Consider the following 57549-nt stretch of genomic DNA (forward strand, 5'->3'; position numbering starts at 1 on the left):
CGATAGGCGCTAGTTACGCGTTAGCACGGCGCCGGATGAGCGCACCCACCAGGAGCAACGCTCCCGCCAGGGTTGCCACCCCCGTCACCGCTGCACCCGTGTAGGACAGCGATCCCTTCTCAGGCGCCTTCTGACCAGCCTGCCCGCCAGGCGTACCCGGCTTCTGCCCGTCAGTCGTGCCAACCTGGCCCGGCACCCACGTATGACCACCGTTGGCATCGGGATCGGTGAGGTCGCTATCGTCGATGCCCGGGACGAACGTGTCATCCGGGTTGGGCGTCGGATCAACCGGGTCCGGTTCCGGGTCCGGGTCCTTGACCACTTCGAACGGCACCGCGGCCGCCGACGTGTTGCCGGCCTTGTCGGTAGCGTCCACGACGATTTCGTGCTCGCCAACCTCGAAGTCGGGCCCGACCTCGAAGCTCAACAGGGTCACGCCCTCAACGGCGCCAGCCTCACCAGCCTCACCATCGGCGTCGGCTTCCTCAATTCCGGCCTCGCGCAGAGCCACCGCACTCGGCTGGCCACCCACCAGGTCCTTACCCTCGTCGAGCAGGATCCCGGCGCCAGGCGCCGGCGTCACCACGGTCTGACGTGCCACAACGGCTTCGCCATCCACGTACACAGTGGCGTCCGACAGGTGATCGTCGGTGACCCGGATATTGACCGTCCGGGTCTCGCTGGCCTTCATCTTCGCCTCGGGCTCAAGATCCACCTCAATCACCGGCGCCACAGCGTCCACCACCACGGGGATGAGCTGTGCGAACGCGTTACCCAGGTGGTCTTCGAGGAGCACGAGGATGGTGTCGCCGTCGGCGGCCGCCACCTTCGTGGCGAAGTCGCGGGCGTTGACCGCTGCGCCCGGGTCGTCGATTGTGAAGAACTGGTCCACGTGGTCGCCGTTGATGGACAGCACGTAGCCGAAGGCGTTATCGGAGACCGTGCCCGCGAACTCGACCTCGCCGGCCTCGCGCAGGTAGAGCGCGCCGTCAGGGTTGACCCCCGGTTTGCTCATCTCGATCTTCGGGGCCGTCAGGTCAAGTAGCACCTTGACCTTGTTGTCCACCAGCACCGTGCCGTCCACATCCGTGATACGTACGTTGAAGCCCGTGATGCCCTCGCGCAACGCAACCGGGGTTTCGAACGTGCCGTCCTCGGCCACCTCTACCGGCTCGCCGTTCACCAGGAACGAGCCCGGCACCCGGTTAAACCTGCCGGCGTACAGGTAGGTGTACTCGCCGTCTTCCCCGGCGCTCAGCGCGTCGTCGTCGGCGGTCACCACGTTGAAGTTCTGGTTGAAGCCGAGGTTCGCCTCGAGGGCGAGCGGGGTGGACGCGTCGGCGGGTGCGAGCACGATCGTGCCCACGCCCAGGTTCCCGGCGGCGTCGCGCGCGTGGACGGACAGGGTGAGCCGCCCGGGGCTGACGGGCACGTCGGCGGTAAAGCGCCCGTCGACCACCTCCACCTCGTCCCCTTCGATGCTCACCGTCACTGCGCCGAGGTTGTCGGCCACGGTGCCCTCGACCTTCACGACTCCGGCCTCCACCTGTGCCGCGATCTCGTCCCGGTTCGCCGGGGAGGTGATCGTCACGGCGGGCGGCTCCGTGTCACAGATGAAGGTGAAGGTCTTCGTAGCCACCACCTCGCCGTCGGCGTTCAACGCCTCGACAGTCACCGTGTTCTCGCCCTGCACCACGCTGGGGCGGATCTCGAAGCGGCCCGACTCCGGGACTTCCACCTCGGCGTCGCCGGCGCGGACCTTGACCACGTCGGAGGCAGCGCGGCCGGTGAGCACCAGCTTGCCGTCCTCCACCAGGAGCTCGCCGGTCTGATCGGACTCGGTGTTCTTGTTGATGTAGTCGAGGTCGGCCAGTGTCGGCTCGGACTCGATGACGAGCTTGTCCCCCAGCGTCACGGTCTTGCGCACCACGTTGATGGCACGGTCGGAGGTGTAGATCTCGAAGTAGCCCACCGAGTCGGCCAGGCCGCCCGGGATCGTCATCGTGTAGACGTCATCCTCGGGCTCGCCGGCGCTGATCACCACGGACGAGGGCCAGGTGAAGCGGCCCTGCACCGCATTAATCCCGGAGAAGTCGTCGGTGACCTTGACGCGAACCACGTAGTCGCCGTCGTCGTTCTTCTCGGTGGACAGGATCTCCAGCTCGGGCGCCACGCGGTCGATGCCGAAGGGCATGTCGAGCGTCTGCGGCTCCCACGCATCACCCATGCGGGCCGAGAGGCGGTAGAAGTACTTTCCGTCGGGCAGGTCCTCGAAGGCCACGGTCTGCGGGTTATAGACCTTGCCGTCGAAGCGGATGTCGGAGAAGTCGGTCTGCGCGGCGTTGACCGGCGATTCCAGTTGCTCCTTCAGCGTGGGGCGGACCAGCTCGTCCTGCGAGCCGATCTCACGCACCACCTTCTCGCTCTCATCCAGGATCGACACCTCCACGCGCTTGGCGTTGCGCAGCAACGCCACCTTCGCAAACACGGCGTCGGCCAGCCCGTCGTTGTTGGGCGAAATGAACTGCTCGCCGTCGCCGAACGTGTAGAGGCCCTCATTGATGAAGGTGTAGAGCGAGGTCTGGGTGAAGGTGGTCTCGCCGTCCGACAGGATCGGAGCATCGAAGCCCTCGTAGGCGGGGTTGTCGATGATCGGCTCGGCGTTCCAGTCACCCGCGAAGCCGAGGTAGGGCACCGACAGGTCCGGCTGGTCCTCGTCCTTCGATTCGAAGGTGACCCAGCCCTGCGTCCAGTGGTCCTCGCCCGAGACGCTCAGCGTGTACGTGACCTCGGCACTACCGCCGGCCGGCACGATAACCTCCGTGCCCGACGCCGCAATCGCGTCCGTGTCCGAACAGTAGGTGGTGGTGAACTCCTTGCTCACCTCGTCCTCGTTAACCACGCACGTGGCGCCCGCGGTGAACGCGCGATCGATGTCGCCGTCGTTTTCCAGCGTCACCGTGAACGACGTCGACCCATCGACTTCCTTCAGCGCCACCACCGGCTCGCCGCCCACGGTGGCGTACACCTGCGTGTCAAGTGCATCGTCCACCTGGACCAGGCCGGCGCCCACCTGCCGCGGAGCGTAGGGCACGCCGTCGTGGTCAAGGATGAGCGCGGTGTTCGACAGGGCCACGCGGTTACGCAGCACAACCTCTGCGCGCGAGCGCCCGGTGCCGTCCCCCTCGGCCTTCTGGATCATGAGCGCGGCGACGCCGGCCACGTGCGGGGCGGCCATCGACGTGCCGGACTGGGTCTCGTAACGGTTGTCGTTGACCGTGGAGTACACGTTGCCGCCGATCCCTGCGATCTCCGGCTTGAAGCCGAGCTCGGGGCCGGCGCCCCACGAGGTGAACGTGGAGGGGGTCATCGCCGCCGGGTTGGCCTGGATCAGCGCCTCGCTGGTGAGCGACACGGTGGTGGTGCCCTGGGCGATCATCTCGAGCAGCTTAACACCGTCCGTGTGGCCGATGAAGGCACCCGGGATTGTCACGTTCTCCAGGCCGGCCATGCCCGCGAACTCATCCCCGCCCTCCTCGTGGTTGTAGACGATGACGCCGGCAGCGCCCGCCGCCTGGGCGTTGAGGAACTTGTCACTGAACGGGATCTCACCGCGCTGGATGAGCACGTACTTCCCGGCAAAGTCCTTGCCCAGCACGTCGTCAACCTTGCCCAGCCCGCCATCGACGATCTCCATCGGCGTGCCGTCAGTGGAGCCGGCCTGCAGCTGGTGGGCGAAGTCGTACTCGCCGGCGTCGTTCTTCGCCACGCCCCGGCTGTTGATCGTGGTGGCGTTCTCGACCGACGCCACCGACCAGGCTCCCGTGCCCGTGGAGGGCGAGCCGACCGTGCCGTCGTCGAGGAGTCCGAGTGCGTCGTCGTTCACGCCCGTGGGCGAGCCGTTCTGGCCCTCGTTGCCCGCGGCCACGATGACCTCGACGCCGGCCGCGCGAGCCTTCGCGATCACGCGCTGCTCGCCCACCGACTGGCCCTCGTTACCGTTGGGGTAGCCGAGCGAGAGATTGATGACGTCAGCACCGCGGCGCACGGATTCCTCGACAGCGGCCATGATGTCGTCGGCCGCGGCACCGGTGCGGTTCGGGTCGTTGGAGAAGACCTTCATCGCGAGCAGCTGGGCGTTCGGGGCCACGCCGTTGATCCGGCCGTTCGTGGCGACGTCGGCATCCTCGCCTCCGTTGGCCGCCACGATGCCGGCCACGTGCATGCCGTGCTGGGAGGCGGTGGTGTCCTTGACCTCGGTGTTGCCGTCGGCGAAGTTGTAACCGTAGGGCACCTTCGCGGTGAACCCGGGCTCGGGGGCGAGCTTGGTGTCCACCCCGTCGTCGAGACGCATGTCCTGATGGGCGATGTCGATGCCGGTGTCGACGATCGCGACCACCAGCCCCTCCCCGTCCACGCCGTGGTTTTCGGCCGCGGTGTCCACCTGGGTCAGCGTGGTGGCGGACTCCATTGACGGGTAGTAAACCCGCATGCGGTCGACGGCGACCACGCCCTTTTCGCGCGCCAGCTCGGCGATCGCGCTTGCCGGGATGTAGGCCGAGAAGCCGTTGACCAGGTAGCTGAACTGGCGGCGCAACGTCATGTTGTACTTGGCCGCGAGCGCCTTCGCCGTCGCGTCAACCTTGCCTGCGCCCGAGTCGAGCGTGACGATGACGGGCACGGTCTTTACCGACTTTTCGGCGGTCGTGGACGGAGCGGGTGGTGCGGGCGGTGGTTCTGGTGCGGCCATTGCGGGCACAGAGCCGAGGCTCAGCGCAAGAACCGCAAGCCCGGCGATCAATTGCTTCTTCATTGATTCACTTTCGTGCAGTGTTGTGCGAACACGTATATTTCGCCATGAATCAGGCCCCGGTGCCACGTGCGCCCACATACTGAACGCCCAGGTGGCAGGCCTGCCGCCACCCCGGCGGGCTGGCTTCGGTTTCGCGTCACCAAAAGTGTTTGTTCGTCACTCAAATCGCCGATTTAGGTGACGAGAAAACACTTTGCGTGTGCCGAGCAGCGTTGTCTGCCAGGTTGCGCCCGATGGGCCATGAGCTGATCGGCGTCGTCGAGGAGGCGACGAAGGCGGCGCGGGCCGCCGGGTGACAGCGCGGCCTAGCCGTAGAGCTTGATGCACTCCTCCACGATGTCCCAGAACTTCTCCACATCCACGTCCACCGCCACGTCGGAGTTCTTTTCCTTCTCCGACATGCCGAAGATGTCGCAGTTCGTGCGACCGTAGGAGGCCTCGCTTCCCAGGTCAATGTCGGTGCGCATGTGCTTAACCGTGATGACCGAAGGGTCGATGAGGTAGGCGATCGTCGTCGGGTCGTGAAGCGGGGCGCCCTCCCAGCCGAAGGTGCGCTTCTGCGACAAGTTGAAAAAGCCCATCATGTCGGTGAACAGCTTGCCAGCCGGGTTGTCATGCTTGGCCATGCGCTCGAGCACGTGCGGCAGCACGAGTACCTTGCGCGTGATGTCCAGGCCCATCATCGTCACCTTCACGCCGCTGTTGAAGACGACGTGGGCAGCCTCGCCGTCGGCCCAAATATTGAACTCGGCGGCCGGGGTGACGTTGCCCAGCTGGTAGCTGCCGCCCATGAGCACGACGCCTTTGATCTTGCCGATGATCTTGGGCTCCAGGCGCATCGCCATCGCAATGTTGGTGAGCGGGCCGGTGGGGACGAGCGTGATGTCGCCGTCAGAGGCGAGGAGAGTTTCGATGATGTACTGGACCGCGTGCTTGTCCTCGATCTCGCGGGTCAGCTCGGCGAAGACGGGGCCGTCCAGGCCCGAGTCGCCGTGGACGCGCTCCTCCACCAGGCGGTTCGGGATCACCATCGGGTGCTCCAACCCGCGGTAAACCTTGACGTCCAGGCCGAGGTACTGCACCACGTTGAGGGCGTTGCGTGTGGTTTTTGCCAGGGTCTGGTTGCCGTGAACCGTGGTGATGCCGAGGAGGTCAATTGCCGGGTGCTTGGCGGCCATGAGGATGGCGGTGGCGTCGTCATGACCGGGGTCGCAGTCGAGGATGATTCTGTGGGGCTGAGGCATGTCAAGTCCTTTCCTGTCAGGTGTTTCATTCTACGCACGATGGGGAAGACAGACACGCGCAATAGCTGGCCACACCGATAATCTGGGCCCGGTGTCGGGAGCTGTGGCCGCGGACCGATGACTCCGGATGGACACCGGTAATCTGGGCGGCCGAGGCCAGTTTTGCCGCGGCACTCCTCGCGCTTAGAATCTGCGGGATGACCTGAGCCGCATCTGCATATATGGGCGGATGCGGCCGAAACCGTTGGAGTGCTCTAGGTTTTTAGGTCCAGGTGACTTGAGTGTTGTCCATTGATGCCCTGCCTGTGGGTGGGGAGAATGGATGAATGGTGAAGAAATTCAGCAAGCATACTCCCGAGCAGATTGTTCGTAAGCTCGATAGGGCGCGGGAATTGAAGGAATCGGGATCAACTACAGCTCAGATCCTGACCACGTTGGGGATTAGCGAAGCCACGTTGAACAGGTGGCAGGCTACCTATGGGGCGATGACCAAGAGCGAGGCGAAAGAGCTCCAGCGCCTGCGCGAGGAAAACACGCGCCTCAAACGCCTCCTAGGTCAGGCAGAGCTGGAAAAGGCGGCGTGGAAAGAATTGTCGGAGGGAAACTTCTAAGCCCAGCTCGCCGCCATGATGCCGTCTGGCATCTGGTCGGGATGGGCTACTCCCAAAGACTTGCCTGCCAGATTGTTGGGCTCTCTCGCAGTGCTTACCGGCGCGCTAGGACCCGCGAGAACAAGCCGGATAAGTACGCGGACCTACGGGCGTGGATGCACGACTTCGTTAAGGATCATCGCCGGTGGGGACACCGGCGCGCCTGGAGAACCGCCCTCGCCGAAGGGTACGGGATATGCCGCGAGACTTTCCGCAGGATCTGGCGTGAAGAGGGCTTGCGTGTCTTGCCTAGGAAGAAGCGCAAGCGTCTAGCTGCCGATACCCATCGTGATGCTCCTGCCGGCCAGTACCCGAACGACGTGTGGGCGTTGGACTTCCAGTTCGATTCAACCTGGCACGGCAAGACAATCAAAATCTGTAACATTATCGATGAATACACCCGCGAACACCTCGCCTTCACGGTCGACAAGAACATTAACGCGGTCTCGGTGACCGAACTCCTTGACGTGGCTTGTCTGGAGCACGGCGGGCGCCCGCGGGTGATCCGGATGGATAACGGGCCCGAGTTCATCGCTCATGCGCTCCAGGAGTGGGCAGCCGAGGATGAGACGATCCAGGCGTTCATCCCACCAGGCCAGCCCTGGCATAACGGGTTCGTTGAGTCTTTCCATAACCAGATGAGAGACGAACTCTTGGAGGACAACTGTATCGAGAATCTCGAGCATGCCCGCCTACTCGTGGCCCAATGGTCATCACGTTACAATAACTTCCATCCGCATTCCTCACTCGGCTACCTCAGCCCACGGAAATACGCGGAACAATGGAAACAAGAAAACACGGTCAACACTTAAACCGAGTGGGCCTAATTCTTAGGCCACTCCAGATCCTCCACCAGACGAACAATCTGCTCTTTCGCTTCCTAATCAAATCCCTTCGACATAATCCAGATTCTCCCATCCACTCAAACAGAAGAAAACCTGGGACACTTCACCACACCCCGTTTAAAGCGAACGACACGAAACCGCACCATACATTTAGCACCAGACACCTACAGCTTGTGTCACACTGAATATATGAACGACAACACAGCAGAATCGAACTACACGCCAGAGCAGCAGGCGAGCCTTGCACGGCTCAACGTAGCCCAAGACAATCTGATGAAATCCCGCGCCTCCTATGAGAAAGCATGCGAAGGGCTCCAATCCATCAAAGCGTTCAACGAAACCATGAAACCGCTCATGGACTACTACGACAACGGATGGCTAGCCGACGTCAACACCACCTCGTCGATCTACGAACGACCAGAAGCCGCAGGCGAAGATGAAATCTGGAACATGCACGGTGGCCAATACGAACTTATGCGCGAACTACTTGCAATCTCCTCGCAATTCTTCGTACACGTCCCAGGCGAAGATAACGAGTCTGATCACTGACTAGCCACCACGCCGACCACATGTCAGCCGCCTATAGCAATGCCCAACAAGAGCGATGGCGGAGTCACCACCAAGTTGAAGTGCCCCAGATTTTCTTCCGTTTGAGTAGGTGGGAAAACCTGGGGCACTTCAGCGAACGTCACCTGCCATCCGTTAGCGAGTTAAACCTCGAAACCCTACTCGAACAGGGAAAACACGATACTAGGTAACGCAAAACCCAAACCCGCTAGCGCAAGCGATTTTTCACACCCCCTAAGCGATACTCGCTAACGTAAAAGGGTACTTATCAAATCCGACGTCTAAGTGGATACTTAGACGTCGAAAATGATAAAAGCCGCTTGAGCCCTTGAACCCCTTTTGAACAGGGGTTTTGCTGTTTCTGGGGCTGCTCGCTACTTCGCTGGAGGTTTGGCGATCCGACGGTCGTCGCTGTAACGCCCACTGGGGTGGCGTCCGTTTGAAGCCAAGGGGGTCTGGGCGAGTGCTTGCGTTAGCGGGTACCTAGTGCGGGGGCTAGAACATAAAATCTGGCATCGAGAAGGCTTCTGGCACGTTGTATCTGATTTCGTTGGCTTCTTTGCGGACGTTGATGTTCGAGCTTTCGAGAAGAATCGGGTTCAGGTGGGGCTTTCCTTCGTGAAGGAAGATTGCATTGGAAACGTTGGTTCGAATGTAGGTGGCGCTCTCGCGGGTGAATCCCAGCCGTTGGAGAAGGATGGTTTTCTGTTTCGTCGTGCCGTACTCGACGTATTCGTACCAGTCGTTGTCGAACTGCTCTACTCCGTGGACCTTCTTGTATTCGTTGGAGAATTTGAGGAAGTAGTTCGACAGGCTGAAGAGGATGACGTCTTCAAGAACTTTCAGGATTTCACTGATGACGATGTTGCGGTGCTGGAGCGTGTTCTCGTAACGGATCTCTCCTTGCCCTTTGATGTAGAGCGTTCCTTGTTGCAGGCGGTACTGGAGGGCACGGTTCATGATCGAACGGAGTCCGTGACCTTCCATCCATTGTGTAAGCAATACGGTGTACCAGCGCAGCATCGTGAGCTGGTTGCCGTACTTATCTGTTTTTCCGAGTGTTTCGGGGTCGTAGACGCGCCATTTGAAGATTGAGGCGAGCCTTTCGAGAAACGCGAGAGTTTCGTCGTAGTTGAACTTCCCGTCTGGAGAGATGCGCGGGTATTTGAGTCCGGCTCGGACAGCTTGAGTTAAGGATTCTGCTTGGTCGACAGATACGTTGATGTCGTCGTCTTGTTGCCCTTCTCTTTGCGCGAAGGACTCTCGGATTCGGCTGATGGTTTGGTCGTCGAGGTAGTCGGAGAATTCTTCACGCACCAGGCTTTGACGTCCTGTGGTGATGTCGCGTAAGAGCATGAGTCCGAATTTGCGCTTCATGTTGTAGCGCTCGTAGCTTTCATCTCCCTTGGCGAACTCGATCTGTCCTTCTTGAAGATCAGCAACGACTCCTTGCTTCATTTTCTTGCTGATAATTTGTGAGTCGGTTTGCACGGATAGCGTCTGTGCAGGAACGTTCGCTTGCAGGAGTTCCTTTGCCTTTTGCTCGGATGCAAGTTGGTTGCCCACGATGATGAATACGTTGCCGTAGAGGTTGAACTCGATACGTCCGACTCGGCCGATCAGGTTCTTGAAGTCGACTGTTGTCATTCCTGCTCTGCCGATTTTGTTGGTTGTGATGACGAGGTTGTCGGCGGGAAGGTTGACTCCTTCTAGAAGCGTGCTGGTACAAAATAGTGTCGAGATTTTGCCTTCGCGGAACAGGCCTTCGATGCGTTCGCGGATTGCTGGTGGGAGGTAGCCGATGTGGTAGCTGACGCCTCTACGGATGAGATCGCTGAGGTAGTAGTCCTCGTGGACGTCGCGTTCGATGTCTTTTGCGAGAGCGTCCAAGTCTTTATCGTTGAGGTCTGCCAAACCCTGGGCATAGTCACGTGCCGCTTGCACTGCGTGATGTCGGGCAGAATGAAACACGATGGTTTGCCCACGGTGATCTGAACCTCGTGATGATTCACTAACAAATCGGGTTATGCCCTGTACGGTAGCGTCCTGAGCTTGAAGTGAGGCTAGGTGCGTGAATTCTTGGGTGTGGTCGTTGTAACTGGAAATGGTGTTTTCGTGCAGGTTGACGAGGTATTTGAACTGTGCGACTGGCGAATACTGGGTTGCGACCGCGTTGGTTTCATTTTCGTCAGAGTTTGGATCAACCAGCCTTAGGAATACCTCTGGGTTGGGAATGTTGGGTGAAGCGAAGACGAAGTGTGGTGGCTTGTGGCGGTGTTGAAGGATTGTCACGGTTTGGTAGTAGAACGGGGCGCGGCTGTTCTTGCCTGAGAGTTTGTGTGATTCGTCGAAAAAGATGTACTCGAATTCGATCGCAGGTTTGCCGATCAGAAGGTAAAGCAGGCGTTCTGGGGTGAGTACGAAGATGAAGTTGTGATCGCCTTCGAGCACGATGTCACCTGCAGCACTGACGATTCGGTAGTTGTGTCGTTCTAGGTCTTCGCCAAGGTCAGCGATCAGTTTCGAGCGCGTCTCGTTGATCAGCGCTTTTGACGGCACGATGATCGCAAAGTTGGCCTTCACCCCGGATTTGATCTGGTTGGTGATGAAGGTGCGCATGATGAAGGACTTGCCCAAGGATGTTGGGGCTGAGAAGGAAAACTTGCCGTCAGTGAGGCGGTCGTAGATTTTCTTTTGCGGCGCGAAGAACTTCATCGACCTATCACCGGGTACGGTGAGGTATTCGGCTTGGTAGGCGTTGAATGCGGCGTCGAGGATGCCTGCATCGGAAGTCACGCCCAGCTGCTTCAGGCCTGGGTAGTTGCCTAGCGTGGTGAAGATTGCAGGAACGTATGCTTTCGTGCGGGGATCATTCGGATACAGGATGTGGCAGAGGAGCGCGATTTCTTGCGCCCATACCCTATGCTGGTCACGGTTGGTGGGGTGGGTTGATTTCGAGAGCAGGTCAGCGAACCGCAGCGCTGCTTCAAGATCCACGTCGTATGGTTGACGATTCGCCAGCCCTAATCGATGTAAGCCGTAGTTGTGGAGCAGGTTGGCGTACAGCTGTTTGAGGAATTCGTTGGAGTCGATGTCGGCAAATACGAGATCGCCGACTGTTACTTGCTTGTCAGACATGGCTACCACCTTGCCCGCCCACGAGCCCATCCATGATTGCGACCGCGTCAACGTCTATGAAGCGTCCTGGGTTTAGTTCCTACCTCAGCTAAGGAAGGATTGAACTATGCCTAGAAAGTATTCCGTCGAGTTCAAGGAAAAGGCGGTCCATCAGATCATCGAAATGGTCCGCCTGGAGTCCTGCTCACTGCAATGCGCCTACACAGAGGTCGGCGAGCTCCTTGGAGTATCTCACCACACGTTGCGGGCTTGGTACCGTGACAGCGCTTCAGTACGTGATGACTCAGACGCTTCAGGTGGCGAAACAATGGAAGAAGAGCTCAAGCGTCTGCGCCGCGAAAACCGCGAACTGAAACGAGCAAACGGGATTCTTAAGACTGCTTCGGCTTTTTTCGCAGCGGAACTCGACCGACCCACGACCAAATGATCTCCTACATCGACGCGTACAAAGATCAGTTTGGGGTCGAGGCCATCTGCCGAGTCCTCAAACAAGCAGATCGTGGATTCATCACCTCACGCGGCTACCGCAAAGCCACCACACGCGTTCCCAGCGCAAGGGCCTTAAGCGATAGCCTTCTCATCCCAGAGATACAGCGTGTGCATGCGCAGAATTTCTCGGTCTACGGCATCCGCAAAATGTGGCACGCGATGAACCGTGAAGGCTTTCATATCGGCCGCGACAAGACCGCCCGATTAATGAAGCTAGCAGGTGTTTCCGGCCGCAGACGTGGGCGAACGCCCGTGACAACGATTAGCCCGAAGACACCGGATCATCGCCCGGACCTAGTGCAGCGAAACTTTCGTGCACAAGCGCCAGGCAGGTTGTGGGTTGCCGATATTACATACGTTCGTACCCTGTCAGGATTCGCCTACACCGCGTTTGTCGTGGATGTCTTCAGCCGAAAAATTGTTGGTGTTGCTACACGCTCGACGATGCGCACCGATGCGCTGCCCATGGAGGCCTTGGAGCATGCATTAACGACTGCCGGACGAATCCATGGTAACCAGCTGATTCACCACAGCGATCGGGGCAGCCAGTACGTGTCGCTGAAGTATTCCACCGCCCTAGCGGAATCAGGAATACGCCCGAGTGTGGGAACAGTCGGCGATTCTTATGACAATGCACTAGCCGAAACAGTCAATGGTCTCTACAAGGCGGAACTGATTCATGCCCAAGGCCCGTGGACATCGGTCGGAGAAGTCGAACTGGCCACCTTGCGGTGGGTGCATTGGTGGAACACCAAGCGGCTTCACGAAGCATTGGACTACGCCACCCCACAAGAAGTAGAAACCGAGTACTATCTCACCCAGCCCATCAACACAGGGCCGTAAAAGAAGCGGAACTAAACCCAGGACGCTTCACTACTTCATTGAGGGGCAAAACGTAAATGTAGAACGAGTAGTTATCTAGGTTTCGGGTGTTGATCTCGTTGGCGATCATTTGGGCGTGCGCGGCGATATCTCCCTGCATTTTCTGATCGAGCGCAGACCGATACTGCTGATTGCCATAGTTTTTCGGATCTAGACCAATGTCGTAACCCAGAAACATCGAATAAGCGGTATCGAACCCGGGTGCCCCACCCGGCTTCGGGATCAACAGATCCTTCACGTAGCCTGCGGTCGCTGCGTCGAGGGTCTTGGTGAACACGGTATTCTCAGCGAGCTGAACCTCGTCTGAGCGGTTCTGCTCGATGTCTACGACGCGGTCGAATGCTGCAGTGATGGCATCCCCAATGTTGCCGACCACGCTGGAGGTTCCAAACACGATACTGCTGGTGGTTCGCTGACCGTCTGGTGTGAGCAGGTGGATGGCGTCGCAGCGGCTGTGGATCTGGCCTCGGGCCTGGTTGAGCTCGATCTTGCTCAGCACTTTGGGTGCTTCGAGAATTTGTTCGAGCAGGACGTAGAGCAAGATTTCGCCCAGCCCCATGCCGTCTTGTTGTGAACGCATCCGGCTCACAGCGTCGAGAGCGACTTCTTCGAGATCGTCTCGCTGCTTATAGCCTTCGTATTCGGCGCGCGAGAAGACGTAGCGTCCAACGTTTCGTTTGAGGAACTTGACGAGGGCTGTGTGGTCGAAGCGGTTGTTTTGGACAGACAGATGGAACAGGCGTAACTGTTCGTCGTTTCGAAGACCTAACGTGTTCGAATGCGCCACCTCGGTGAACGTGGACGCAAACGTGTCACCGCGCAGCGTTGATGTGATTGTCGCCTGTGCCATCTCGTATTCTCCCAAAAGGTGTCCTTCCCGCCTACAGCTTTTCGAGGATACGCACGAGCTCCGACAAAGTAACCGCCCCGTCCGGTGGAGTGACGCCATCTTCGAAGACCATGTAGTAGCGATAGCCATTGCCAGACATGTTCGCCCACGCCCGCCCGAGCCTAATCTTGCGGTTAGAATCGTCGTTCTTCAAATGCTCACCCTTGGTCTCGACAACCACGATGGTGCCGCTAGCGGTCATCACGACAAAATCTGGGTAGTGGTTGAACGGACCATTGAGACAAAAGCCCTTGCGTTCAATGACACGGTGCCACCAGCGAACGTTGTCCATTCCAGAGAAGCGACCAGCGAGTTCGAGCTCAAAGCCATTCATCTTGTCTTCGGCCCCATACAGGGAGCCGCCAATCAGGGAGGAAGCATGAATGGGCTGGATCGCTTTCGGGAACGCATAGAGTTGTTGAACATCAACGCGTCGGGTCTCGATGTCCTCATAGAACCGCTTGACCTTGTGCGCTTCCAAAAGACCGTCAATTTTCTGTTTGACCTTGCTTGCTACCGCATGCGGGTGCTCTTGATAGGTCAGCAGCTGCTCGGTGCCGAAGGCCTCAACCGTCCGCACGATGTATGCCCGCAGGTCAGAGTCAGTGATCGAATTGATCGGTTTGATCCGTTGGTAGATCGCTTCAGCCGTGTTACGTTTTTGTCCTTCGATGCTCAGTTTCGAGAAGTGTTCGCGCATGAATTTCTGGTCGGTACTCGACATCCGGAAGGCTTTAGGAACCTCTGAGTCTTTTCGCACGTCAATCTTGTACATCTGCTCATCGGCCGTCGACAAGTCGATATCGATGTCTTTCGTAGCCAAGTCGAAGTCACCGGCTAGTGCCTCGTGCTTGAGCTCGTTGTATCCCTCATGAGCGGTCGGGAACAATGCTGATCCAGGCTCTTGGATGACGAATTGGGGAAGGCGAAGGGTTTCGATCTCGTCAGCGAATTCGGGGTTCACGAAGCTCGTGTCCACAGCATCCTCCAAATCCGAAGGCACGAAGCCCTCACCCATCTGGGCGGCTTCTTCGGCCTCCTGCTCATAGTCCGCACCCTGCTGAGCCGCCTGCTCGATCATCGAAGCAACCGTCAGATCCGGCGAAGGCTCTGGTGAACTAGCGGATTCTTCTCGCGCATCTAAATCCGCTGCAACCTGTTCTTCATCGAACTCCAGAAACTCTTCAACGTCCATACCTTCCACTGAGTCTGACGACGTAGGGGCAGGTTTGCTGGACTGGTTCGCACCAGTGAAGTCGAAAGCTACTTGATCGGCTGTACGGAAGTCGCGCTTGGAGAATCCGGCACTGTTGAGCCCTGCAACGATCTGTTTGAGCGTGACGCCGAAATCGTTCGAGGAGGTCAACACGTAACTCATGTTTAACAACGTATTCGGCTGCTTCTTCGCGTGGGGTTGGCGCAGAACACGGCCAAGGATCTGTTCAACATCAACCTGGCTGGTTTTGTTCGCCAACGACGCCAGAATGTAGGCGAAGGGGCAGTCCCAACCTTCCTTCAACGCGTTCACGGTGATGATGAACCTGATCGGACACTCCTCGCTGAGCAGATCCACGCCCTTGAGCTCGTTTACGTCGGCGGTCTTGATCGCGATCTGCTCTGCAGGAATACCAGCCTTAACCAGCTTGTCACGCAGCCGCTCAAACGAAGTCGCATCCTCGCTCGTCTTCGGCTGAGCCTGGAACAACACGATCGGGCGAATATAAGCGCCACCATTCTCATACTGCTGTGTAGCGGCGACCTCTAGAGAACGGCGAAGATCGATCGCATCCGTAACAACATCCTTTTGCGAGGACCGGTTATACGCAATGACCGGAAGTTTAACCATGCTCTCGTTCTTGAGCGAGAGCGCATCCACATACGAGATCACGTTCGCTTGCCGCTTCGGGGTCGCGGTCAAATCAAGAATGAACGCTGGGTTAAAATTCGTGAGCATCTCTTGGCTTAACGTGCTCGTCGCGTGATGCGACTCATCCACGATCACCACCGGATTCAACTGGTTAATCACCTGAAACAAAGCCGTCTCATCCGCGTTCTCGATCAGCTGCTCCGGGGCACCAAACGCAGTCGAGAACGACGCCAGATTCCCATTGGCCTGGTATGCCTTGCGCCCGTCCTTTGTCCGTGAGCGGAACGAGTCATACGAGAGCACCATCACCGACAACTGCTCAGCCACCGTCGACGGGCTGAAATTCTGCCCCGCCAGCAGCTCTTCCTTCGAATACACCTCAACCCGGCCACCAAAATCAGTATTCAACTTCTGCCGATACGGGTGCGAGGAATTCTTCAACGCCGCCAACGTCTGCGTCAAAATCGAATCCGACGGCACCAGCCACACCACAGCCTGTTTCCGCGTCGGCGGCAAAGCCTCAAAAATCGGCTTCACCGACGCACACGCCAAAAACGTCTTCCCACCACCAGTTGGGACCTTGTAACACACGTGCGGAACACCATCGATCACATTCTGGTAGCCCGGCATCTGCAGGGTGCCAACCTCAATCTGGCGAGACTCCCAAAACATCTTGAAAGCCTCGCTCAGAGTGGGCTGCTCGTTAAGCTGGGTGAGGTAATCCTCCAGATCGGCAATCACCCGGTTTTGATACTTCTTCAACTCCATGACCAACACTCCTTAGAGACGGGTGATATCCCGAGGGATCTTCTTGAACGTGATATTCAGCGAGCGCAGCTCCTCATCCGACAACAAACAGGTATCGGCATAAATCACATACGAACTAGCCGCACACTCGATCGGGATAGAAGCCAGATAGCCACGATCCAAACTCGTCACACGATCCGGCTCATACACGAAAAACAACGACGCATCCTCATGCCGACCCAGGAAATACGGATGGGCACTGGGCGGATTCGAAAACGGCTGCCCCGTTTCGGTGAACCACACATACTCACGGACCCGCTCAAGAGGAACATTGGGATTCAAATCGCCCTCAACAAGAAGCGGCGCGCCAAGCTCATAGAAGGAGAAGTCACCTCCCGTACCCGAAACGTCATGGTCGTGAGACTGTGTGGCGACAACTTGTAGATAGGAGCTACCCGATTTACCTGTCACTTTCGTGGTGATCTTCGGGCGGGAGACCTTGGTGTACTTGCCCTGAGCTTCCTGGTAGATTTTGTTTGCCTCGGCGAGCAGGCCGTCGGCTTTCTTCATCGCCGTCAACGTGAGCTTGTGCTCGTACAGCGTGATCGATTCTTCTGACTCGCCCTTGTAGCCAGTGATCGCGCGACGGACACGCTCAGCAGTCACCGAGTCGGCATAATCACCTAGCTCGACAAGGATAAATGAACGCTCGCCTTTATCGGACTTGTTGACGTTGAGCACTGCATGGCCCGTCGTACCAGACCCCGCAAATGAGTCGAGGACGATGTCCCCCGGTTTAGTTGCGATCTTCAAGATCCGTTCGATGAGCCGGGTTGGCTTCGGAGTATCAAACGCGACACGGCCGTCAAAGATCGCACGGATCTCCTTCTTCGCCTCATCCGTATGACCGGCAACCTCGTATGGCCAGAAGTTCGTCGGTAGCAGCCCACCCACACTATCGAGGTATGTCTTGCGACGGACGCCACCTTCGCCGCCTTTGGTGAAGTAGAAGCGAGGCCACTGGCCGCGTTCATACACTGCGCGCGCATCGGCTTGAGCTTCCTCCAACGGTTTCGCTAATACGAGACCCAAAACGCCGGGCTTCACTTCATCAGCAGGTACGCCACACACCCGTGCGCGCTTCGCAGCGTCATCGAGATCCTTCAACTCATAGGCAGTCCAACCAGAAAATATGCGGAACATCTCCGGTTGTTCATAACGCCAACAATTCCCAGTGCCCGGATAGATCATTGCTCCCGTAAATGGGTGTTGAATCGCGTAGACCATGCCCTGGTGTGTAGCTGCTCCCGGAGCGAATGCATCTGAGCTCGTCCAAGCAGTCCTATCGCCGTCAGGATTACTGTACTTATCATCCATTTCGGCTGTGCGTTCGAGCTTGTTGGGGTTCCAGTCGGGCTGTTTGGAGAACGCGAATAAGTGCTCAACCTCGGCAGGGATTCCTTTGGAATCGTTACGGGTCGAATAGGTGCGCTGCCACGAAATATCAGCCACGAAACAACGAGCCCCAAAGATCTCGTCACACATAGCCTTCAGGTGGGCAGCCTCATTGTCGTCGATCGAAATAAAAATAGCACCAGTCGGTGCAAGCAGCCGCTGCAGCAGGCGCAGGCGCGGGTACATCATGCACAACCACTTGTCATGGCGGGAGAGGTCTTCGCCTTCTTTGCCGACGACTTCACCGAGCCATTTCTTGATTCGTGGATCGTTGACGGCGTCGTTGTAGATCCAGCCTTCGTTGCCTGTGTTATAGGGCGGATCGATGTAGATACAGTCGACTTTTCCTTCATAGCGAGGCAGGAGCGCTTTGAGGGCTTCGAGGTTGTCACCGTGAATAATCATGTTCTGGGAGCCGTTATCCTCCTGATGCTGCCCGTGCTCGTTGTAGGAGTATTGGCGGTCGAGGACGCGGTAGGGAACGTCGAGGTGGTGGGTGATCACCTTGTCTTTGCCGACCCAGTTCAGTTCTGGCATTAGCGTTCCTCCTTAGGCTCGTGAGTGTTGTTGGGATGTGGTTCTTCTGCGGCTTGACCGGTGCGGACCCATTCGTCGATTTCTGAGAGTTTGAATTTCCAGACCCTGCCGACTTTGTAGGCGGGAAGATTGTGCGTCACGATCCATTTCGTGATGGTTTCCCGGCGCACACCGAGGTGAGCTTGTGCTTCTTTCATGGTGACCCAGTTTTCTAATTCAGCTTCGCTCATCATCCCTACCTTGTCGAGTGAAGATCCGGGTTAATAACTGTGGCATCGACATTGAATGTTGTAGTCGCTTGAGGGAAGCAGTTCTCGCCTTCCTGGTTGCGCATTTCCCAGTGGCTTGAGGCCGCCCCTTCATAGCCTTGCGCCCGAAACGTGCAAGAAATCTTGATGAACTTTCTTGTCGCTGGTGGGCTTTCAGGAATGGCGATTTGTTTGGTGCCGACGGGTCGTATTCGCGGGTCTGTTGGATTCGTACAGACGAGTGTCCGACTGGTCCAGTCGATGCTGCCAACGTTGCGCAGTGTCCATGTGTGAGTGAACTCGGCCCAAAATCCTGGCTTGTGTTTTTGCAGTGCGGGCGGTTCCGTCACGTCGACGCGATCTCCTTGATAGAGCGGCTGCGGTGCAGGGTTGATCTCGTCTGGTTCCTGGCCTTCAAGGCGAAGTCGGTAGCAGTGTTCGAGGACATCGCAATGGTTTGGATCGTGGATGATCGCGTCGAACCAATCTGTGAGTGCCCAAATGAACGCTTCTGGTTCGATAGTGAGGGTTGAGGGCAGCCCGGCGTCTTTGCCGACTTCTTGGCAACGATCATCCAACGTGCGCTTCGTGCTTGGGAGGGGCCTCAGGTGGCTAAGAAGGAAATCATGCAAAGATTTCTTGTTCACCGGCGTTGAAAATGATTCGTATTGCGGTTCGGAGATCGGTTTTGCTCCGGTGAAGATCTTGCGTGCGTACTCGTCATCTAACCGCTCTGCGCTGCCAGCGTGTTGGAATACGGCTTGGACGAATTTTGCCTGGTTAGTGATGGGACTCTTCCGCTTATAAACAGCGCGACAAAACTCGGGCAAACCCATATGCGTCACGCTCCTCTATGCCGAGTCCCAAAACTAGTCCCAGAAGTCCCAGTTTTTGCTTCCCTCACCGATCTGAAGTCCCAAAACCACAGCGTTTGATGAGTATGTGAGCAAAACACGAGCCGACGAGACGAGCAACTGTCATCTCATTATCGCACGCCGACTCGCGCGAACGCTCATGAACACGCACCAAGTGGTGGTGGGTGTCGTAGCGAGAGCGAAGGAGGTGAAGAGCGTGGGTAGGAACCGTAAGCAGACATCGCGTGCTGTGGCACGCAAGGCATCAGCTGTGCTGCGCGATGGCCGTTCTTCGGCGCGGACCAAGTCCGTTGCCGCCTCGGCATTAGCGCAGACTAAGCCGTCCAAGCGCGGCAAGTAGTCGTACACAGCCCACTCGGTTTCGACACAGTTCGGACCGGGTGGGTGGGGACGGTAGTGCTGGTGGCCACCGGCACTGACGTTCTCCAAGCCTGAGCGTGATTGTTCGGGAGCTCATCTGGCGGATGAGCAAGCCCTATGGCGGGTGCAGGCCGTGGGGGTTAGACAAACAAATCACTAGTGAGACCTGCTCTGGGAGCGCTCGGCGGGTCACCTCACCCAACCCCTCTTTGCTGAGGGGCGTGTGGGGTGGCTCGCCTTTGTCGTCTTCCTAGCAGTTCTCACTAGTGATCTGAGCCAAACAGATCAGGTCTCCACATCACCGGGATTCCCGGAGAAATGGAGATCCTTCGATGAAGGTCACCTTCAGGCACGAAGCAGATAACAACAAGAACGAGTCCATCACTGACACTTTCGACATTGACCCTGGCGAGTTCGCTCTCATGATCGCAACCGACCGCCAGCAACGCGCCGCCACAACTGGTGTTCCACTCAACCAGGTCAAGCCCCGCACACCGCAGAAGATTCTCGACGAGTTGTGGAACGCAGAAGAAGCGGCCACGCATAAGGCGGTTCGCGCCGATCGCGGCAAGGGTAAGAAGACATGCACGTGCGGGGCTGAGTGCGGTCCTCGACGTGGATGCCGCGTCCCGAATAACAAGCCGTTTTCGTATGAGCAGATGCTCGACATCGACCTTGATCCAGCTTCACCGGGTATCAGCGCTGAAGACCAGGTCATCGAACGCGAGGACAGCGTCGAGCACACCCGTGAGCTCGAGGCTATGCGTGGCGTCATCGCTGGTTTGGATCCTCAGCATCATGAGGTGATGACGCGCCTTCTTGCAACCGACAAGCTCAATCAGGCGCAGGTGGCACGCGATATGGGGTTGACCCGTGCTCGGGTATCGCAGCTAGTGGCAGAGGTAAAACCGCTGATTCGACAGGCGGTTGAGGATGCCCGATTTAACACTTTCGGTGGTGTCGGCAGTGGGGTGAAAGGGAGAAGCCAACCGGGCTACTCCCACAAATGAGGAAGAAAGGTAAGCCCGATGGCTCGACATAGTCTCAAGCTTCATATTGCCCGGCGTATCCCTGACGCCCCCGGAATCGTCGCAACTAAGAACGTGACGCTGCGTGAACGGTTCATGCGCCTACTGCTTGGTAGCCCGCGCAAAGTCATGATTCTTGTTCCTGGTGATTCGGTCAAGCAGATCGACATCACCGAAAACACCGATGACGACCTCATGGCATTGGCTGATGCTCTCAAGACGGGTGAGTCCAAATGATGATGTCACAGCTCAATGCCTTTATTCGTGATGGGAACCAGGCGCTGCGGTCGCTCGCCGATTTGCTTGCGCGGGCTCAGCAGATCGTTGAGGAGAGTTTCGAAGACCACGCAGGAATGCCTGGTGAACGCCCAGAGCTTGCCCTGCAGATCAAGGAACCCTTCGAAACCATCCCAGCTGTGCATAGCCAGCCAGAACTACTCGCGGACGAGCCGGAGGTTGAACCTGAACCGGTAGTGGCGCTCGAAGAAGTACGTGCTTTTCTTTCCGAGCTCTCAGCGCAAGGCCACACCGCAAAGGTTCGTGAGCTGATCGTCGAGGCTGGTGCGGACAAGCTCTCAGCGGTGGATCCGTCGAAGTTCGGCTGGCTGCTCGAACAGACGAAGGAGATTGCTAATGACACCGTCTGACCACGCCCTCCTCTCGGCATCTGGGGCACACAGGTGGCTCAACTGCACACCTTCAGCTCGGCTCGAATCGGATGAGCCGGAGTCAACGTCTGCTGCTGCTGAGCAAGGAACCGCCGCTCATGCCTTGGCGGAGCACAAACTCCGCAGGGCTCTCAAGCAGCGCTCGAAGCGTCCGGTCTCGGCCTGGATTGATGACGAGATGGAAACCTTGACCGACGACTATGTGTCGTTTGTGCAAGAACACATCTCCATCGCCCAGGAGACCTGTGGCGATCCGCAGGTGCTGATCGAACAGCGCCTGGACTTCTCCCACATTGTTCCTGGCAGTTTTGGCACCGGGGATTGCGTGATCATCGCCGAACCCACCTTGCAGATCATTGATCTCAAATACGGGCAAGGCGTGTTGGTTGAAGCCGTGAACAACCCGCAGTTGATGCTGTATGCGCTCGGTGCGCTCCACGCTTTCGGGAGCCTGTACGACATCGAGACGGTATCAGTGACGATCTATCAGCCGCGCCGGGCGAACGTCGACACCTGGGAAATCTCTGTTGCCGAGCTCGAACAGTGGGCTGAAACCGAGGTGAAACCGAAAGCTGAGCTGGCCTCGGCTGGTGAGGGTGAGTTTTGTCCGGGCTCGTGGTGTCAGTTCTGTCGTATCGCGCCAACGTGTCGAGCACGAGCCGAAGCCAACCTTCAACTTGCCAAGCTCGAGTTCGTCCCACCGGCCGAGCTGAGTGATGCGGAGATTGCTGACGTGCTCACGAGGATTCCGCAGCTCAAAACGTGGGCATCCGACGTGGAAGCCTACGCGCTTTCCAAGGCTGTCAATCAGGGTGTGGTCTTTGAGGGGTTCAAGCTCGTCGCAGGCAGGTCGGTACGCAAATACACCTCCGAGAAAGACGTCGCTGCGGCGGCTGAGGCGGCTGGTTATAGGGACATCTGGGATCGCAAGCTCATCACCCTCACAGCCATGGAAAAGCTGATGGGTAAACCCGCCTTCAACGAGATCCTCGGTGATCTCGTGACCAAACCTGCAGGCAAACCCACATTGGTCCCTGCATCCGATAAACGGCCAGCGCTTGATCTGGTGAGTGCGGCCACCGATTTTCAACCCAACAAGTAACAAGTAGAAAGCAGAAAAGATCATGACAACTACAACTAATCCGACCCGTATCGTCACCGGCGAAGTTCGCCTCAGCTATGCGCATGTGTGGGAGCCGAACTCCATCCAGGGAGGCAAACCCAAGTACTCCGTCTCCCTGATCATCCCCAAGTCCGACACCGCCACCATTGCCGCGATCGAGAAGGCCATCGACGCCGCGATCGACGCCGGGACGGCCAAGTTTGGTGGTAAGCGACCCAACAAGGCCGCCCTCAAGCTCCCGTTGCGTGACGGAGATATTGAGCGCGACGACGAAGCCTACAAGGGCGCCTACTTCCTCAACGCCAACTCGCTGACCGCTCCGCAGATCGTCGATCAGAGCGTCGCCCCGATCCTGGATCGCGCCGAGGTGTACTCGGGCTGCTACGCGCGCGTATCCCTGTCCTTCTATGCGTTTAACACGAACGGCAACCGCGGTATCGCCTGCGGGCTCGGGAACATTCAAAAGACCCGTGACGGCGAGAGCCTTGGCGGTGGGCGCGTGAGCGCTGAGACTGACTTCGGTGCCTTCGCCGCTGATGACGACTTCCTAAACTAATCATCCCCACACGTGGAGGGAATCAGCACATCTTGTTGGTTCCCTCCACTTTTCCTCTGTGTGAAAGGAACCCCGTCATGCGAACACTCTTCTGCGATATTGAATCTTTCAGCCCCGTCCAACTCGCCAAGACGGGTGTTTACCCGTATGCCGAGCACCCAGCCTTCGAGCTGCTTCTCTTCGGATATTCGGTCGACGGTGGACCAGTCAAAGTGGTGGATCTCGCAGGCGGACAATCAATGCCCGACGAGGTGCTGGCGGCTTTGGTGGATTCGGGTGTGGTCAAGTGGGCGCATAACGCCGCTTTCGAACGAGTCTGCCTGTCTGCCTGGCTACGCACTCATCATCCCGAGCTTCTCGACGAGGGGTTTCTTGACCCAAGGCAGTGGCGGTGCACGATGATCTGGTCCGCCTACCTCGGTCTGCCAATGAGCCTCGACGCGGTTGCCGCCGTCCTCAAACTCGACGTCCAAAAAGATTCTGCGGGGCGCAAGCTGATCAAGCAGTTCTGCACACCCGCCACACCCTCAGTCCTCAACGGTGGCAAACACAGGAACCCACCATCAGCTGACCCGACCGGGTGGGCACATTTCATTGATTACAACCGGCGCGACGTCGAAGTCGAACAAGCCATCCACGAGCGGCTCGCATCATTTCCGATGTCCGATGACGAGTGGGACACCTACGCCCTCGACCAAGCCATCAACGATGCCGGGATTCTTCTCGACCACACGCTCGTGGACAACGCTGTCGCCGTGGATGAACACCACCGCAACGCGACACTCGCTCGGGCACAGACATTGACTGGGTTGGAGAATCCGAACTCGCCCATCCAGCTCAAACAATGGCTCCGTGGTCACGGCTGCGAACTCGAATCACTAGCGAAAGCCGACGTCCATGCCGCCCTCGATACCGCCACTGGCGAGGTGAAAGAAGTCCTCGAACTGCGCGGCGACTTGGCGAAATCGAGCGTGAAGAAATACCAGGCGATGCAAAACGTCACCGGATCCGATGATCGGGCACGCGGACTCATCCAATTCTATGGAGCGGGTCGTACCGGGCGCTTCGCCGGACGCCTCGTCCAAGTCCAAAACCTCCCAAGGAACTATCTGCCTGACCTCGACCAAGCACGAACACTCGTCAGAACAGGCAACCTCGACGCACTTGAGCTGCTCTACGAGTCCGTGCCCGACACCCTCAGCCAACTCATCCGTACCGCGTTTATCCCTTCACCTGGGCACAGGTTTATCGTCGCGGACTTTTCTGCGATTGAGGCGCGTGTCATCGCATGGCTCGCAGGAGAAACCACCACCCTTCAAGCCTTCCGTGAGGGCAAAGACCTCTACTGCGAAACCGCGAGCCGTATGTTCGGCGTCCCAGTCGAGAAGCACGGCGTTAATGGTGAGCTTCGACAGAAGGGGAAGATCGCGGTGCTCGCCTGTGGTTATGGCGGCTCCGTCGGAGCGCTCAAAGCTATGGGAGCACTTACCATGGGACTCGCCGAGCACGAGCTCAAACCTATCGTCGACGCATGGCGGGCCGCCAACCCACACATCGTCCAGCTCTGGGCAGACGTTGAAGAAGCAGCCATCGCTGCGATCACCTCGCGCCAGCCGATCCGGCTCCGTAACCTGCGGTTTAGCGTCGAGTCCGGGATCCTCTTCATCAAGCTGCCCTCGGGAAGACGGCTTTCCTACATCCAGCCACGCTTAGGCGAGAACCGTTGGGGTGGGACATCCATCACCTACACCGGAACCACCACGGCACGGCGCTGGGGACAGCTCGAAACCTACGGAGGCAAACTCGTCGAGAACATCGTCCAAGCAATCGCCCGTGACCTACTCGTGGTTGGCATGCACGCAGTCGCCAAGGCAGGGCACAAGATTGTGATGCATGTTCACGACGAAATCGTCATCGACGAACCCACAAACTCGGGCTTCACCGTTGCTGACGCGTGCAAACTCATGTCCACCCTCCCAGCATGGGCCAAAGGATTACCGTTGGACGCGGATGGGTATGAGTGCGCCTATTACCGTAAGGATTAGCTGTTGATTGTCCAGATGGGATCTTGTTTCCAGCTGGGGCTGGCACCTATGTGCGTTAGATCGACGCCAGGAATTTCGGTGGGGAAACTGTCTAGGACGTCGCTGATGGCCTGTATTTCAGCGGTGAAATTTCCTCGTCGCAAGAGGAATGCGGTGAGCACCAACGCGGTGTACATACGTCCTGAAGAATGTGTCACGGCCGATAGCGTTTGGTCACTGCGGCGGTGTCTGACCAACGGACGGATGACGAGTCGCCTGTTCCATAGTCTGGCGTGGTGAGCGCATACGTTACGAACGAAATTCACGGTGCGCATCCATGATTCCAACTCGTCGGCACGTGCCAAGTACTTGTCAGCAATGCGACGACGCTGTTCGAAGGGAGCCAACGAAAACAGGGTCACGAGTTGTCCGAACTCAAGAATCTCGGTGGCCACCCACACCGGCAAACGACCGTCGTGGGTCTGGTTGTAATGCGTGACGAAATCTTCTGTAGAGCGCGACTGCGTTTGGGCTAGCTTCTGCGTAAACAGTACTGCGCGGCGATGCATTGCGCCTGACGGCCAAATCCGTTCGAGGTCGAGGTGGATAAAGGGATCGAGCTCGCCTAGCACATGGCCCACGTCAACCCGAAAGCATACTTCCAGTTCGCATAAGGCCTGCCACACAGCCAAGCGTAGCCTCTCATCAAACTCGTACAGCTCTACCACATGCCCCATACGTGCACCGAGAACGAAATGGTCCAAACGCCGCTGCGGCGAATCAGATGGAACGATCTGACGCAACGGGTAGGAGTATCCCGAAAGCCGGTAATAGCCGACAGTAGATAACTCGCGGCGGTAATCACCGGCATCCAATAGGCCACGACGAGTGAGAATATTAATCTGCTCATCGATACTGGCCCACGGTTTATCGACCACCAGCCCACCTGCTTCCAAAAACATGAAGACCGGCTCTGACCTGTCTCGGAAACCGATACAAGCGAGCCGGTACTAGTGGTAATCACTATACCGCGAAAACAACGACAGAATCAAGAACACGGCAAAGTATCACCATCAGAGAAGAAAGCTTATCCAAGACCACTAAGAAACGAGAACCGACCCTGCGCTCCCACCGAGGCGGGCAGCGGAACCAGTCATGTTGTCTAAAAGACCACCGTGTCGGCACCGCTGTAGCAAGAGAATGATGGTTCTTCCACACAGAGCACTCGAGAAATTTGTCTATGCCCCGGCGAGAATACCTGCAGATGGCTCTAACAGATAGCGCTCCACCGGGGCTTCAACACCAATCGTGCCAGAACGAGAAGCGATTGAGTACCCGTGATTTAACACTTTCGGGTTCGTCGGCAGTGGGGTGAGGCCCTTAACTCCTTGTGTCGACCGGCACGACTTTTTCTCGACGGGGTCTCGGGAAGGAACCCCGCCATGGGAAACCAGATTCAAACATTTACCAACGACGTGTTCGGCACCATTCGCACTATCACCACTGATGGTCAGATCCTTTTCTGCGGCAAGGACGTCGCCACCGCGCTCGGCTATCAGGATCCGACGAACGCGGTGAAGCTGCACTGCAAGGGGGTGGCAAATTACCACCCCCTTGAGACCGCTGGCGGACTCCAGCAGGTCCGCTTCATTACCGAAGGCGACCTCTACCGCCTCATCATCTCTTCAAAGCTCCCGGCAGCACAGAAGTTCGAAGCCTGGGTGTTCGATGAGGTGTTGCCGACGATTCGCCGCCACGGCCTCTACGCGATCGACGAGCTGCTGGCTGACGATGAGTTCCTCGAGCATGCCATCGCCACGCTGCGTGCGGAACGGGCCAAGCGCCTGGCAGCAGAGCAAGCCTTGCTTGAAGCGGCACCGAAAGTCTCGTACTACGACCTCGTGCTGCAGTCCGATTCGTTGTTGACGACGACGGCGATTGCGAAGGACTACGGACTTTCCGCGAAGAAGCTCAACCGCATTCTGCGTGATGCTCACGTGCAGTTCCATCAGTCTGGCCGGTGGTTCCTCTACGCCAAGTACGCCGAGCAGGGATACACCCAGTCAAAGACCCACGAATACGGCGAAGGCCAGACCCGCACCCACATGTACTGGACGCAAAAGGGACGCTTGTTCATCTACGACCTGCTCAAGAACCAGCTCGGCATCCTCCCGGTCATTGAGCGTGAGGGTCAGGTGCAAGCATGAGCGCCACGACACTCGATATTGGGTTTTCGAAGAAGAACACCGAAGGCTATCTGGATCTGACGAGCTACCACGCGCTCAAAAAGCTGCAGCGCGAACAGTTTGGCTACCGGCCCTTGGTTTATATCTGCTCGCCCTACTCGGGCGACACGGAAGCGAACGTTGAGCTCGCCCGCCAATTCTGTGGATTTGCAGTGGGCGCGGGCAAGATCCCCTTCGCCCCACACCTGCTGTTCCCGCAGTTTATGGATGACGCCGATTTTGATCAGCGGGAGCTGGCGATGTTTTTCAACCGTGTGCTGCTCGCCAAATGCGAAGCCCTCTGGGCATATGTCGGACACGTCAGCCCTGGCATGCGCCTAGAGATCGGCTGGGCACGCGACCTCGAGTTGCCGATTAAGTTTTTCGATTCTGATTTCAAGGAGGTCACCCCATGACCACGCCCTTCACTCTGTTTGCTGCCACGGTTACCGGCGTGCAGAACAATAACCACTACCCAAACAGGCACCGGGTTACTGACGCGGCCTTGCTATCGGCAGCCGCTGCCTTTGATCATGTGGCCGCAACCTATGCGAATGATCGCCGCTCAACTGCAGCCTTCATAGCCTCGGACTGCGTGGTGATGGATATCGACAACGATCACACCGAAACTCCGGCCGAGTGGGTCACGCCTGAGAAGCTTGGCGAGGTGATGGCGGGTGTGGAGTTCATGGCCGCCACGTCTCGTAATCACATGAAGGCGAAGGGTGTGTTGTCTGCGCGGCCGCGTTTCCACGTTTATTTCCCAATCCGAGAAGTACAAGGCGCAGACGAATACGCAGGATTGAAACACCGCCTCGCGTCGCGGTTTGCTTTCTTCGATCGCAACGCTCTTGACGCAGGACGCTTCATCTACGGCACCTCTAACCCACAAGTTACGGTGCATGAGGGCGATCAGCTCCTCAATGCATGGTTGGACGACGCTGACGAGATCGACGTGTTCGCCGCATTTGATGCCTCCACACTCGTGATTGGTGAAGGCTCGCGCAACGCTACGTTGTCGCGCTTCGCAGGCAGGGTCCTCATCCGCTACGGCGATACCGACCAAGCACGAGACCTCTTCGATCGCAAAGCCAACCTTTGCGAACCACCGCTCAGCGAGGGCGAATTACAGGCGATTTGGAATAGCGCGTGCAGGTTTGCTTCGAAGGTCGCTGCTGATCCAGGCTATCTGCCGCCAGAGGCTTATGAGGCGTTGGCGGGTTTGCGTCCGGATGATTTTTCCGATGTCGGTCAGGCAGACACATTAGCTGGCGAGTATGCGAACAAGATCCGCTACTCGCTCGCCACCAAGTGGCTCGTCTACGACCATGGCGTGTGGGACGAGAACGACTTATCCGCACAAGGCGTCGTTCAAGAACTGACCTCCCGCCAGCTCGAGGAAGCCGACCGCTTGATCGCGTCCACGTGGGAGACCATGACAGCAACCGGCGCAGATATCGTCATGGCCTCCGCCTCGTCGAAAGCACGCGGCATCGCCAAGCTCACGCCTGTGCAAGCGACCGCGTTCCGGGCGTGGGATGAGGCAAAGAACTACCACAAGTTCGTTCTATCTCGGCGTTTGTCACGCAACATCACGGCCACGTTGAAAGAAGCCGGGCCGATCTTGCAGGTACGTGTCCGTGACCTCGACGTCGACCCCTACCAGCTCAACACCCCGGCAGGTACCTGGGATCTACGCGACAATAGTAGCCACGAGCATAATCCCGCCGATCTGCTGACTAAGCAGACCACTGTCGGCCCCAGCGATGAGGGTGCACAGATCTGGGCTGACGCGCTCGACGTCTTCTTCCAAGGAGATCCTGAGTTGATTGGTTACGTGCAGCGCATTGTGGGGTTGGCGGCGATCGGGCAGGTTTTCGTCGAAGCGCTCGTCATCGCTTACGGGGACGGGCGAAACGGCAAATCCACGTTCTGGAACACCATCGCCCGCGTGTTGGGGACGTATTCGGGCACGATCTCAGCCGACGCGCTCACAGTCGGGGTGCGTCGCAACGTCAAACCCGAACTCGCCGAAGCCAGAGGCAAACGTCTCTTGATCGCGGCCGAAACCGAAGAAGGCATGCGCCTATCAACCTCGAACGTTAAACAGCTGGCTTCGACCGATCAGATCTCGGCAGAGAAAAAGTTCAAGGACCCCTTCGCCTTCACCCCCTCCCACACGCTCGTGCTCTACACGAACCATTTGCCGCGTGTGGGAGCTATGGATGCAGGCATCTGGCGCAGGCTCATCGTTATCCCGTTCAACGCCACCATCGAAGGCGACACGGATGTGAAGAACTATGCCGACCACCTCTACGAACACGCTGGCGGAGCAATCCTTTCCTGGATCATGGAGGGAGCGCGCCTCATTCACAGTGAGGGATACAAGCTCACTCCGCCGCCTCAGGTGGTTCAAGCCTCGCAAGCATATAAGGAGGATAACGACTGGTTCTCCCAGTTCCTTGAAGACTCATGCGACGTCGAGAACGGCTTATCAGAGCGTGCCGGTGACCTCTACCAGACGTATCGAGCGTGGGCGCAAAACTGAAGCGTCCTGGGTTTAGTTCCGCTTCTTTTACGGCCCTGTGTTGATGGGCTGGGTGAGATAGTACTCGGTTTCTACTTCTTGTGGGGTGGCGTAGTCCAATGCTTCGTGAAGCCGCTTGGTGTTCCACCAATGCACCCACCGCAAGGTGGCCAGTTCGACTTCTCCGACCGATGTCCACGGGCCTTGGGCATGAATCAGTTCCGCCTTGTAGAGACCATTGACTGTTTCGGCTAGTGCATTGTCATAAGAATCGCCGACTGTTCCCACACTCGGGCGTATTCCTGATTCCGCTAGGGCGGTGGAATACTTCAGCGACACGTACTGGCTGCCCCGATCGCTGTGGTGAATCAGCTGGTTACCATGGATTCGTCCGGCAGTCGTTAATGCATGCTCCAAGGCCTCCATGGGCAGCGCATCGGTGCGCATCGTCGAGCGTGTAGCAACACCAACAATTTTTCGGCTGAAGACATCCACGACAAACGCGGTGTAGGCGAATCCTGACAGGGTACGAACGTATGTAATATCGGCAACCCACAACCTGCCTGGCGCTTGTGCACGAAAGTTTCGCTGCACTAGGTCCGGGCGATGATCCGGTGTCTTCGGGCTAATCGTTGTCACGGGCGTTCGCCCACGTCTGCGGCCGGAAACACCTGCTAGCTTCATTAATCGGGCGGTCTTGTCGCGGCCGATATGAAAGCCTTCACGGTTCATCGCGTGCCACATTTTGCGGATGCCGTAGACCGAGAAATTCTGCGCATGCACACGCTGTATCTCTGGGATGAGAAGGCTATCGCTTAAGGCCCTTGCGCTGGGAACGCGTGTGGTGGCTTTGCGGTAGCCGCGTGAGGTGATGAATCCACGATCTGCTTGTTTGAGGACTCGGCAGATGGCCTCGACCCCAAACTGATCTTTGTACGCGTCGATGTAGGAGATCATTTGGTCGTGGGTCGGTCGAGTTCCGCTGCGAAAAAAGCCGAAGCAGTCTTAAGAATCCCGTTTGCTCGTTTCAGTTCGCGGTTTTCGCGGCGCAGACGCTTGAGCTCTTCTTCCATTGTTTCGCCACCTGAAGCGTCTGAGTCATCACGTACTGAAGCGCTGTCACGGTACCAAGCCCGCAACGTGTGGTGAGATACTCCAAGGAGCTCGCCGACCTCTGTGTAGGCGCATTGCAGTGAGCAGGACTCCAGGCGGACCATTTCGATGATCTGATGGACCGCCTTTTCCTTGAACTCGACGGAATACTTTCTAGGCATAGTTCAATCCTTCCTTAGCTGAGGTAGGAACTAAACCCAGGACGCTTCAAACACCTCAGGATGGGCGCGCCCGATGGTCGACTTCAACGCTGCTGTCGAACAAGCCGGATTCGTGCGGAAAAAGACCAAACACGGCATGTACGTCTACGGGCTCGCGATCGCATCCGAGTTCGGCAGCTAACCCCATGATGACGAGCTGTGACGAGCCATTCCCTACCTTACGCATGTGAAATTACATTGTGTTTTTCTCTATATAAAAGGTTAGGAACGACTCGTCACATGCCGTCACCCCTACAAGCGAACTCAAGGAGTGACCATGAACGAACGAACCATAGAACACCAACTGAAGAAAGCCGTCGAAGCCTCTGGCGGCTTGTGCTGGAAGCTCGTCTGCCCTGGAACCAGCGGCGTACCTGACCGGATATGCCTGATGGACAGCCGGGCTGTTTTCGTCGAGCTCAAAGCAGCAGGCAAACAACCCAGGCCAATCCAGCAGCGTCGGATGAACCAACTGCGCGAGCAAGGCTTCACCGCATTGGTTGTCGATTCGGTGGACGGCATACAGGAGGTGCTTGATGCACTATCAGCCGCATAACTACCAAACCACCGCAACCCAATACATCATCGACCACGACGAGGCAGCAATCTTTCTCGGGATGGGCTTGGGCAAATCGGTGATCACGTTGACGGCGATCTGGCAGCTCATGCTCGACTACTTCACCATCCACCGCGTATTGGTCGTCGCTCCGTTGCGAGTTGCCCGCGATACGTGGCCTGCAGAAGTAGCCAAGTGGGATCACCTTGAAGGGCTCACCGTAGCAGTCGCTGTCGGAACCAAGCGAGATCGGCTGAACGCTCTTGCGGCGTCTGCGATGGTGACCGTCATCAACCGGGAAAACATTCCATGGTTGGTGAACCAACTCGGGGGTAGCTGGCCGTTCGACATGGTCATCATCGACGAACTCTCCAGCTTCAAAAACCACCGGGCGAAGCGGTTCACGGCGCTGGTGAAAATGCGGCCGCACGTTAAGCGCTGGGTTGGCCTGACCGGCACGCCTGCAGCAAATGGACTGATGGATGTGTGGGCGCAGTTCCGGCTCCTCGACGGCGGTCAGCGTTTGGGCCGGTTTATCACTCGTTATCGCGAGCGTTGGTTCGTGCCCGATAAGCGTAATGGGATGCAGGTGTTCACCTATAAGCCACGCGTGGGTGCTGAGGATGAGATCTACGGTGCGATTGGTGACATGACGTTGTCGATGAGAACCACCGACCACCTTCAGCTACCGCCCTTGACGGTGACGACAATGCCTGTGGTGCTGGAGCCGAAAGAACGACGCGTGTATGAGCAGTTGAAATCTGATCTTGTCCTCGACCTTGATGGGGCGACGGTTGATGCTGCGAACGCCGCCGCACTCTCTGGCAAGCTCCTGCAGTTAGCGTCGGGCGCGATCTACACCAGCGACGGTCAGTGGACGGCGGTTCACGAGCGGAAGCTCGACGTCCTCGAAGACCTCGTCGAGGCTGCCAACGGCAATCCACTGCTCGTGGCCTACTGGTTCACTCACGACCGCGAACGTATCACCGCCCGCTTCCCGCAGGCTCGCGAACTCAAAACGAGCGCGGATATCGAGGCGTGGAACAGAGGCGAGATTGCGCTTGGGCTGATCCACCCCGCATCGGCCGGTCATGGACTGAACCTCCAATCAGGCGGGCACCTGCTGGTGTGGTTCTCGCTCACGTGGAGCTTGGAGCTTTACCAGCAGACCAACGCACGGCTTTATCGGCAAGGACAATCCGAACCTGTGACGATCACGCATCTTGTTGCGGAAGGGACGCTCGATGAAACCGTTCTCAAAGCTCTTGATGCGAAAGACGCTACTCAGGCTGCGTTGATTGACGCGGTCACAGCAGAAATTACAACCACTGAAAGGACAAGCTCATGCATGTGATGACCAAATACCTCGACACAAGGAAAGCCGCGATCGCAGCGCTACAGGATTATGCGGTGATGGAACAGATCATCGAGAGTACCGACGAGCAGATCAAGACGGCTTACGCTGACGCGGCAAGCCCAGCATCCCCACGCATGGACGGCACACCACCTTCTGGCGATCTCCGCGCTTCGGAGAATCGGATCGTGGCGAGCATTGAGCGAATCGACGCCTACAAGGCTCGCTACCTACAGGCCCGCCAGTACATGGACTGGTTCTTACCTGCGTGGGAAGTCATCGCTGAAGACGACCGCTTCATCCTCGAAGGCTTCTTCCTCAGCGAGGGGACACAAGATGAGAAGGTGTTGATGATAGCCGATCATTTCTACGTCGAGCGTGACACGGTCTATCGGCGCAAGAACCGGGCCCTCGACAGGTTCGCCACCGCCTTATACGGACAGCTCTAGCGTTAGCGGGTATCCGAAACATGCGATAGAAAACCGCATATCGGTGTGAGAACATGTAAGTGGTTGAAAACTAGGAGAAGCCCCAAGAACCCACACGGGAACTTGGGGCTTCACCACATCCAGGGGGAAGGAGCCAGCGATGCCGGTCAAACCAGCCCGCCCGTGCTCCCACCCCGGCTGCCCTGAGCTCACCCGTGAACGCTACTGCGAGGCCCACGCGAAGGCAGAAGACGCCCGGTATCGGAAGTATCAGCGTGATCCGAAGATCAACCGCCGCTACGGCGCGCGGTGGCGCAAGATCCGCGCCGCCTACATCGCACAACATCCACTCTGCGAAGACTGCCTAGAGCAAGGCAAGTACACGCCTGTGCAAGAGGTTCACCACGTGCTCCCGCTCGAACATGGTGGCACCCACAACTTCGACAACCTTCGTTCGCTGTGCAAGCCCTGCCACTCGCGCCAGAGCGCGCTGGATGACGACCGGTGGAGGCAACAACCTCGGGTCTACACCTACTGAATTCTTCGCCACGTTCCGCCCTGTCGCGGTTGTCGTCACGCACTTCAAAGTTGCCTACCCGCCTGGCGTTTGCCGAACACGAGCCACCGTCGAAAGCCTGACGAGGGGTAGGGCCGTCGAATCTCTACAGCCTTGGCACAGGTCAGCGGGCGGGGCCAACCGTGCGCAAAGTCCCCGAATCAAACAAGGTATTAACACTTCGGGCTTCGTCGGCAGTACCAGTGAGGGGTGAAATCCCGCTGAGTGTTGCTCGGTTTTCTTGCGCTTTGTCCGTCCGGATTTGGGTTTCCCAGGGACGTACAGGTGAGGGCAAAAAACTCGGAGCTTCTCATCCGGTGTTCTGGATCCCTCTCTGGCAGGTGTTCGCCTGTCTTGAGTTAACAAACTGGTTTCTAAAAAGGAGGAATCATGACAGATCAAATGGTGCTAAAAACACAGCAATGGCTCAATCGCACCTATAGGAGCAAGGCTGGATTCGGTTCAGTCGTAGAGGACGGATATACCGGCTGGGGCACGGTCAACGCTTTGATTCGGGCCCTGCAAATCGAGCTGGGTATTACGACAACGGCGAACAATTTCGGACCGGGAACTATCAGTCGCTTCCAGTCTCGGTGGCCTAACGGCATCCACCAGCAGGATGACGGTGCGCAGGAGACTTCTAATGTGTACGGCATTATCCAAGGTGCTTTGTGGTGTAAGGGATATTCTGCTGGTGCCAGCGATATCACTACGCATTTCTATAGCGGAACTGGAAAGGCCATCAAACAGCTTAAGAGCGACATGGGCATTGGTGGAGATTCCACTGTGACGCTCGACGTCATGAAAGCGCTGTTGTCAATGCAGCAATTCGTCCTGCTTCGCTCTTATGGGGGCATTTCAGCGATTCGGCAAGCACAGCAACAAATCAACCAACAGTATCGCGCTTATACCGGAATCATCCCAACCGATGGACTCTACGGTCGGGAAATGAACACTGCTCTGATTCAGGTCTTGCAAGCCATTGAAGGATTTAGCCCTGCGGAAGCCACAGGTAATTTCGGCAATGGCACCAAAGCGCGTCTAACAATAGTTACACCCAGCAATGCGGCAAGTTTACCGAAGTGGGCTTGGCTAGCTCAGGTTGCTCTAGTGTGTAACCGGATTTCTCCCGATATCTATCCTTCTGCACAAACCGCACTGTCAACGTTCGTTCCGCAATTCCAAGCAAAGTATCAGCTCCCACGAAGCGGGGTGGTCGACTCGACTACATGGATGAGCCTGTTGACCTCGAAAGGTGATCCGAATCGCGCCTGCAAAGCATGCGATACACGCTTCGAGATTACGGCTGAGCGACTCAACCTACTTAAGGCGAACGGCTATGAGATTGTGGGGCGTTACCTGACTGAGCCGAATCAGGATTCAAAAGATCCGTCTGACTATTTCAAAGCAATTCGCCCCGGAGAACTTGAACGCATCACCAACGGAGGAATGAAGTTCTTCCCGATTTTCCAGGAGTACTCAACCAAGCTTCGACACTTCACGCGGGAAAACGGCGCTCGGCACGCGACGCTCGCAAGGCAAGCAGCCCAAAGACTTGGCATTCCGGGAACGTATATCTATTTCGCAGTTGATTTCGACGCGACCGACCCCGAGGTCACAAGTCACATTCTTCCGTATTTCCAGGGTGTGCGAGGAAGCCTGGGAGGCGGATACAAAGTAGGCATCTACGCCTCGCGTAACATTTGTAGCCGCATCATTAAAGCCGGCTACGCTGGAAGCGCGTTCGTCTCGGACATGTCTACAGGATTCTCCGGCAACCTCGGCTTCCCTATTCCTGACGATTGGAACTATGACCAGTTCACTGAAATCAGTGACTACAAGGGTGCTGGTTTTGACCTAGACAGGGTCGCCTATTCAGGACAAGCAGCGGCAGTTGATCATGTTGCTCCTTCGAGTGCCGGTGACGCTGCGCCCGACACCAGCATTGATTACACCAAGCTGGCTCCGATTGATCTGATCTGGCATTTAGAGAAACGCTTCGAAGAACTTCGTGCCAGTGGCAAGGTTGGAAAAGACTACGTTGCGGGTTCTCATGGTGCGGGAACGCGGATTGCCGTTCCGACTTGGCGTTGCATCCTCAACTATTTAGCAAAAGCCTACCTGCGTGACGGTGGTAGTGGATCTGCGGTGAATTGGTCCGTGTCTGCCGAAAGTTTCAGGAGTGCTGACGCGAGCGTACTCGAGAAGGACGCTGTAGGCAAGAAGATCATCGCTGCCTTGAATCGCTATATTGATAACACGTGGCGGCAATCCATGACCGACAAGACCGGAGAATCGGTTGATCTGGCGCATCTGGCGGCAACAACACTTGGATACACCAACTGGAATGTTATCCCTGATGCGTGGACTGGCTGGGCCGGAGACCTAGCTACTGCCATGGAGAATATTCAGAAAACACTTGAGTGGAATCCCAGTGCGAACCTGGATCAGGTGGCCACAGCTCTAATCGGTCAAGGTAACGATTACCGTCAGCATCCTGGCTTGAAGGGGCTAGTACTTGACAAGAAAAACGACAAGGGAAAATGGGAATCGGTAGGAAACAACTGTAACCGTGACGATCTCTGCTGTGACGGAGATGCCATCGTTATCGCTAACACGCTAGAAAACGGCAACGACTCCAACGCTCATCTTCTGTCAGCAACATTGCGAGAGTACTACAACAATTCCAGCAAACTTGCCAACAGATTCAAGCAGATTGGCTGGAGCTTGGGGGCGAATAATTCCACTGAGGCATATCAGAAAATAAGTGAATATGCCGACTTGGATAGCGCCGTTTTAGGATGGTTCCTGGCTGGATACGTCAAGGAAGAGATTCGTTTGACAGCTTGCCGAAAGCTAGCTGAATTCATCTACCGATAATTGATTTGGTCTTTTCCTTGGTGTAGCGCTTGGGTAAAAACGCTAAACCCAAGCGCTACACCACCAGCAACAAGAGCGCCGATGGCGGGAACGGAAAACTGGCTCAGCAGTTGAGAAAAAGAATCACTATGAACTAACGAGCCGACACCATCGAGTGAAAAGAGAAAAGCTGAGAGTCCGATAAAGGCTCCTGCTGAAAGTTGCAACGCGCGGGCAGATTGAATACCGATGAAATGCTTATTAAAAAGCAGAAGAAGAATCGTGAAACACACATACATGAGTGGCATCAATAAGAAGACCACAAAAAATCTCTGATCCTGATCCTTGCACCGTAGAAAGATGGCGGCGAAAAGCCACGCGCCGACAAAATATGCCAGAGCGGATACAAGAAACACAGATATTTTTTTGATGACCAGTCCCTTCAACTTTTCGCTACACATTTTGATACGGCAACGGCATCAGGAGTTGTATGCCCCAATAAGTTCTCATTCTACAAGAAGGGTTTCCCTGCATTGCTAAGGATAGCGCTGATCGGGCGGATGTTGCGTGAATGCAGGCACGAGGCCTGGTGCGTTGAACCCGACAGTCACGAAAAGGCGCACGGGAGCGCCTATACCAGAGGCTCCCGAGTATCTGTCTGTGGTGTACAGCGTGGTAAGAAGCTACTGGGGGGGGGCGGCTTGGTTATGGGGTTGTTCTGGCGGCTTTCTGGTGAATGCACGGAGCTTTTTGATTGCCCATTCGTAGTGGCTTGATGTGGCTGACACGCAGTAGGAGCCGAGCGAGGTTGTGCCCGTCCACGGGAAATGCGCCTTGGTGAATAACTCCTCGTTGGTGAACTCGCCGATGAGAGCCACTACTGCGGTGTGGCTGTCAGCGAGGTTCTCGCGGATAGCCTCAAGCTCAGTGCCCTGATATTGAGTCCAAATCTCTTGGTTGAGCGTTGGCGTGGTTCGCCACGTGTGAGGAAACGGAAGAAACGGTCGAGGCTGACCCTGGCGGTTGGCGTCGACGAAGCCAAGCAACATGCGCTGCCACTCGTGCAGGTGGGCAAGGACGTCGCGCAGGTTTTTGTCCCGCGCCCAGTGGGCTTCTTTACCGATTTGAGTGATGCTGGGATCAAAATTCGTATGCTGATCGTCGGAACTCATGCCCTCAATGAGGCTGTCCAGTTTCGCATACTGCGCCTCGGCGGCATCCAATAGTTCAGTTTTCGTCTTCGGTCTCGGCACGCCACTAATTGTCTCACAGCAGGAAAGCAGATGAAAACCTATGGCGAAAGACGGAACGAACCGGGGTGGCCGCCGTGTGCGGGCAGGTGCGAAACCCGATCCGCTGAATGCGAAGCTCGCAGCTGGCCGCCCAGCCACGCGGCTTGATGATCCGCTGGGTGAGCCGTTTGACTTTGAAGGCTCAGATATCGGGGATGGTGCGGTGCTTGCTGGTGAGGTGATGCCGGAGCCTGCCGAGTATCTGTCGGAGATTCAGCGTGATGGTAAACCCCTCGGCGCTGACCTCGTCTACCGAGAAACATGGCAATGGCTCGATCAACGTGGCTGTTCCCAGTTCGTCGCACCGCGCTTGATCGAATCCTATGCGCAGGCGTTCGCGCGTTATGTGCAGTGTGAACAGGCGATCTCCAAGTTCGGCTTGCTCGGCAAACACCCAACCACAGGGGCTGCGATCGCATCCCCTTTCGTTGCTATGTCCCAGTCTTTCGGGAAGCAAGCGAACGTGTACTGGTACGAGATTTACGAGATAGTGCGCGCCACCTGCACCAGCGACTACTCAGGTTCGGCGCCGGGTGATGACGTGATGGAGCGCCTGCTGCAAGCCCGCTCCTAACACCCCTTTGATTCTCGTGTGCCTGCCCGAGATGGGTGGGCACTTTTCTATGTCCCGATTCTTTGGAAAGTGAGTGTGTATGTCTGTTACGAAGACTGCTGAGGCCGTGTGTATCGGCCATCCCGATAAGCTCTGTGATTTGATCGCTGACACGATCCTTGACGATATCCTCTACGAGGATCCTGCTGCCCGCGTTGCAGTAGAAGTGATGGCATCTGGCCGCAGGATCATTGTGACTGGCGAGATCACTTCGAAGGTTCGTCCGCGTATTCGTGAGTCGGTGCGTTACGCGCTGGTGAAGGCGGGTTATGTGCCGTGGAAGTTCCTCGTTTTCGTCTGGACACGCCGCCAATCCCCAGACATCAACGCAGGAGTTTCCAAGTCCTTGGAGGCTCGCTTCGGAGACACGAGTGAGTTTGCGTTGCAGGGCGCTGGCGATCAAGGCACCGTCTACGGATACGCCACCAACGAAACCCCGCAGCGTTTGCCATTGCCGCTCGTACTCTCGCATGAGATCTGTGGGCGTCTTGATGACGCCCGCAAGGACGGCACGATCAGCGGTATCAAGTCCGATGGTAAGGCGCAGGTGACGGTTCGCTACGACGCCGCCGGACAACCCGTAGCAGTCGAAACCGTGGTGGTGTCGATCCAACACGACGCTACGAAGACTCTGGACGAGCTTGCGGCTGAGGTCAAAACACTGATCGTCGCACCCGCGTGTAAGCCGTATCTGCCAATTAGCGCTGACACCGAGATTCTGGTGAATCCCTCGAGCTTGTTTACGGTGGGTGGTTCAAAGGCAGACACGGGGCTCACTGGTCGCAAGCTGATGGTCGACACTTACGGCGGTCTCGCCCCACATGGTGGTGGGGCGTTCTCGGGTAAGGACGCGTCCAAGGTTGACCGCTCGGGTGCGTATATGGCGCGTCTGATAGCCAAGACTATCGTCGACTCCGGTCTTGCGCAGGAATGCCAGGTCGCGATTTCCTATGCGATTGGGAAGGCTGATCCGGTCGCCTTCACCATCGACACGCTCGGCAGTGGTGAATACTCCGACAAGATCCTGACCGAGGCTGCGCGTGAGGTGTTTCCGCTACGCCCAGGAGCGATCATTGACGCTTTGGGGTTGCGAGCACCCGGCTACACCCGCTACTCGACCTACGGACACTTCAGCCATGCCGGTTTGCACTGGGAGAACTCGTTCGCTCACGTCGACGCATTAAAGAAGGCGGTGACCACACATGCTCATGAAACCAATGCCCATCAGTGAACTCAAGCCCGCTGACTACAATCCGCGTAAAGACCTCCAGCCTGGCGATGCCGAATACGAGAAGCTCAAGCGATCCTTGACCGAGTTCGGCTACGTCGAACCCGTCATCTGGAACTCCACCACTGGCAACATCGTCGGTGGACACCAGCGTTTGAAGGTGCTCGAAGATCTCGGCCACACGGACGTGGACGTGATCGTTGTTGAGCTCGATGAGACCCGCGAGAAAGCACTCAACATCGCGCTCAACAAGATCAGCGGCGAATGGGACAACGACAGACTTGCCCTCCTCATCGCCGACCTCGATGCTTCGGATTTCGATGCTGAACTCACCGGTTTCGACGACGCCGAAATCCAGCAGTTGATCGGCTCCTTGGATGAGAACGAGGTTGAGGACGACGACTTCGACCTTACCGCCGCACTCGAAGCATCCGCGTTCGTGGAGCGTGGGGATATCTGGACGCTTGGCCGTCACCGACTCGTGTGCGGCGACGCCACCAGCGTCGAGGACGTCGAGTTGTTGATGGATGGTAAACGTGCGAATCTTGTGTTGACTGATCCGCCATATAACGTCGCCTTCGAATCAGGATCCGGATTGTCCATCAAGAACGACAAGATGGATGGCGATAAGTTCTACGATTTCCTGCTATCGGCGTTTTCGAACATGGTGGGCGTGTGTGAGAAGGGCGCGTCCGCGTATGTGTTCCACGCTGACACTGAAGGCTTAAACTTCCGAAGAGCCTTCCAAGACGCTGGCTTCTACCTCTCTGGGTGTTGCATCTGGGTCAAAGACTCTCTGGTTCTTGGTCGCTCGCCCTACCAGTGGCAGCACGAGCCTGTGCTATTCGGCTGGGTGAAGACAGGTAAGCACCGGTGGTATGCGGATCGTAAACAGACCACCATCTGGCGGTTTGATAAGCCACGTCGTAACGCTGATCATCCGACCTCGAAGCCGCTGGATTTGTTGGCGTATCCGATTGGGAACTCCACGCAGGCTAACGCGATCGTGCTCGACACTTTCGCAGGCTCAGGCTCCACGCTCATGGCAGCTGAGGCAACCGACCGCATCTGCTATTGCATGGAGCTTGATGAGAAATACGCGAGCGTTATTTTGCGCCGTTATGCCGAACATACAGGGGACGCTGCCGGGATTACTTGCCTGCGAGGCGGCAAAGAGTATGCGTATTTGGATTTGGTGCGCGATGTTGAAGGGGTGAACCGTGAGTGAGTTGACGTTGGGTTCCTTGTTTGATGGCTCGGGTGGTTTCCCTCTCGCAGGTATTCAGGCGGGTATTCGTCCTGTGTGGGCGAGTGAAATCGAGCCATTCCCGATTCTCGTTACGACCCGCCGTCTGCCGCAGCTCACTCATGTGGGTGATGTGACCGAGGTCAACGGGGCTGATATTGATGCGGTGGATGTGATCACGTTTGGTTCTCCCTGCCAAGACCTATCCGTTGCAGGTAAACAAGCAGGCCTGGCGGGTGAACGCTCGGGTCTGTTCTTTCATGCTGTACGAATTATTGAAGAAATGAGGAAAGCAACCCATGGAATGTTTCCACGCTACGCGATCTGGGAGAATGTCCCTGGCGCGTTCTCCTCACACAAAGGATCCGATTTCGCCACCGTCCTTACCACGCTCACGCGCATCGTCGACCCGAGCACGCCTGATATGCCTGTCCCTGAGGGTGGATGGCCGTACGCGGGATGTGTCATGGGTGAGGGATTCTCACTGGCATGGCGAGTACTCGACGCACAATATTTCGGCGTGGCCCAACGACGCCGCCGCATCTACCTTGTCGCAGATTTTGCAGGCCGATCCGCACCCGAGATTCTTTTTGAGTCCGCGAGCCTGCCAAGGCATTCTGAATCGTGCGGCACGCAAGAACAAGACCATGCCCACACCCCTGAAGCAAGCCTTGGAGGCCGTAGCAGCTCGGTGATGTTGTTGGATCATCATCCGCAGGACTCGAGGTTGACCGTTAACTCCTCGGGGGTGGTGCAGACGCTGACTGCCCGGATGGGCAACTCACCCACCAACGTCCCCATCCTCCTCGACGCCCCAGAGGAACGCAGGGTGTTTGGCCTGAATTCGATCCACGATTCCCGCAGCGGTGGCGGCCACTACGGCTACGAAGCGGAAGTGTCGAAAACCCTCGACCTGAAAGGCGGAGAGCCGACCTGCAACCAGGGCGGCATGGTCATCTTGGAGCCCGTCTATGCTACATCCAAAGCCGACTATTTCACCCGCGCCACCAAGAACCAAGCAGGTGCGCTGCTGGCCACGGATTACACCGACCCGCCCATGGTCGCCAGCTCGTCGCTGCTCCCCAGGCGGCTCACTCCGGTGGAGTGCGCCCGGTTGCAGGGGTTTCCTGACGATTGGTGTGACGATCTTGCTATCGAGGATCCGACAAGCAAGGACATCGAGTATTGGACGGGCATTTGGGCTACCTGGAACTGGGCGCGCGGCGTGAAACCACGAACCGCACGCCAAGTCACTACTTGGTTGAAGAATCCAACCAGTGATAGTGCCCAATACAAGTTGTGAGGTAACGCGATCGCTTTGCCCGTTGCTCGCCACGTCCTTGAAAGACTGAAGAATTTTGCTCGCGCAGGGACTGGATAAGCGCCCACACCTATGGCTGTATGTACATGACCAAACAAACCCCGACAAGGGGAAATACGAGATGGAGGATGGTCATGAGTGATCTGCATATTGAGATCAGCGAGATGCTGGAGGCAGGCATCAACATCTGGGACGTCGAAGAAGCCCTCGACATTGCACGAAAGTGGAACTTCTCCCTGGTTGCCGGTGCGATCGAACACGACCCGCATGGCTATCTGCGACTGGTTGATTCTTGGTTTGAACAGGTGACCCGATGACCACGATCGAGTTTACCCCGAACAAGGCTGGGCGTAAGAAACTCGCCGAAGTCATCGCGGAACATCTTGGCGTGAAAGCCAGGTATGCTGGCATGCCCACCTTTGACTATCTGATTGGTGAGGCGCGGTTGGATCGGGACTGGGTGCTCCACCTCCCAGACAACGCAGACGGCGACGCGATAACCGACGCCGCGAGCGCGGCCGGGTTTGCGCCTGCGGGTGAGGTTTACGGACTCACGCTCACATTCCCCACGACCAGGTGGGACGAGGCCACAGGCGCGAAGCTCGACGCCCTGCTCGCCTCCAAGGGAGCACTCATCGCTAAGGCACTGGTTATTCCTGCTACGCCCATGGCGATCGATGAGGCGGAAGGGACCGTTGAGTTTGCCTGGTTTGACCAGCTCCCAGATGCGGAGGTGATTGAAGCGGTCAGCGTGCTGATTCAGCTCATGATCGAGCACGCGAAAACCGCCACGAGAGTCTCCGCGAAGCCTGCCAAGACAGGTGGAAATGACAAGTATGCGATGCGCTGCTGGTTGCTGCGCCTGGGCATGATCGGCGACAACTACAAGCACGTGCGCCGAGTCCTGCTAGCGAATCTGGAAGGCAACGCAGCATGGAAAACCCTGCCCAAATCCGACCACTGAGTTCCTTGCGGAGAACCGGCGAAAAGCGACTGGATAACCGCGCACACCTATGGCTGTATGTACATGATCGAACAAGAAATAAAGGAGCGAGGTCATGAATACCAGCAAGGTCACGATGGAGCAGCTGCAGATCGCGACCGACAGCTACGGCACGGTTATCGCCTACGGAGACTTCGTCCTCGCCTCGGCATACCGGTACCTGGGCAAAGGCCGGATCGGAAACGACGCCCGCGTCTACAAACTCGCCGAGCAGCCCATCCCTGGCTGGGGATCGGACGCCCGCAGTTTCATTGAATGCGAACTCGCCCTGGTTGCTGAGGCTGAGGAACTGTTCGAAGACGCCGGCCACGCCATCGCCTGGGCGCTTGCCCACACCAACTAACCAGCACAGGAAGGAGCCTGAAGGGCGTGATGCGCACTCTCGACACCTACACGCCGACCCGATTCATGGCCACAGGCTCACGCTACGACAAGCGTAAAGCCGACTTCGCGGTCGCGTTCATCCAAGCCTTAAAGCACACCAAAGGCCGCTGGTCAGGCAAGCCCTTCCAGCTCATCGACTGGCAAGAGCAAATCATCCGCGACCTGTTCGGCACTGTCAAAGAAGACGGCTACCGCCAATTCACCACCGCCTACGTCGAGATACCCAAAAAGATGGGCAAAAGTGAGCTCGCCGCCGCAATTGCGCTACTACTCACCTGCGGGGATGGTGAAGAACGCGCTGAAGTGTATGGGTGCGCGGCTGATCGCCAGCAAGCATCCATTGTGTTTGAGGTCGCAGCGGACATGATTCGCATGAGTCCAGCGCTGTCCAAACGCGTCAAGATTCTTGCCTCGCAGAAGCGGATCATCTACAAGCCCACCAACTCCTTCTACCAGGTGCTGAGCGCGGAGGCGTATTCGAAGCACGGGTTCAACATCTCCGGCGTTGTCTTCGACGAACTCCACACCCAACCCAACCGTGCCTTGTTCGACGTCATGACGAAAGGATCAGGCGACGCGCGCACCCAACCCCTGTACTTCCTCATCACGACAGCGGGTACCGACACGCATAGCATTTGTTATGAGCAACACCAAAAAGCCCAAGACATCCTAGATGGCAAAAAGCACGACCCCACGTTCTACCCGGTGATCTATGGGGCGGCGCAAGATGATGATTGGACCGACGAGGACGTGTGGCATAAGGCTAACCCGAGCTTAGGGATCACTGTCCCGATCGAGAAAGTCCGCCAAGCCTGCACGAGCGCGAAACAAAACCCAGCCGAAGAAAACACATTCCGCCAACTTCGCCTCAACCAATGGGTCAAACAAAGCGTGCGGTGGATGCCCATGCACATCTGGAACCAAAACTCAGCACCCGTCGACCTGTCAGATTTGGAAGGACGCGTGTGTTACGGCGGCCTCGACTTGGCTTCCACGACGGACATCACTGCTTTCGTTCTCGTATTCCCACCCTACGGGGACGATGACAAATATACGGTCGCGCCATGGTTTTGGATACCCGAAGACAACCTCAAACTAAGGGTTGCCCGTGATCACGTGCCCTACGACCTGTGGCAACAGCAAGGCTTCCTACAAACCACTGAGGGCAACGTCGTCCACTACGGCGCAATTGAAGCCTTCATCGAGCAACTCGGTGAACGCTTCGATATCCGCGAGATCGCATTCGACCGGTGGGGCGCAGTCCAAATGAGCCAAAACCTTGACGAAGCAGGTTTCACGGTTGTTCCGTTTGGGCAAGGCTTCAAAGACATGAGCCCACCATCCAAAGAACTCATGAAACTCGCTTTAGAGGGAAAACTGGCACATGGCGGGCATCCAGTGCTTTCGTGGATGGTAGACAACATTCACGTCCGCACCGACCCAGCAGGAAACATCAAACCCGACAAACAAAAGAGCACCGAGAAGATCGACGGCGTCGTCGCAACAATCATGGCCCTCGACCGCGCCATCCGAAACGGCACCGGGCACGTCAGCGGCAGTGTTTATGACGAACGCGGCCTACTCGTGCTGTGAGCACGCTCATGGATGAACGCGCCGATGCCTGCGCCGATCAGTCCCAAGATCGAGTAGGCGACGCCGTAGATGAGGGCTGAATCGTTGTAGTACACGAACAGTGTGGTCAAGAACCCTGCGAACGGGGCCAGTAGCCACCACCAGCCGAACCCGTGGCGTGCCCCATCGATAACGCTCAAAACGATGGTGAGTAGTGGAAACGCGAGGAAGAGCAACGCGATGAACCACTTGGCGTTGGGATCGCTCAGCCTGCTGATCCACATGGAAATGAGCGGCAACAACCAAAATGCCGCTAGCAGGACACTCATCAGTGCCCACGACTGTTTTGAGGGCGCTTTCATATTCCAATTCTACATGTGAAAGGACACCGCATGAGTTTTCTGAATTGGCTGCGTGGCGACACCACCCGCTCCGCTGACGATCACGCGATCAGCTCTGGCTACAGCTTTTTCTTCGGGGCAACGAGCTCTGGCCGTCCGGTGACAGAACGCAGCGCGATGCAAATGACCGCCGTCTACTCATGCGTGCGGATTTTGGCTGAAGCTATCGCGGGTCTGCCGTTGCATGTTTACCAGCAGAGCAGTGATGGGGCGAAGGTGAAGGCGCTCGACCATCCCTTATACCGGCTGTTGCATGATGAGCCGAACCCTGAAATGACATCCTTTGTCTTTAGGGAAACTCTGATGACGCATTTGCTTCTTTGGGGTAATGCGTTCGCCCAAGTGCTGCGCAACGGTAAAGATGAAGTGATTGGTTTGTATCCGTTGATGCCGAACCGGATGATGGTGGGGCGCGACGAGGCTGGGCGACTCTATTACGAGTATCAGCGCACCTGGGACGAACCAGCTGGACGCTTCGACACGGTGCGACTCTCGGCGCGCGAGGTGCTGCACATTCCAGGGTTGGGCTTTGACGGGCTGGTTGGTTATAGCCCGATTGCGATGGCAAAGAATGCCATCGGCCTCGCCCAAGCAACAGAAGACTACGGCGCATCGTTTTTTGCTAACGGTGCTGCACCTGGTGGTGTGTTGGAGCATCCGGGAACGATCAAAGACCCCGCGCGCGTTAGGGAGTCCTGGCAGTCCACGTTCGGCGGAGCCCGCAACGGGAACAAGATCGCTGTGCTCGAGGAAGGCATGAAATACACGCCCATCTCCGTCAGCCCAGAACAAGCTCAATTCCTTGAAACGAGGAAGTTTCAGATCAACGAAATTGCTCGAATCTTCCGCATACCCCCGCACATGATCGGCGACCTCGAAAAATCCTCGTTTTCCAATATTGAGCAGCAGTCGTTGGAGTTTGTGAAGTACACGTTGGACCCGTGGGTGATCCGGTGGGAACAGGCCATCACCAAAACACTCCTCAGCTCGCGTGAAAAACCTGGCGTGTATGTGAAGTTCAACCTCGAAGGCTTGCTACGTGGGGATTACGAATCCCGAATGAATGGTTATGCGGTGGCAAGGCAAAACGGCTGGATGAGCGCCAACGATATCCGCGAACTAGAAAACCTCGATCGCATCAGTCCCGAGGCTGGCGGCGACCTCTACCTCGTCAACGGGAACATGCTCCCGCTCAGTCTCGCAGGTGCATACGCGCAGACAACCGGGTCTGAATCGGAGCCTGAACCGGCTGAGGAACCTATGAGTGAATCTTCTGTAAGGAGGAGGATATGAGACGTTTTTGGAACTGGCTCACACCAGAGCCATCAACTGACCCGGACGCAGATGCAGTCCGGGTTTTGCGCATTAGCGGCACGATCGCTGAAGAATCCTGGTTCGATGACGACATCACACCCAGCATCTTCGCCAGCGAGTTGAACGCTGGGTCGGGGCCGGTGACGATCTGGCTCAACAGCCCGGGTGGTGATGTGGTGGCTGCGGCGCAGATCTACAACATGCTCATCGACTACCCAGGCGAGGTGACCGTCAATATCGACGGTATCGCCGCATCGGCCGCGTCTGTGATCGCGATGGCCGCCACGAAGGTAGCCATGAGCCCGGTGTCGATGTTGATGATTCATAACCCGGCCACCATGGCGGTTGGCGATAAGGACGAACTCGCACGCGCCATGTCGATGCTCGATTCGGTCAAAGAATCAATCCTGAATGCATATCAGGAGAAGACGAACCTGAGTCGGGCGAAGCTGTCCAAGCTCATGGACGCTGAGACCTGGATGGACGCGAGGGCTGCGATCGACATGGGTTTCGCCGACGAACTCCTCACCAACCAACGCGACCCAATGTTTGCGGTCTCGCCTGAGAAGCCCAACGATGACCTGGATGACGATGAGGACGAGGCCGAGTCACCAGACGAACCCGACGAAGACGACGAGGATGAAGATCCGAAGCGCCTGCCGTTTCCACCCAAGAACGCAGGACTTGGCACGGTGTTTTCCCGCCGCGCCTCCGAACAAAAGCTCGTCGCACACCTGACCGCCACATCACCGCCACCTCCGTCGAAGCGAGTGCGTCCACCACTCCCAACCATTCAACCCGCCGTGCCTGTTGGTCGGCGGGTTCTCGATTTGTACGCCGAACTAGCGAACCAACCCCACTGAAAGGACCAACACCCATGACAACCCCTATGACTGTTTCTGACCTTCGCACCAAGCGCGCAGATGCTTGGGAGAAGGCGAAGGCATTCCTTGACGAGCGCCGCGACACCACAACCGGTTGCCTGTCTGCTGAAGATGATCAGGCTTACGCGAAGATGGAAGCCGAAATCGATCGTCTCACCAACGAGATTGCCCGTTCTGAACGTGCCCTGCGCCGCGACGCCGACCTCGCTAAGGCAACCAACACACCGCTCACCTCAATGCCAGGCATCAACCCCGACAATGACGAGGTCAAGCACACAACCCCACGCGCTACATCCTCCTATAAGCGAGCCTTCTGGGATGCCATGCGGCTCAACGCTTCTCCGATGGAAGTACGCAACGCCCTCTCCGAAGGCGTCGATACTGAGGGCGGCTACCTCGTCCCGGACGAGTTCGAACACACCCTCGTGGCGGCACTGGCGGATCAGAACATCATGCGCGGCCTGGCCAAGGTCATTCAAACCACCAGCGGGGATCGGAAGATCCCAGTCGTCTCTACCCATGGCACTGCCGGGTGGCTCGATGAAGGCAAGCCGTACACCGAATCCGATGAAGCCTTCACGCAGGTCACATTGAGTGCGTTTAAGCTCGGCACCTTCCTCAAAATCAGCGAAGAGCTACTCAATGACAGCGCGTTTAATGTCGAGCAGTACCTAGCAGCTGAGTTTGCTCGCCGTATCGGCGCGGCTGAAGAAGAAGCCTTCCTCACCGGAGACGGAAAGGGCAAACCCACCGGCATCTTCGCAGCCTCTGGCGGTGGCGAGAAGGCGGTGACCACGGGCAAGGCCACCGACATTACCGCTGATGAGCTCATCGACCTGCACTACGCCCTGCGCGGCCCGTATCGCAAGAACGCAGTGTGGCTCATGAACGACTCCACCGTGAAAACCATCCGCAAGCTCAAGGACGGCAACGGTCAATATCTGTGGCAACCTGCCCTGACCGCAGGAACCCCAGACCTTGTTCTCGGCCGCCCCGTCCACACGAGCACGTTCGTTCCGGAGATCAAGGCAGGTGCATCCACGGTGGCCTTCGGTGATGTGTCGTACTACTGGATCGCCGACCGACAGGGCCGCTCCTTTAAGCGGCTCAACGAACTGTTCGCAACCACCGGACAGGTCGGATTCCTCGCATCCCAGCGACTGGACGGCAAGCTCGTCCTGCCTGAAGCAGTCAAGCTGCTCACCCAAAAGGCATCCGCATAACCAGCGGTTCTACACACGAATAGGAGGTGGCCGCAATGACCACGGTTGATTTGGTTGCGCAGGTGAAGGCGAACCTGCTCATCACCTTCGACGATGACGATCAATTGATCGGCGCGCTGATCAACTCGGCCACCTCCTACGCCTGCTCCTACCAACACCTTGATGAGGGCTACTACGAGACCCACGACATGTCTGGGGCAACCAGGCAGGGCATTGTCATGCTCGCCTCCCATTTTTATGAGTCGCGTGATGGTTCCACGGCAGGCTTCTGGGCAGATAAGCCGGATGCGGCTCGGGCGGTATGGAACGCCGTCAACAACCTGCTGCGTCTGGACCGCGAATGGAAAGTCTAAGGAGAACAACTCATGGCTTCTTTGGGATCCATGCGCACCACGATCGACCTTATACAGCCAATGGTTGTTCGGGATAAGGCGGGGTTCACAACCACACGCGATGAGGTGAGGGCGACGGTGCGGGCGCAGGTCGAGGTTCGGCATGCGTCGAGTGCGTGGGTGAACCGGGCAGCGTACTCACAGGCCGACGTCCTCTTTCGCATCAGATCTTTTCTCGGACTGTCCGTGACCACGAATATGCAGATCAGCAGCCCAGACGGGCGGTATGTCATCGACGCAGTCGAAGTCATCGGCCGCTACGTGGAAATCCTTGCCCATCAGACCACGCCCGAAGGAGAGGCCCATGGCTAGAGTGCAGATCCGCCTGCCCAACGCGTTCATTGATTCCCTTGACGCTGCCAGCCGTGTGCTGGAGTCTTCGGCTGATGAGGTGCTCGAGGCGGGTGCTGTGGTGGTTGAGCCGCGCATGCGAGCCAACCTCACGAGCGCGATCGGACGCGCCACCAAGCAGCCCTCGCGTTCAACCGGACAACTACTCGCAGCGTTGGGCACGACCTCGGTGAAAGTAAACAACCGAGGTGATCACAACATTAAAGTCGGCTTCGCAGAGAACCGCCGCGACGGCAAATCGAATGCGTTGATCGCCAACGTCCTCGAACACGGCCGTAGTGATCAGCCTGCACGTCCATTTCTTGCACCCACACGGTCACAGACAAGGCGGGGCGCTATCGAGGCTATGAAAACAGCGCTCACAGCGCGGATTGAGCAGGTGGGGCCATGACCGCATTATTGGAACAACTCACGCAAATTGCCGACAAGCTCGGGCTGCCGTTCGAAGTCGGCCTCTACACGACCACGCCAGCACCAGAAACGTATCTGGTAGCAACCCCACTGACAGACATGTTCGACGTGTTCGCAGACAATCAACCCAGTATCGAGGTTGAGGAAGTTCGCCTCGCACTTTTCACGAAATCTAACTATCTCGACCTGCGCAACCTCATTACCCGCGCCCTGCTCGACGCAGGATTAACGATTACTGGCCGTACCTATGTCGGCTTTGAAGCTGATACCGGATTTCACCATTACGCGATAGACGTCGCAACCCACCACACCTACAGATAAGGAGAATTTCTCATGGCGACTATTGGCTTAGACAAGCTCTACTACGCCACCATCACCGAAAACCCCGATACGGGTGAGGAAACCTACGCCAAACCCAAACCGCTGGCCAAAGCCATCTCGGCCGAGCTCTCCGTTGAGGTGGCTGAAGCGATCCTGTACGCCGATGACGGGCCGAGTGAGATCGTCAAAGAATTCAAATCCGGCACCCTGACCCTCGGCGTCGACGACCTCGGCGGCGAAGCGGCAGCCGCGCTGACGGGTGCGACCGTGGACTCCAACGGCGTGCTCATCTCTGCCTCCGAGGATGGTGGGGCTCCGGTGGCGATTGGTTTCCGCGCAGCACGCTCCAACGGTAAGTATCAGTATTTTTGGCTCTACCGGGTCAAGTTCGCCCTCCCAACAGAAACGCTGGCCACCAAAGCCGACTCGATTACGTTCTCGACCCCGAGCATTGAGGGCACGATTTTGCGGCGTAACAAGCCAGATGCGAAGGGGCGTCATCCGTGGAAGGCCGAAGTGCTAGAGGGCGCAACCGGGGTCAAGCCTGAGACGATCACGAACTGGTATGCCCAAGTCTACGAACCCGCCACCAGCTAACGAGCAAGGAGTACCAAGCGATGACCTGCAAGAAGAAAACTGAATCTGTTGTGGAACTAGGGCGCTCCGCCACTGTCACCATTGGCGGGGAGGACTACGAGCTCGTTCTCACCACGAAAGCCACACGTCTGATCGCCGAGCGCTATGGCGGCCTCGAACACCTGGGTAACGCCCTCGAAACGTCTGATGATTTGGGCAAGACGCTCGGTGAGGTGATTTGGTTGATCACGCTGCTGGCCAACCAGTCCATCCAGATCCACAACCACCGCCACCCAGACGACAAGCGCCCAGAGCTGACCGAGGACGAGGTCGAACTACTCACTGTGCCTGCTGATCTGGCGGACTATCGTGGCGCGATCGCCGAAGCTCTCCAGCGCGGCACACGCCGAGACATCCTTACCGAGCCAGCCCCAAAAGCACCAGAAGCGGACGGATAGTCGACAACGATCAGGCTGTGTTCACGCGGCTGACGTATATCGGAATGGCCCACCTTCACCTATCACGGGTAGAGGTGGGCTTAACCGTGTTCGGGGAACTGTTGGATCTGATCGACTGCTGGCGGCTAGAAACCGGCAGAGCCCAGCCGCTACGTCAATGGTTCATCGACGACGTGATTCCTGCCGGGATTTAGATACTGTTCCAGTGGGCTTTTAGTTCGTGAGCGAATTGTGTGGGCATTAATTGATGCCATTGATGACCCGCGTCTGGCACAACGATGAGGCGGGCATGTGGGATCTGTTGGCTGATGGTGCGGGCGGCAGGAAGATTCGCGCGGTCTTTCGAGCCGCACGCAATCGTCGTTGGAACCGTGATATTTCCAAGCTCTGGCTCGAAATCAATGGCTGATATTTGACGCAGGATTTCCAGCAACTGTTGCTTGGAAATCTGTGATGGGCACACGAGACGCTCAGGCAAGACTCGCATGAGAACGCTTTGAATGCGCATCAATGCTTTAGGAGGACGCGCCTGCGGAGCTGAAAGAAACAGCGACCGAACCATGTGCGGGTGCCGAATTGCCAGATCAAGACCCATCACCGCGCCAAGAGATAGCCCAACCACGTCGACTGGATCATTCAGTGATGCGGCGAGTTCGTCCGTGCGCTCATGTAACGACCATGGCGTTCCCGATGGCTGATCGAAAACAGTGGGCGTGAGCGCGTCAATGCTCTCGAACTCGTTGATGACACCATTCCAAGCTTGCGGGGTCTCACCGAGTCCGTGGAGGAAAAGCACCGGAGTGCTCATCGCCGCAAACCACGAGTGGCAAGATGCCACGCTACAAGCCCGATCGCACATATTGCGAAACCTGCTGCATTAGCGACGCCCGTGACGGGATGCACGACACCGCTCATCCACAAAACAGCGAAAACGACCGTACCGATGAAGAGTAAAGCAAACAACGGCCATACCCACCGGCGATTAGTTACAACATTGGCCCACACGATTCCTCCTCATCCTCTAGCCAATTTTAACCCCCAGCAACGCGAAGGAATACAGACCTATGGCTGACAGTTCGTTTGGTTTGAAGATTGGGCTTGAAGGTGAGCGGGAGTTCAAGCGCGCGATCACGGATATTAACCGTGAGATGCGAGTGCTTGGCAGTGAGATGAAGCTCGTAGCCTCCTCGTTTGATAAGAACGACAAGTCCGCCGAAGCACTCACAGCCCGTAACCAAGTGCTTGGCAAAGAAATCGAAGCTCAGAAAGCCAAGATCGAGACTCTGCGTGCAGCCCTCGAAAACAGCGCTTCCTCGTTTGGTGAGAACGATAGCCGGACGAAGAACTGGCAAATCCAGCTCAACAACGCAGGCGCTGAACTCAACCGGCTCGAAAGTGAACTCAAATCGAATAATGACGCCCTGTCGGATTTCGGGGACGAAGCAGACGGTGCCGGTGACGATGCTAAAGACGCCGCCAAGGACGCGGGCAAACTCGAGGGTGCAGTCGATGATCTCGGCAACGAGATGGACTCGACTTCTGGCAAGACCCGCATTTTCGGTGACGTGTTGAAAGCGAACCTCGCCTCCGAAGCCATCATCGCCGGAGTCAAAGGTATCGGGCATGCGATCGCCTCGATCGGTCGCGGCATGGCAGGTGCCTTGAAAGAGGGCGTGGAGTACAACGCTCGCATGGAGCAATACTCCACGTCCTTCACCACGATGCTCGGCGACCAAGCAAAAGCCCAACAGCTCGTCAACGATCTGAAAGTCCAGGCGGCGAAGACTCCGTTTGGTATGGAGGACCTCGCGGGCAACATGCAAACCCTCCTGAGCTTCGGAATGAGCCTGGAGGATGCGAAAAAGCACCTCAACGAAATCGGCGACATTAGCCAGGGCGATGCGGTGAAGATGGAATCGCTAACCCTTGCCTTCGCCCAAATGTCCTCGACCGGCAAGTTGACTGGTCAGGACTTGCTGCAGATGATCAACGCCGGCTTCAACCCCCTGGAGGAAATATCCCGCAAGACCGGCAAGAGTATTGGTGAGCTGAAGGAGGATATGGCCAAGGGTGCCATTTCGGCTGACATGGTCGCTGACGCATTCGCCAGTGCTACTGCTGAGGGCGGGCGCTTCTACGGGGCTATGGACGCCCAATCCAAGACCTTCTCTGGTCAGCTCGCGACAATGCAGGACGGGATCGAAAACCTCAAAGGCCTCCTCGCAGGCGGAGTCTCTGAGGCGTTGGCGGGTTCGGTGCTGCCGATGGTCAACGGGTGGATCGACGAACTCACGACAGCGTTTGAAGAAGGAGGCACGCCTGCCCTCATCGACACCCTTGGCACCGTCTTACAGGAAGCTCTCGCATTTATTGCCGAGCAGCTACCGATGGTGGTCGAGACCGGCATGTCCATCCTCACCGCCCTGTTAGAGGGCATCATCGAAGTCCTCCCACAAGTGGCCGAGACAGCGGTGACGCTGATTATCGCGCTGGTCGAGGCAATCATCGAAGCACTGCCGTCCCTGTTGGAGGCGGCGATTCAGATCATCGCCACCCTCGTCTCTGGCATCGGCGAAGCCTTGCCAGAACTGATTCCGGCTGCGGTGGAAATGCTCATGGCTTTGGTGCAGGGTCTGGTCGATAACCTCCCGTTGCTTCTTGATGCGGCGTTGCAGCTCATCACCGGACTCGCAGAAGGCCTCATCGCAGCCATCCCCGTCATCATCGAAGCCCTGCCACAAATCATCACCGGCATAGTGACCTTCCTTGTGGATGCGATCCCGCAAATCATCGAAACAGGAATCCAACTCTTAACGGCTCTGATCGGTGCATTGCCGCAGATCATTACAGCAATCGTCGCCGCGCTCCCGCAGATTATTACTGCGATCGTGGGCGGCATGGTGGGTGCGATCCCGCAGCTCATCGACGCAGGCATTCAACTGCTGACGGCGTTGATTGGGGCGTTGCCACAGATCATTACAACGATTGTGGCCGCGTTGCCGCAGATTATCTCAGCTATTGTGTCGGCGATTGGTGGGGCTATCCCGCAACTCGTTCAAGCCGGAATCCAACTCTTGACCGCGTTGGTGCGAAACCTGCCACAGATCATTTCCACGATCGTCGCAGCAATCCCACAGATCATTACCGGCATCGTCTTGGCCGTTGGCCAGGGCGTGTGGCAGATGGTGGAGGCGGGTAAGAACCTCGTCTACGGCCTGTGGAACGGCATCCAATCCCTAGCGGGGTGGCTGTGGAATTCGGTATCGAACTGGGCAAGCGGGATTTGGGACTCCATCACCGGCTTCTTCGGCATCCACAGCCCGTCTCGCAAGATGGCCTGGGCGGGCAAGATGCTCGTTGAAGGCCTCGCAGGCTCGATCAAAACCGATGGCAACAAGGCTGTCACTGCTGCCACTGGTTTGGCTAGGGACACGATGGACGCCTTCAGCGAGCTTGAAGACGGGCTTCATGTGCCGATCGAGGCGGTTGCGGATCTGCAGGTACCTGCCGTTGATCTCGCCCCACAACCCATAGCTATCAATCGCGATACGAGTGGCGGTGCTGATAGTGAGCGTGTGGATGTCGCGAGCATCGTGGACGCAACAGCAACACGCATCCTCGGGTCTTTGGATATTTCGGTGACGTTGTCGGATGGGACGCTGGTGGGCAAGCTCGCACCCGCCCTTGACAAACAACTCGCGCGCCTTGATCGGCGGCAGACCGTGATGGCAGGAGGCTACTAATGTTTGGTTTCACCCTGGGCGACCAGACCACTTCGGCGTCGCTTGGGCTGCGCTTGACCGCCCCGGTGGCGATTCCCGCAGCTGTCCGTGCGGTGGAGGATATTGAGGTCGAAGGAAGAGCAGGTACCCTCACGCGCTTCAGCGGTTGGGAGGATGCCGAGATTGAGCTTGAGCTCGCCGTGCCTATCCGTGACGGGCTCCACCAGTATCGGCAGGCCGCTCACGAGCTGACGGGCGCTTCGACGATTGCGTTGACTGCCGAGCCAGGTAGGTACCGCAAGGTTAAGCACTGCGAAGTCTCAGAATTGCGCCGGGAGCTGTCGGGGTGGGGGTTCTTCACCGCGCGGCTCACCTGCCAACCCTTCGCTTACCTGACGAGTGGGCTCGCACCGATGACGATGTCGGAGTCGGGGACGATCACTAACCCAGGACTTCTTGATGCGGATCCGATCATCACCGTTACTGGCACCGGAGCGTTGTCTTTGACGATCAATGCGCGCGTCTATCACGTGAATTCGCCAGCAGGTTCCGTCACGCTCGACAGCGCGCGTCTCGTCGCACACGTATCTGGTCGCGTGCAGACCGATGCGCTCAGTGAAGCCTTCCCGACCTTTAAGCCTGGTTTGAATCGGATCACGCTCGGTACCGGTATCTCGAAGATCGTGATCACGCCGAACTGGCGCAACCCCTAAACCGCTCCCACTCATCTCACTTTGATGGCCGCCCCTTTGTATGGGGTGGTCATTGTCTTGTTTGGAAGGCTCCTCATGATTACGGTTCACGACCGCACCGCCACCACATTCACCGCCACCGGGCTAGGAGTCTTGGATCGGGAGACCATCAACCCGATCGTGACGGAAGAACTAGGTGGCGAATTCTCCCTGACCTTCACCTACCCAGCAGACGGCCCCGCAGCCACGCACCTCGTAGTGGAAAACATTGTGGCCGCACCCGTGCCAGGGCTGGAGCAACGTCAGGGTTTCCGCATCAATGAGGTTGTCACCACGCTCGACGGCATGCTCGAAGTGAACGCGTTTCACGTGTTCTATGATCTGGCTGCGAACCTCATCGCCGACACCTACGTGGTCAACAAAACCGCCAAAGGTGCACTCACCCAGATTCTTGGGGCGGCGAACACGAGCCACGGGTTTACTGCTACCTCATCGGATACGGTGACGCGATCCTCGGCACGGATGGTGCGCATGCCCATCGCCGCCGCTCTCATGGATGCGGGCGAGAACAACACGTTCGCTGCGCGTTGGGGCGGCGAACTGACCCGCGATAATTTCCATATCCATCACTCCGCTCGGCGTGGGCGAAATACAGGCGTTGTCATCCGTGACCGCAAGAATCTCACTGGCTTCGAATCGGCTATCGATTTTTCGACGGTGGTGACGCGGATTTTGCCGGTCGGCTACGACGGTCTACTCTTGCCTGAGCTCTATGTGGATTCGCTGAAGTTGGGCGATTATGTGGTGCCGCGTATCCGCGTCATCCGCTACGGGCAGGTGAAAGCCATCACGGATAAGGACAATCCGCGTGAGGGGGAGCTTCCGCTCGATCAAGCACACGCGCAGTTGCGCCGTCTGGCGGCAGCGGAATTCAGTGCGAGACATGTGGATGAGCCGTCTGGCTCGTACAAGATCCGCTTCTCTGACCTTTCACAAACCCGTGAATACGCTGATCTTGCACGGCTAGAGACCGTGGAGATTGGCGATACCGTTACCGTCCGTCACGCTGATCTGGGTGTTGCGCTCACGGCGCGGGTGGTCGCTTACGAATACAACCCACTCACAGGTCAATACATCTCGGTCGAACTTGGAACCGTAGCTCGGAAGTTCACGTCTGTCACCCGGCAAGTCAAGACCGCCATCAATACGGCGGTGGCTGCGTCGGATGCGGCAGGGTTCGCGTTGGCTAGTGCGGATGGGAAGAACACCAACCACTACGGCAGCATCCAGCCCGCCAATGCCAGGCTGGGTGACACATGGTT

Annotated in this window: 52 protein-coding genes (1 of these 52 only partly in view); 38 read left to right on the forward strand and 14 right to left on the reverse strand. The window is 57.4% G+C overall.

Annotation, left to right across the window (positions count from 1 at the left end):
- Window positions 1–13: 13 nt before the first annotated feature.
- Both QPC17_RS05880 and QPC17_RS05885 read right to left on the reverse strand, forming a co-directional pair.
- On the reverse strand, window positions 14–4813 hold the full coding sequence (locus QPC17_RS05880; protein WP_285347091.1) for a S8 family serine peptidase: 4800 nt from the start codon (window positions 4811–4813) through the stop codon (window positions 14–16).
- A gap of 305 nt (window positions 4814–5118) precedes the next feature.
- Window positions 5119–6057 (reverse strand): nucleoside hydrolase, encoded by a 939-nt coding sequence (locus QPC17_RS05885; RefSeq protein WP_070446545.1) that lies wholly within the window; start codon window positions 6055–6057, stop codon window positions 5119–5121.
- 326 nt (window positions 6058–6383) lie between these two features.
- On the opposite strand from QPC17_RS05885, the gene QPC17_RS05890 reads away from it, so the two are divergent.
- The 3 genes from QPC17_RS05890 (at window position 6384) to QPC17_RS05900 (ending at window position 8101) form a co-directional block, all read left to right on the forward strand.
- On the forward strand, window positions 6384–6668 hold the full coding sequence (locus QPC17_RS05890; RefSeq protein ID WP_016664108.1) for a transposase: 285 nt from the start codon (window positions 6384–6386) through the stop codon (window positions 6666–6668).
- A 41-nt stretch (window positions 6669–6709) separates the two neighbouring features.
- Window positions 6710–7519: an IS3 family transposase gene (locus tag QPC17_RS05895; RefSeq protein ID WP_285347532.1), complete on the forward strand. Its 810-nt coding sequence runs from the start codon at window positions 6710–6712 to the stop codon at window positions 7517–7519.
- 222 nt (window positions 7520–7741) lie between these two features.
- Complete coding sequence (locus QPC17_RS05900) at window positions 7742–8101, forward strand: hypothetical protein (protein ID WP_068539229.1); 360 nt, start codon at window positions 7742–7744, stop codon at window positions 8099–8101.
- A 513-nt stretch (window positions 8102–8614) separates the two neighbouring features.
- Here QPC17_RS05900 and QPC17_RS05905 read toward each other — a convergent pair.
- Complete coding sequence (locus QPC17_RS05905; RefSeq protein WP_233187376.1) at window positions 8615–11257, reverse strand: DEAD/DEAH box helicase; 2643 nt, start codon at window positions 11255–11257, stop codon at window positions 8615–8617.
- Between the two features lie 106 nt (window positions 11258–11363).
- On the opposite strand from QPC17_RS05905, the gene QPC17_RS05910 reads away from it, so the two are divergent.
- Window positions 11364–12589 (forward strand): IS3 family transposase gene (locus QPC17_RS05910; protein WP_101923944.1). Its coding sequence is split into 2 segments (ribosomal slippage): window positions 11364–11643 and window positions 11643–12589, totalling 1227 coding nucleotides; the frame shifts between segments, so codons are not numbered across the junction.
- Here the strand turns inward: QPC17_RS05910 and QPC17_RS05915 are convergent.
- From QPC17_RS05915 to QPC17_RS05935, 5 genes are read right to left on the reverse strand one after another with little or no spacing between them, the layout of a single operon-like run.
- On the reverse strand, window positions 12573–13478 hold the full coding sequence (locus tag QPC17_RS05915; RefSeq protein ID WP_285347092.1) for a HamA C-terminal domain-containing protein: 906 nt from the start codon (window positions 13476–13478) through the stop codon (window positions 12573–12575). The genes QPC17_RS05910 and QPC17_RS05915 overlap by 17 nt on opposite strands.
- 31 nt (window positions 13479–13509) lie before the next feature.
- Window positions 13510–16152, reverse strand: a complete 2643-nt coding sequence (locus QPC17_RS05920; RefSeq protein ID WP_102216789.1) for a DEAD/DEAH box helicase family protein — start codon at window positions 16150–16152, stop codon at window positions 13510–13512.
- Window positions 16153–16164: 12 nt separating this feature from the next.
- Window positions 16165–18123, reverse strand: coding sequence for a site-specific DNA-methyltransferase (locus tag QPC17_RS05925; RefSeq protein ID WP_071129488.1), 1959 nt, complete (start codon window positions 18121–18123; stop codon window positions 16165–16167).
- On the reverse strand, window positions 18123–18356 hold the full coding sequence (locus QPC17_RS05930) for a helix-turn-helix domain-containing protein (RefSeq protein WP_236698649.1): 234 nt from the start codon (window positions 18354–18356) through the stop codon (window positions 18123–18125). The genes QPC17_RS05925 and QPC17_RS05930 overlap by 1 nt, the downstream gene beginning before the upstream one ends.
- Before the next feature lie 2 nt (window positions 18357–18358).
- Entirely contained in the window at window positions 18359–19207 is an 849-nt protein-coding gene (locus QPC17_RS05935; RefSeq protein WP_071129489.1) for an NBR1-Ig-like domain-containing protein, read from the reverse strand.
- A gap of 731 nt (window positions 19208–19938) precedes the next feature.
- On the opposite strand from QPC17_RS05935, the gene QPC17_RS05940 reads away from it, so the two are divergent.
- The 6 genes from QPC17_RS05940 to QPC17_RS05965 all read left to right on the forward strand — a co-directional run bounded on the left by QPC17_RS05940 (window position 19939) and on the right by QPC17_RS05965 (window position 25026).
- Entirely contained in the window at window positions 19939–20616 is a 678-nt protein-coding gene (locus tag QPC17_RS05940; RefSeq protein ID WP_143037061.1) for a sigma factor-like helix-turn-helix DNA-binding protein, read from the forward strand.
- A gap of 18 nt (window positions 20617–20634) precedes the next feature.
- Window positions 20635–20871, forward strand: coding sequence for a hypothetical protein (locus QPC17_RS05945; protein ID WP_285347093.1), 237 nt, complete (start codon window positions 20635–20637; stop codon window positions 20869–20871).
- Entirely contained in the window at window positions 20868–21281 is a 414-nt protein-coding gene (locus QPC17_RS05950; protein ID WP_285347094.1) for a hypothetical protein, read from the forward strand. The genes QPC17_RS05945 and QPC17_RS05950 overlap by 4 nt, the downstream gene beginning before the upstream one ends.
- Window positions 21268–22404: a DUF2800 domain-containing protein gene (locus QPC17_RS05955; RefSeq protein ID WP_062613115.1), complete on the forward strand. Its 1137-nt coding sequence runs from the start codon at window positions 21268–21270 to the stop codon at window positions 22402–22404. The genes QPC17_RS05950 and QPC17_RS05955 overlap by 14 nt, the downstream gene beginning before the upstream one ends.
- A 22-nt stretch (window positions 22405–22426) precedes the next feature.
- Window positions 22427–22981: a DUF2815 family protein gene (locus tag QPC17_RS05960; protein WP_062613117.1), complete on the forward strand. Its 555-nt coding sequence runs from the start codon at window positions 22427–22429 to the stop codon at window positions 22979–22981.
- A 77-nt stretch (window positions 22982–23058) separates the two neighbouring features.
- Window positions 23059–25026 (forward strand): DNA polymerase, encoded by a 1968-nt coding sequence (locus QPC17_RS05965; RefSeq protein ID WP_071129491.1) that lies wholly within the window; start codon window positions 23059–23061, stop codon window positions 25024–25026.
- Here QPC17_RS05965 and QPC17_RS05970 read toward each other — a convergent pair.
- On the reverse strand, window positions 25023–25967 hold the full coding sequence (locus tag QPC17_RS05970) for an Abi family protein (protein WP_071129492.1): 945 nt from the start codon (window positions 25965–25967) through the stop codon (window positions 25023–25025). The genes QPC17_RS05965 and QPC17_RS05970 overlap by 4 nt on opposite strands.
- A 480-nt stretch (window positions 25968–26447) precedes the next feature.
- On the opposite strand from QPC17_RS05970, the gene QPC17_RS05975 reads away from it, so the two are divergent.
- From QPC17_RS05975 to QPC17_RS05985, 3 genes are read left to right on the forward strand one after another with little or no spacing between them, the layout of a single operon-like run.
- Complete coding sequence (locus tag QPC17_RS05975; protein ID WP_285347095.1) at window positions 26448–27212, forward strand: phage antirepressor; 765 nt, start codon at window positions 26448–26450, stop codon at window positions 27210–27212.
- Entirely contained in the window at window positions 27209–27646 is a 438-nt protein-coding gene (locus tag QPC17_RS05980) for a DUF7768 domain-containing protein (RefSeq protein WP_062613124.1), read from the forward strand. Before QPC17_RS05975 ends, QPC17_RS05980 begins: the two co-directional genes overlap by 4 nt.
- Entirely contained in the window at window positions 27643–29778 is a 2136-nt protein-coding gene (locus QPC17_RS05985) for a phage/plasmid primase, P4 family (protein ID WP_285347096.1), read from the forward strand. Before QPC17_RS05980 ends, QPC17_RS05985 begins: the two co-directional genes overlap by 4 nt.
- A 27-nt stretch (window positions 29779–29805) precedes the next feature.
- Here the strand turns inward: QPC17_RS05985 and QPC17_RS05990 are convergent.
- Window positions 29806–31031 (reverse strand): IS3 family transposase gene (locus QPC17_RS05990; protein WP_101923944.1). Its coding sequence is split into 2 segments (ribosomal slippage): window positions 29806–30752 and window positions 30752–31031, totalling 1227 coding nucleotides; the frame shifts between segments, so codons are not numbered across the junction.
- Between the two features lie 316 nt (window positions 31032–31347).
- On the opposite strand from QPC17_RS05990, the gene QPC17_RS05995 reads away from it, so the two are divergent.
- From QPC17_RS05995 to QPC17_RS06015, 5 genes are all read left to right on the forward strand, one after another.
- The gene (locus tag QPC17_RS05995) at window positions 31348–31626 is read left to right on the forward strand and encodes a VRR-NUC domain-containing protein (protein ID WP_062613128.1); all 279 of its coding nucleotides are present in this window, start codon (window positions 31348–31350) and stop codon (window positions 31624–31626) included.
- On the forward strand, window positions 31607–32980 hold the full coding sequence (locus QPC17_RS06000; protein WP_285347533.1) for a DEAD/DEAH box helicase: 1374 nt from the start codon (window positions 31607–31609) through the stop codon (window positions 32978–32980). Before QPC17_RS05995 ends, QPC17_RS06000 begins: the two co-directional genes overlap by 20 nt.
- Window positions 32971–33429, forward strand: coding sequence for an ArpU family phage packaging/lysis transcriptional regulator (locus QPC17_RS06005; RefSeq protein ID WP_040316954.1), 459 nt, complete (start codon window positions 32971–32973; stop codon window positions 33427–33429). The genes QPC17_RS06000 and QPC17_RS06005 overlap by 10 nt, the downstream gene beginning before the upstream one ends.
- 139 nt (window positions 33430–33568) lie before the next feature.
- Complete coding sequence (locus QPC17_RS06010; protein ID WP_285347097.1) at window positions 33569–33946, forward strand: HNH endonuclease; 378 nt, start codon at window positions 33569–33571, stop codon at window positions 33944–33946.
- Window positions 33947–34354: 408 nt separating this feature from the next.
- Window positions 34355–36844 (forward strand): glycoside hydrolase domain-containing protein, encoded by a 2490-nt coding sequence (locus QPC17_RS06015; protein WP_285347098.1) that lies wholly within the window; start codon window positions 34355–34357, stop codon window positions 36842–36844.
- Here the strand turns inward: QPC17_RS06015 and QPC17_RS06020 are convergent.
- Together QPC17_RS06020 and QPC17_RS06025 are read right to left on the reverse strand one after the other, a co-directional pair.
- Window positions 36835–37239, reverse strand: a complete 405-nt coding sequence (locus tag QPC17_RS06020; RefSeq protein WP_285347099.1) for a hypothetical protein — start codon at window positions 37237–37239, stop codon at window positions 36835–36837. The genes QPC17_RS06015 and QPC17_RS06020 overlap by 10 nt on opposite strands.
- Window positions 37240–37506: 267 nt before the next feature.
- Window positions 37507–38046 carry a ClbS/DfsB family four-helix bundle protein gene (locus tag QPC17_RS06025; protein ID WP_432049304.1) on the reverse strand — a complete coding sequence of 180 codons (540 nt, stop codon included), beginning with the start codon at window positions 38044–38046 and terminating at the stop codon, window positions 37507–37509.
- 70 nt (window positions 38047–38116) lie between these two features.
- On the opposite strand from QPC17_RS06025, the gene QPC17_RS06030 reads away from it, so the two are divergent.
- From QPC17_RS06030 to QPC17_RS06065, 8 genes are all read left to right on the forward strand, one after another.
- Window positions 38117–38689 (forward strand): P27 family phage terminase small subunit, encoded by a 573-nt coding sequence (locus tag QPC17_RS06030; RefSeq protein ID WP_004007621.1) that lies wholly within the window; start codon window positions 38117–38119, stop codon window positions 38687–38689.
- A 79-nt stretch (window positions 38690–38768) separates the two neighbouring features.
- Entirely contained in the window at window positions 38769–39959 is a 1191-nt protein-coding gene (metK, locus tag QPC17_RS06035; protein WP_285347100.1) for a methionine adenosyltransferase, read from the forward strand.
- Window positions 39931–41184: a site-specific DNA-methyltransferase gene (locus tag QPC17_RS06040; protein ID WP_285347101.1), complete on the forward strand. Its 1254-nt coding sequence runs from the start codon at window positions 39931–39933 to the stop codon at window positions 41182–41184. The genes metK and QPC17_RS06040 overlap by 29 nt, the downstream gene beginning before the upstream one ends.
- Window positions 41177–42505 carry a DNA cytosine methyltransferase gene (locus QPC17_RS06045; protein ID WP_285347102.1) on the forward strand — a complete coding sequence of 443 codons (1329 nt, stop codon included), beginning with the start codon at window positions 41177–41179 and terminating at the stop codon, window positions 42503–42505. The genes QPC17_RS06040 and QPC17_RS06045 overlap by 8 nt, the downstream gene beginning before the upstream one ends.
- 152 nt (window positions 42506–42657) lie before the next feature.
- Window positions 42658–42840 (forward strand): cell division protein, encoded by a 183-nt coding sequence (locus tag QPC17_RS06050; RefSeq protein WP_285347103.1) that lies wholly within the window; start codon window positions 42658–42660, stop codon window positions 42838–42840.
- Window positions 42837–43487, forward strand: coding sequence for a hypothetical protein (locus QPC17_RS06055; protein WP_004007616.1), 651 nt, complete (start codon window positions 42837–42839; stop codon window positions 43485–43487). Before QPC17_RS06050 ends, QPC17_RS06055 begins: the two co-directional genes overlap by 4 nt.
- A 94-nt stretch (window positions 43488–43581) precedes the next feature.
- Window positions 43582–43869: an Nmad4 family putative nucleotide modification protein gene (locus tag QPC17_RS06060; RefSeq protein WP_007000745.1), complete on the forward strand. Its 288-nt coding sequence runs from the start codon at window positions 43582–43584 to the stop codon at window positions 43867–43869.
- 29 nt (window positions 43870–43898) lie between these two features.
- The gene (locus QPC17_RS06065) at window positions 43899–45503 is read left to right on the forward strand and encodes a terminase large subunit (RefSeq protein ID WP_004007614.1); all 1605 of its coding nucleotides are present in this window, start codon (window positions 43899–43901) and stop codon (window positions 45501–45503) included.
- On the opposite strand, the gene QPC17_RS06070 is transcribed toward QPC17_RS06065, so the two are convergent.
- Window positions 45473–45844 (reverse strand): DUF2651 family protein, encoded by a 372-nt coding sequence (locus QPC17_RS06070; protein ID WP_004007613.1) that lies wholly within the window; start codon window positions 45842–45844, stop codon window positions 45473–45475. The two genes, QPC17_RS06065 and QPC17_RS06070, sit on opposite strands and share 31 nt — an antisense overlap.
- Window positions 45845–45874: 30 nt before the next feature.
- On the opposite strand from QPC17_RS06070, the gene QPC17_RS06075 reads away from it, so the two are divergent.
- From QPC17_RS06075 to QPC17_RS06115, 9 genes are read left to right on the forward strand one after another with little or no spacing between them, the layout of a single operon-like run.
- Window positions 45875–47176, forward strand: coding sequence for a phage portal protein (locus tag QPC17_RS06075; protein WP_004007612.1), 1302 nt, complete (start codon window positions 45875–45877; stop codon window positions 47174–47176).
- Window positions 47173–48060: a head maturation protease, ClpP-related gene (locus QPC17_RS06080; protein ID WP_285347104.1), complete on the forward strand. Its 888-nt coding sequence runs from the start codon at window positions 47173–47175 to the stop codon at window positions 48058–48060. Before QPC17_RS06075 ends, QPC17_RS06080 begins: the two co-directional genes overlap by 4 nt.
- Before the next feature lie 26 nt (window positions 48061–48086).
- The gene (locus QPC17_RS06085) at window positions 48087–49304 is read left to right on the forward strand and encodes a phage major capsid protein (protein WP_432049305.1); all 1218 of its coding nucleotides are present in this window, start codon (window positions 48087–48089) and stop codon (window positions 49302–49304) included.
- A 35-nt stretch (window positions 49305–49339) separates the two neighbouring features.
- Complete coding sequence (locus QPC17_RS06090) at window positions 49340–49657, forward strand: head-tail connector protein (protein WP_278620412.1); 318 nt, start codon at window positions 49340–49342, stop codon at window positions 49655–49657.
- A gap of 12 nt (window positions 49658–49669) precedes the next feature.
- Window positions 49670–50008: a phage head completion protein gene (locus QPC17_RS06095; RefSeq protein ID WP_285347105.1), complete on the forward strand. Its 339-nt coding sequence runs from the start codon at window positions 49670–49672 to the stop codon at window positions 50006–50008.
- On the forward strand, window positions 50001–50438 hold the full coding sequence (locus QPC17_RS06100) for an HK97-gp10 family putative phage morphogenesis protein (protein ID WP_285347106.1): 438 nt from the start codon (window positions 50001–50003) through the stop codon (window positions 50436–50438). Before QPC17_RS06095 ends, QPC17_RS06100 begins: the two co-directional genes overlap by 8 nt.
- Window positions 50435–50779 (forward strand): hypothetical protein, encoded by a 345-nt coding sequence (locus QPC17_RS06105; protein ID WP_284896123.1) that lies wholly within the window; start codon window positions 50435–50437, stop codon window positions 50777–50779. The genes QPC17_RS06100 and QPC17_RS06105 overlap by 4 nt, the downstream gene beginning before the upstream one ends.
- A 12-nt stretch (window positions 50780–50791) precedes the next feature.
- Window positions 50792–51376, forward strand: coding sequence for a major tail protein (locus QPC17_RS06110; protein WP_024058350.1), 585 nt, complete (start codon window positions 50792–50794; stop codon window positions 51374–51376).
- 20 nt (window positions 51377–51396) lie between these two features.
- Window positions 51397–51813: a hypothetical protein gene (locus QPC17_RS06115; RefSeq protein WP_024058351.1), complete on the forward strand. Its 417-nt coding sequence runs from the start codon at window positions 51397–51399 to the stop codon at window positions 51811–51813.
- 190 nt (window positions 51814–52003) lie between these two features.
- Here QPC17_RS06115 and QPC17_RS06120 read toward each other — a convergent pair whose 3' ends face one another.
- Complete coding sequence (locus QPC17_RS06120) at window positions 52004–52621, reverse strand: alpha/beta fold hydrolase (protein ID WP_284896126.1); 618 nt, start codon at window positions 52619–52621, stop codon at window positions 52004–52006.
- A 256-nt stretch (window positions 52622–52877) separates the two neighbouring features.
- Between QPC17_RS06120 and QPC17_RS06125 the strand changes: the two genes are divergently transcribed.
- The 3 genes from QPC17_RS06125 to QPC17_RS06135 form a co-directional block, all read left to right on the forward strand.
- Window positions 52878–55556 (forward strand): phage tail protein, encoded by a 2679-nt coding sequence (locus QPC17_RS06125; protein WP_285347107.1) that lies wholly within the window; start codon window positions 52878–52880, stop codon window positions 55554–55556.
- On the forward strand, window positions 55556–56248 hold the full coding sequence (locus QPC17_RS06130; RefSeq protein ID WP_285347108.1) for a hypothetical protein: 693 nt from the start codon (window positions 55556–55558) through the stop codon (window positions 56246–56248). Before QPC17_RS06125 ends, QPC17_RS06130 begins: the two co-directional genes overlap by 1 nt.
- A gap of 75 nt (window positions 56249–56323) precedes the next feature.
- Window positions 56324–57549, forward strand: the start of a protein-coding gene (locus QPC17_RS06135; protein WP_285347109.1) for a phage tail spike protein. The gene runs 1606 nt beyond the window's last position; 1226 of the gene's 2832 nt are visible here — the first part of the coding sequence; the start codon lies at window positions 56324–56326; its stop codon lies beyond the right edge, outside the window.

It is taken from the genome of Trueperella bernardiae, assembly GCF_030246965.1.
GTDB classification, from domain to species: domain Bacteria; phylum Actinomycetota; class Actinomycetes; order Actinomycetales; family Actinomycetaceae; genus Trueperella; species Trueperella bernardiae.

Bases quoted from the DNA above. Each gene is read 5' to 3' on its own strand.
- QPC17_RS06120 (WP_284896126.1), bottom strand. From the start codon at position 52,621: ATGAGCACTCCGGTGCTTTTCCTCCACGGACTCGGTGAGACCCCGCAA.
- QPC17_RS06010 (WP_285347097.1), top strand. From the start codon at position 33,569: ATGCCGGTCAAACCAGCCCGCCCGTGCTCCCACCCCGGCTGCCCTGAG.
- QPC17_RS06065 (WP_004007614.1), top strand. From the start codon at position 43,899: ATGCGCACTCTCGACACCTACACGCCGACCCGATTCATGGCCACAGGC.
- QPC17_RS06060 (WP_007000745.1), top strand. From the start codon at position 43,582: ATGAATACCAGCAAGGTCACGATGGAGCAGCTGCAGATCGCGACCGAC.
- QPC17_RS05945 (WP_285347093.1), top strand. From the start codon at position 20,635: ATGGCTCGACATAGTCTCAAGCTTCATATTGCCCGGCGTATCCCTGAC.
- QPC17_RS06105 (WP_284896123.1), top strand. From the start codon at position 50,435: ATGACCGCATTATTGGAACAACTCACGCAAATTGCCGACAAGCTCGGG.
- QPC17_RS06050 (WP_285347103.1), top strand. From the start codon at position 42,658: ATGAGTGATCTGCATATTGAGATCAGCGAGATGCTGGAGGCAGGCATC.
- QPC17_RS06115 (WP_024058351.1), top strand. From the start codon at position 51,397: ATGACCTGCAAGAAGAAAACTGAATCTGTTGTGGAACTAGGGCGCTCC.
- QPC17_RS05915 (WP_285347092.1), bottom strand. From the start codon at position 13,478: ATGGCACAGGCGACAATCACATCAACGCTGCGCGGTGACACGTTTGCG.
- QPC17_RS06130 (WP_285347108.1), top strand. From the start codon at position 55,556: ATGTTTGGTTTCACCCTGGGCGACCAGACCACTTCGGCGTCGCTTGGG.
- QPC17_RS05980 (WP_062613124.1), top strand. From the start codon at position 27,209: ATGAGCGCCACGACACTCGATATTGGGTTTTCGAAGAAGAACACCGAA.
- QPC17_RS05930 (WP_236698649.1), bottom strand. From the start codon at position 18,356: ATGATGAGCGAAGCTGAATTAGAAAACTGGGTCACCATGAAAGAAGCA.
- QPC17_RS06075 (WP_004007612.1), top strand. From the start codon at position 45,875: ATGAGTTTTCTGAATTGGCTGCGTGGCGACACCACCCGCTCCGCTGAC.
- QPC17_RS05920 (WP_102216789.1), bottom strand. From the start codon at position 16,152: ATGGAGTTGAAGAAGTATCAAAACCGGGTGATTGCCGATCTGGAGGAT.
- QPC17_RS05965 (WP_071129491.1), top strand. From the start codon at position 23,059: ATGCGAACACTCTTCTGCGATATTGAATCTTTCAGCCCCGTCCAACTC.
- QPC17_RS05905 (WP_233187376.1), bottom strand. From the start codon at position 11,257: ATGTCTGACAAGCAAGTAACAGTCGGCGATCTCGTATTTGCCGACATC.
- QPC17_RS05890 (WP_016664108.1), top strand. From the start codon at position 6,384: ATGGTGAAGAAATTCAGCAAGCATACTCCCGAGCAGATTGTTCGTAAG.
- QPC17_RS05940 (WP_143037061.1), top strand. From the start codon at position 19,939: ATGAAGGTCACCTTCAGGCACGAAGCAGATAACAACAAGAACGAGTCC.
- QPC17_RS05985 (WP_285347096.1), top strand. From the start codon at position 27,643: ATGACCACGCCCTTCACTCTGTTTGCTGCCACGGTTACCGGCGTGCAG.
- QPC17_RS05935 (WP_071129489.1), bottom strand. From the start codon at position 19,207: ATGGGTTTGCCCGAGTTTTGTCGCGCTGTTTATAAGCGGAAGAGTCCC.
- QPC17_RS05975 (WP_285347095.1), top strand. From the start codon at position 26,448: ATGGGAAACCAGATTCAAACATTTACCAACGACGTGTTCGGCACCATT.
- QPC17_RS06125 (WP_285347107.1), top strand. From the start codon at position 52,878: ATGGCTGACAGTTCGTTTGGTTTGAAGATTGGGCTTGAAGGTGAGCGG.
- QPC17_RS05895 (WP_285347532.1), top strand. From the start codon at position 6,710: ATGGGCTACTCCCAAAGACTTGCCTGCCAGATTGTTGGGCTCTCTCGC.
- QPC17_RS06090 (WP_278620412.1), top strand. From the start codon at position 49,340: ATGACCACGGTTGATTTGGTTGCGCAGGTGAAGGCGAACCTGCTCATC.
- QPC17_RS06055 (WP_004007616.1), top strand. From the start codon at position 42,837: ATGACCACGATCGAGTTTACCCCGAACAAGGCTGGGCGTAAGAAACTC.
- QPC17_RS05960 (WP_062613117.1), top strand. From the start codon at position 22,427: ATGACAACTACAACTAATCCGACCCGTATCGTCACCGGCGAAGTTCGC.
- QPC17_RS05950 (WP_285347094.1), top strand. From the start codon at position 20,868: ATGATGATGTCACAGCTCAATGCCTTTATTCGTGATGGGAACCAGGCG.
- QPC17_RS06000 (WP_285347533.1), top strand. From the start codon at position 31,607: ATGCACTATCAGCCGCATAACTACCAAACCACCGCAACCCAATACATC.
- QPC17_RS05900 (WP_068539229.1), top strand. From the start codon at position 7,742: ATGAACGACAACACAGCAGAATCGAACTACACGCCAGAGCAGCAGGCG.
- QPC17_RS06100 (WP_285347106.1), top strand. From the start codon at position 50,001: ATGGCTAGAGTGCAGATCCGCCTGCCCAACGCGTTCATTGATTCCCTT.
- QPC17_RS06080 (WP_285347104.1), top strand. From the start codon at position 47,173: ATGAGACGTTTTTGGAACTGGCTCACACCAGAGCCATCAACTGACCCG.
- QPC17_RS05955 (WP_062613115.1), top strand. From the start codon at position 21,268: ATGACACCGTCTGACCACGCCCTCCTCTCGGCATCTGGGGCACACAGG.
- QPC17_RS05995 (WP_062613128.1), top strand. From the start codon at position 31,348: ATGAACGAACGAACCATAGAACACCAACTGAAGAAAGCCGTCGAAGCC.
- QPC17_RS06030 (WP_004007621.1), top strand. From the start codon at position 38,117: ATGGCGAAAGACGGAACGAACCGGGGTGGCCGCCGTGTGCGGGCAGGT.
- QPC17_RS06070 (WP_004007613.1), bottom strand. From the start codon at position 45,844: ATGAAAGCGCCCTCAAAACAGTCGTGGGCACTGATGAGTGTCCTGCTA.
- QPC17_RS05925 (WP_071129488.1), bottom strand. From the start codon at position 18,123: ATGCCAGAACTGAACTGGGTCGGCAAAGACAAGGTGATCACCCACCAC.
- QPC17_RS05970 (WP_071129492.1), bottom strand. From the start codon at position 25,967: ATGTTTTTGGAAGCAGGTGGGCTGGTGGTCGATAAACCGTGGGCCAGT.
- QPC17_RS05880 (WP_285347091.1), bottom strand. From the start codon at position 4,813: ATGAAGAAGCAATTGATCGCCGGGCTTGCGGTTCTTGCGCTGAGCCTC.
- QPC17_RS06005 (WP_040316954.1), top strand. From the start codon at position 32,971: ATGCATGTGATGACCAAATACCTCGACACAAGGAAAGCCGCGATCGCA.
- QPC17_RS06095 (WP_285347105.1), top strand. From the start codon at position 49,670: ATGGCTTCTTTGGGATCCATGCGCACCACGATCGACCTTATACAGCCA.
- QPC17_RS06015 (WP_285347098.1), top strand. From the start codon at position 34,355: ATGACAGATCAAATGGTGCTAAAAACACAGCAATGGCTCAATCGCACC.
- QPC17_RS06085 (WP_432049305.1), top strand. From the start codon at position 48,087: ATGACTGTTTCTGACCTTCGCACCAAGCGCGCAGATGCTTGGGAGAAG.
- QPC17_RS05885 (WP_070446545.1), bottom strand. From the start codon at position 6,057: ATGCCTCAGCCCCACAGAATCATCCTCGACTGCGACCCCGGTCATGAC.
- QPC17_RS06110 (WP_024058350.1), top strand. From the start codon at position 50,792: ATGGCGACTATTGGCTTAGACAAGCTCTACTACGCCACCATCACCGAA.
- QPC17_RS06040 (WP_285347101.1), top strand. From the start codon at position 39,931: ATGCTCATGAAACCAATGCCCATCAGTGAACTCAAGCCCGCTGACTAC.
- metK (WP_285347100.1), top strand. From the start codon at position 38,769: ATGTCTGTTACGAAGACTGCTGAGGCCGTGTGTATCGGCCATCCCGAT.